This window comes from Sorangium sp. So ce385, assembly GCF_051474135.1.
Lineage (GTDB): Bacteria > Myxococcota_A > Polyangia > Polyangiales > Polyangiaceae > Sorangium > Sorangium cellulosum_D.
Map to the genome: position 1 here is coordinate 9,344,095 of NZ_CP150337.1, position 57,671 is coordinate 9,401,765.

Annotated in this window: 46 protein-coding genes (2 of these 46 only partly in view); 19 read left to right on the top strand and 27 right to left on the bottom strand. The window is 72.8% G+C overall.

Features of this window, described 5'->3' with window-relative positions; genetic code table 11:
* Positions 1 to 709: the 5' portion of a phosphoglucomutase (alpha-D-glucose-1,6-bisphosphate-dependent) gene (gene pgm, locus WME83_RS33905; protein ID WP_437313854.1), read on the bottom strand. The gene continues 938 nt to the left of window position 1, outside the view; the window shows 709 of its 1,647 coding nt (coding positions 1-709); its start codon is at positions 707 to 709; the stop codon falls past the left edge of the window.
* Positions 710 to 878: 169 nt separating this feature from the next.
* Here pgm and WME83_RS33910 point away from each other — a divergent pair, with 169 nt between their 5' ends.
* On the top strand, positions 879 to 1,643 hold the full coding sequence (locus WME83_RS33910; RefSeq protein WP_437313855.1) for an alpha/beta fold hydrolase: 765 nt from the start codon (positions 879 to 881) through the stop codon (positions 1,641 to 1,643).
* A 51-nt stretch (positions 1,644 to 1,694) separates the two neighbouring features.
* On the opposite strand, the gene WME83_RS33915 is transcribed toward WME83_RS33910, so the two are convergent.
* The gene (locus tag WME83_RS33915) at positions 1,695 to 2,417 is read right to left on the bottom strand and encodes a methyltransferase (RefSeq protein ID WP_437313856.1); all 723 of its coding nucleotides are present in this window, start codon (positions 2,415 to 2,417) and stop codon (positions 1,695 to 1,697) included.
* Between the two features lie 677 nt (positions 2,418 to 3,094).
* On the opposite strand from WME83_RS33915, the gene WME83_RS33920 reads away from it, so the two are divergent.
* A complete protein-coding gene (locus WME83_RS33920; protein ID WP_437313857.1) occupies positions 3,095 to 4,543 on the top strand; it encodes a glucose/sorbosone family PQQ-dependent dehydrogenase in 1,449 nt (482 codons plus the stop codon).
* Between the two features lie 475 nt (positions 4,544 to 5,018).
* Positions 5,019 to 5,564 (top strand): nuclear transport factor 2 family protein, encoded by a 546-nt coding sequence (locus tag WME83_RS33925; RefSeq protein WP_437313858.1) that lies wholly within the window; start codon positions 5,019 to 5,021, stop codon positions 5,562 to 5,564.
* 214 nt (positions 5,565 to 5,778) lie between these two features.
* On the opposite strand, the gene WME83_RS33930 is transcribed toward WME83_RS33925, so the two are convergent.
* Together WME83_RS33930 and WME83_RS33935 are read right to left on the bottom strand one after the other, a co-directional pair.
* Entirely contained in the window at positions 5,779 to 7,086 is a 1,308-nt protein-coding gene (locus WME83_RS33930) for an endo-1,4-beta-xylanase (RefSeq protein WP_437313859.1), read from the bottom strand.
* A 194-nt stretch (positions 7,087 to 7,280) separates the two neighbouring features.
* On the bottom strand, positions 7,281 to 8,231 hold the full coding sequence (locus WME83_RS33935) for a LysR family transcriptional regulator (protein ID WP_437313860.1): 951 nt from the start codon (positions 8,229 to 8,231) through the stop codon (positions 7,281 to 7,283).
* A 121-nt stretch (positions 8,232 to 8,352) separates the two neighbouring features.
* On the opposite strand from WME83_RS33935, the gene WME83_RS33940 reads away from it, so the two are divergent.
* On the top strand, positions 8,353 to 9,426 hold the full coding sequence (locus WME83_RS33940) for an aldo/keto reductase (protein WP_437313861.1): 1,074 nt from the start codon (positions 8,353 to 8,355) through the stop codon (positions 9,424 to 9,426).
* Positions 9,427 to 9,462: 36 nt separating this feature from the next.
* Here WME83_RS33940 and WME83_RS33945 read toward each other — a convergent pair whose 3' ends face one another.
* Positions 9,463 to 10,365, bottom strand: coding sequence for a hypothetical protein (locus tag WME83_RS33945; RefSeq protein WP_437313862.1), 903 nt, complete (start codon positions 10,363 to 10,365; stop codon positions 9,463 to 9,465).
* Between the two features lie 244 nt (positions 10,366 to 10,609).
* Here WME83_RS33945 and WME83_RS33950 point away from each other — a divergent pair, with 244 nt between their 5' ends.
* Positions 10,610 to 11,764, top strand: coding sequence for an alkaline phosphatase PhoX (locus WME83_RS33950; RefSeq protein ID WP_437313863.1), 1,155 nt, complete (start codon positions 10,610 to 10,612; stop codon positions 11,762 to 11,764).
* Between the two features lie 64 nt (positions 11,765 to 11,828).
* On the opposite strand, the gene WME83_RS33955 is transcribed toward WME83_RS33950, so the two are convergent.
* The 6 genes from WME83_RS33955 to WME83_RS33980 form a co-directional block, all read right to left on the bottom strand.
* On the bottom strand, positions 11,829 to 13,010 hold the full coding sequence (locus WME83_RS33955; protein ID WP_437313864.1) for an oxygenase MpaB family protein: 1,182 nt from the start codon (positions 13,008 to 13,010) through the stop codon (positions 11,829 to 11,831).
* Between the two features lie 414 nt (positions 13,011 to 13,424).
* A complete protein-coding gene (locus WME83_RS33960; protein WP_437313865.1) occupies positions 13,425 to 14,144 on the bottom strand; it encodes a hypothetical protein in 720 nt (239 codons plus the stop codon).
* Positions 14,145 to 14,203: 59 nt separating this feature from the next.
* Positions 14,204 to 15,763: a hypothetical protein gene (locus WME83_RS33965; protein ID WP_437313866.1), complete on the bottom strand. Its 1,560-nt coding sequence runs from the start codon at positions 15,761 to 15,763 to the stop codon at positions 14,204 to 14,206.
* Between the two features lie 73 nt (positions 15,764 to 15,836).
* On the bottom strand, positions 15,837 to 16,865 hold the full coding sequence (locus WME83_RS33970; RefSeq protein ID WP_437313867.1) for a hypothetical protein: 1,029 nt from the start codon (positions 16,863 to 16,865) through the stop codon (positions 15,837 to 15,839).
* Between the two features lie 77 nt (positions 16,866 to 16,942).
* Entirely contained in the window at positions 16,943 to 18,229 is a 1,287-nt protein-coding gene (locus WME83_RS33975) for a FecR domain-containing protein (RefSeq protein WP_437313868.1), read from the bottom strand.
* Entirely contained in the window at positions 18,220 to 18,852 is a 633-nt protein-coding gene (locus WME83_RS33980; protein WP_437313869.1) for an RNA polymerase sigma factor, read from the bottom strand. Before WME83_RS33980 ends, WME83_RS33975 begins: the two co-directional genes overlap by 10 nt.
* Positions 18,853 to 19,224: 372 nt before the next feature.
* Between WME83_RS33980 and WME83_RS33985 the strand changes: the two genes are divergently transcribed.
* Positions 19,225 to 24,363, top strand: a complete 5,139-nt coding sequence (locus WME83_RS33985) for an AAA family ATPase (RefSeq protein ID WP_437313870.1) — start codon at positions 19,225 to 19,227, stop codon at positions 24,361 to 24,363.
* 13 nt (positions 24,364 to 24,376) lie between these two features.
* Here the strand turns inward: WME83_RS33985 and WME83_RS33990 are convergent, their stop codons facing one another.
* The 4 genes from WME83_RS33990 to ltrA all read right to left on the bottom strand — a co-directional run bounded on the left by WME83_RS33990 (position 24,377) and on the right by ltrA (position 30,402).
* Complete coding sequence (locus WME83_RS33990; protein WP_437313871.1) at positions 24,377 to 25,063, bottom strand: STAS domain-containing protein; 687 nt, start codon at positions 25,061 to 25,063, stop codon at positions 24,377 to 24,379.
* 309 nt (positions 25,064 to 25,372) lie between these two features.
* Complete coding sequence (locus WME83_RS33995; protein ID WP_437313872.1) at positions 25,373 to 27,538, bottom strand: bifunctional serine/threonine-protein kinase/formylglycine-generating enzyme family protein; 2,166 nt, start codon at positions 27,536 to 27,538, stop codon at positions 25,373 to 25,375.
* A 156-nt stretch (positions 27,539 to 27,694) separates the two neighbouring features.
* Positions 27,695 to 28,981 carry a patatin-like phospholipase family protein gene (locus WME83_RS34000; RefSeq protein WP_437313873.1) on the bottom strand — a complete coding sequence of 429 codons (1,287 nt, stop codon included), beginning with the start codon at positions 28,979 to 28,981 and terminating at the stop codon, positions 27,695 to 27,697.
* Between the two features lie 122 nt (positions 28,982 to 29,103).
* Positions 29,104 to 30,402 carry a group II intron reverse transcriptase/maturase gene (gene ltrA, locus WME83_RS34005; protein ID WP_437313606.1) on the bottom strand — a complete coding sequence of 433 codons (1,299 nt, stop codon included), beginning with the start codon at positions 30,400 to 30,402 and terminating at the stop codon, positions 29,104 to 29,106.
* A 729-nt stretch (positions 30,403 to 31,131) separates the two neighbouring features.
* Between ltrA and plsY the strand changes: the two genes are divergently transcribed.
* Positions 31,132 to 31,782 (top strand): glycerol-3-phosphate 1-O-acyltransferase PlsY, encoded by a 651-nt coding sequence (plsY, locus tag WME83_RS34010; protein ID WP_437313874.1) that lies wholly within the window; start codon positions 31,132 to 31,134, stop codon positions 31,780 to 31,782.
* Between the two features lie 36 nt (positions 31,783 to 31,818).
* Here the strand turns inward: plsY and WME83_RS34015 are convergent, their stop codons facing one another.
* Entirely contained in the window at positions 31,819 to 32,829 is a 1,011-nt protein-coding gene (locus tag WME83_RS34015) for a metallophosphoesterase (RefSeq protein ID WP_437313875.1), read from the bottom strand.
* A gap of 298 nt (positions 32,830 to 33,127) precedes the next feature.
* Here WME83_RS34015 and WME83_RS34020 point away from each other — a divergent pair, with 298 nt between their 5' ends.
* On the top strand, positions 33,128 to 33,571 hold the full coding sequence (locus WME83_RS34020) for a hypothetical protein (protein WP_437313876.1): 444 nt from the start codon (positions 33,128 to 33,130) through the stop codon (positions 33,569 to 33,571).
* A gap of 64 nt (positions 33,572 to 33,635) precedes the next feature.
* A complete protein-coding gene (locus WME83_RS34025) occupies positions 33,636 to 34,409 on the top strand; it encodes a class I SAM-dependent methyltransferase (protein ID WP_437313877.1) in 774 nt (257 codons plus the stop codon).
* Positions 34,410 to 34,510: 101 nt separating this feature from the next.
* Here the strand turns inward: WME83_RS34025 and WME83_RS34030 are convergent, their stop codons facing one another.
* The 6 genes from WME83_RS34030 to WME83_RS34055 all read right to left on the bottom strand — a co-directional run bounded on the left by WME83_RS34030 (position 34,511) and on the right by WME83_RS34055 (position 40,049).
* Positions 34,511 to 35,785, bottom strand: coding sequence for a glycosyl hydrolase family 8 (locus tag WME83_RS34030; protein WP_437313878.1), 1,275 nt, complete (start codon positions 35,783 to 35,785; stop codon positions 34,511 to 34,513).
* 10 nt (positions 35,786 to 35,795) lie between these two features.
* The gene (locus tag WME83_RS34035; RefSeq protein ID WP_437313879.1) at positions 35,796 to 36,578 is read right to left on the bottom strand and encodes a hypothetical protein; all 783 of its coding nucleotides are present in this window, start codon (positions 36,576 to 36,578) and stop codon (positions 35,796 to 35,798) included.
* Entirely contained in the window at positions 36,575 to 37,177 is a 603-nt protein-coding gene (locus WME83_RS34040) for an RNA polymerase sigma factor (RefSeq protein WP_061624392.1), read from the bottom strand. The genes WME83_RS34035 and WME83_RS34040 overlap by 4 nt, the downstream gene beginning before the upstream one ends.
* Positions 37,178 to 37,367: 190 nt before the next feature.
* Positions 37,368 to 38,345: a hypothetical protein gene (locus tag WME83_RS34045; RefSeq protein WP_437313880.1), complete on the bottom strand. Its 978-nt coding sequence runs from the start codon at positions 38,343 to 38,345 to the stop codon at positions 37,368 to 37,370.
* A 156-nt stretch (positions 38,346 to 38,501) separates the two neighbouring features.
* Entirely contained in the window at positions 38,502 to 39,149 is a 648-nt protein-coding gene (locus WME83_RS34050; protein WP_437313881.1) for an HAD family hydrolase, read from the bottom strand.
* A gap of 60 nt (positions 39,150 to 39,209) precedes the next feature.
* Entirely contained in the window at positions 39,210 to 40,049 is an 840-nt protein-coding gene (locus WME83_RS34055; RefSeq protein ID WP_437313882.1) for a hypothetical protein, read from the bottom strand.
* 401 nt (positions 40,050 to 40,450) lie between these two features.
* On the opposite strand from WME83_RS34055, the gene WME83_RS34060 reads away from it, so the two are divergent.
* From WME83_RS34060 to WME83_RS34090, 7 genes are all read left to right on the top strand, one after another.
* A complete protein-coding gene (locus WME83_RS34060) occupies positions 40,451 to 40,582 on the top strand; it encodes a hypothetical protein (protein ID WP_257792738.1) in 132 nt (43 codons plus the stop codon).
* A gap of 360 nt (positions 40,583 to 40,942) precedes the next feature.
* Entirely contained in the window at positions 40,943 to 41,725 is a 783-nt protein-coding gene (locus WME83_RS34065; protein ID WP_437313883.1) for an ABC transporter permease, read from the top strand.
* Positions 41,725 to 42,825, top strand: coding sequence for an ABC transporter substrate-binding protein (locus WME83_RS34070; protein ID WP_437313884.1), 1,101 nt, complete (start codon positions 41,725 to 41,727; stop codon positions 42,823 to 42,825). Before WME83_RS34065 ends, WME83_RS34070 begins: the two co-directional genes overlap by 1 nt.
* Before the next feature lie 133 nt (positions 42,826 to 42,958).
* Positions 42,959 to 44,512: a hypothetical protein gene (locus tag WME83_RS34075; protein WP_437313885.1), complete on the top strand. Its 1,554-nt coding sequence runs from the start codon at positions 42,959 to 42,961 to the stop codon at positions 44,510 to 44,512.
* A 97-nt stretch (positions 44,513 to 44,609) separates the two neighbouring features.
* Positions 44,610 to 45,935, top strand: a complete 1,326-nt coding sequence (locus WME83_RS34080) for an NAD(P)/FAD-dependent oxidoreductase (RefSeq protein ID WP_437313886.1) — start codon at positions 44,610 to 44,612, stop codon at positions 45,933 to 45,935.
* A complete protein-coding gene (sigJ, locus tag WME83_RS34085) occupies positions 45,932 to 46,903 on the top strand; it encodes an RNA polymerase sigma factor SigJ (protein ID WP_437313887.1) in 972 nt (323 codons plus the stop codon). Before WME83_RS34080 ends, sigJ begins: the two co-directional genes overlap by 4 nt.
* 537 nt (positions 46,904 to 47,440) lie before the next feature.
* Positions 47,441 to 48,562 (top strand): SMP-30/gluconolactonase/LRE family protein, encoded by a 1,122-nt coding sequence (locus WME83_RS34090; RefSeq protein WP_437313888.1) that lies wholly within the window; start codon positions 47,441 to 47,443, stop codon positions 48,560 to 48,562.
* 55 nt (positions 48,563 to 48,617) lie between these two features.
* On the opposite strand, the gene WME83_RS34095 is transcribed toward WME83_RS34090, so the two are convergent.
* On the bottom strand, positions 48,618 to 50,990 hold the full coding sequence (locus WME83_RS34095; RefSeq protein ID WP_437313889.1) for a glutamine amidotransferase: 2,373 nt from the start codon (positions 50,988 to 50,990) through the stop codon (positions 48,618 to 48,620).
* A 279-nt stretch (positions 50,991 to 51,269) separates the two neighbouring features.
* Here WME83_RS34095 and WME83_RS34100 point away from each other — a divergent pair, with 279 nt between their 5' ends.
* The gene (locus WME83_RS34100; RefSeq protein ID WP_437313890.1) at positions 51,270 to 52,766 is read left to right on the top strand and encodes a PAS domain-containing protein; all 1,497 of its coding nucleotides are present in this window, start codon (positions 51,270 to 51,272) and stop codon (positions 52,764 to 52,766) included.
* Between the two features lie 74 nt (positions 52,767 to 52,840).
* Here the strand turns inward: WME83_RS34100 and WME83_RS34105 are convergent, their stop codons facing one another.
* From WME83_RS34105 to WME83_RS34120, 4 genes are all read right to left on the bottom strand, one after another.
* Positions 52,841 to 53,449 (bottom strand): hypothetical protein, encoded by a 609-nt coding sequence (locus WME83_RS34105; protein WP_437313891.1) that lies wholly within the window; start codon positions 53,447 to 53,449, stop codon positions 52,841 to 52,843.
* Between the two features lie 78 nt (positions 53,450 to 53,527).
* The gene (locus WME83_RS34110; RefSeq protein ID WP_437313892.1) at positions 53,528 to 53,944 is read right to left on the bottom strand and encodes a hypothetical protein; all 417 of its coding nucleotides are present in this window, start codon (positions 53,942 to 53,944) and stop codon (positions 53,528 to 53,530) included.
* 6 nt (positions 53,945 to 53,950) lie between these two features.
* Entirely contained in the window at positions 53,951 to 54,811 is an 861-nt protein-coding gene (locus tag WME83_RS34115) for a DUF4159 domain-containing protein (protein WP_437313893.1), read from the bottom strand.
* Entirely contained in the window at positions 54,808 to 55,443 is a 636-nt protein-coding gene (locus WME83_RS34120; RefSeq protein ID WP_437313894.1) for a hypothetical protein, read from the bottom strand. The genes WME83_RS34115 and WME83_RS34120 overlap by 4 nt, the downstream gene beginning before the upstream one ends.
* Before the next feature lie 196 nt (positions 55,444 to 55,639).
* On the opposite strand from WME83_RS34120, the gene WME83_RS34125 reads away from it, so the two are divergent.
* Positions 55,640 to 57,103, top strand: coding sequence for an N-6 DNA methylase (locus tag WME83_RS34125; RefSeq protein WP_437313895.1), 1,464 nt, complete (start codon positions 55,640 to 55,642; stop codon positions 57,101 to 57,103).
* On the top strand, positions 57,100 to 57,671 hold the beginning of the coding sequence (locus tag WME83_RS34130) for a restriction endonuclease subunit S (protein ID WP_437313896.1). Its footprint extends 790 nt past the window's final position; only the first 572 of its 1,362 coding nucleotides appear in the window; it begins with the start codon at positions 57,100 to 57,102; the stop codon falls past the right edge of the window. The genes WME83_RS34125 and WME83_RS34130 overlap by 4 nt, the downstream gene beginning before the upstream one ends.

Below are 57,671 nucleotides of genomic sequence, written 5' to 3' on the forward strand. Positions count from 1 at the left end.
GCGGATCGACGCCGAGGCGCAGCTTCGCGCCGCGCACGGCCTCGAGATCCACGACGTTGCCGAGATCGGCGACGTAAGAGCCGATGTAGTCGTAGGGGTGCGTCGTCGGCGCGTGCAGCGCGGCCTCGTAGGGCATGCGCTTCACGCCCGCGTTGCCGGCGCGGAGCAGCTCGTTGGCGCGGTCCTCGATCCAGCCGGTGACGGCGGTGTCGGCGGGCCCGCCGTTCGGCGGGTTGTACTTGATGCCGCCGTCGTCGGGCGGGTTGTGCGAGGGCGTGATCACCACGCCGTCCGCGAGCTTCGAGGTGCGGCCGCGGTTCTGGGTGAGGATCGCGTGCGAGATGACCGGCGTCGGCGTGACGCCGTTGCGCTCGGCGATGAGGACGTCGACGCCGTTGGCGGCGAGGACCTCGATGACGGAGCGCTGCGCCGGCTCGGAGAGCGCGTGGGTGTCCATGCCGAGGTAGAGCGAGCCCGTGGTGCCCTGCTTCGCGCGGTAGTCGCAGATGGCCTGCGCGACCGCGAGGACGTGCGCCTCGTTGAAGCTGCGCCGCGCGGCCGAGCCGCGGTGGCCGGAGGTGCCGAAGGCGACGCGCTGCTGCGGATCGCTCGGGTCGGGGCGCTCGCTGTAGTACTGCGCGCGCAGCTTGTCCGGATCGATCAGCACATCGGGCGGGGCTTTACGGCCCGCGAGGGGGTGGAGCGCCATGGGCCCCCGCATAGCCGAGCGCGCGGGACGAGCCAACCCTTCCACGAGGCGCCGGGGGACGCCGCGGGGCGCGCGGGGGACGCCGCGGGGCGCGCGGGGGCGCCGACGCGACGCCGCGGGCGCCGCGCGCGGCCGCCGCGCTGGATTGCCGCCCGGCCGAGGCTCGGCGATGCTCGCGCCGGTGACCGCGCCGCTGCGGCTCTTGCTCCTCCCGGGCCTCGACGGCACCGGCGCGCTCTTCGCGCCGTTCGTCGAGGCGCTGTCCGCCGAGTCCGCCGACATCGCGCCGGAGGTGGTCTCCTACCCTGCCGACCGGGCGCTCGACTACGACGCGCTCGAGGCGCTGGTCGCGGCGCGCCTGCCCGCGGACGGGCCGTACGCGCTGCTCGGCGAGTCGTTCTCGGGGCCGCTCGCGCTCCGGCTGGCCTGCCGGCGCGCCGGCCAGCTCGTCGGCGTGGCGCTCGTCGCCACCTTCGTCACGAACCCGGTGTGGCTCGTCCCGTCGCTCGCGCGGCACCTCGTCGGCCCGTGGCTCTTCCGCCGCCGCGCCCCGGAGCTCGTCGCGCGGCGCTACCTCGTCGGCGCGCGCGCCGACGCCGCGTGGCTCGAGCGCGTGGCCGCGAACGTCGAGACCGTCGATCCCGCGGTGATGGCGGCGCGCGTGCGCGAGGTGCTCTCGGTCGACGCGCGCGCGCCGCTCCAGCGCTGCGCCGCGCCGCTGCTCTACCTGGGCGCCGCGGGCGACGCGCTGGTGCCGCCGCGCGTGCTGCGCGAGCTCCGCCGGCTGCGGCCCGACCTGGAGTGCGTCACGGTCGACGCCCCGCACCTCGTGCTGCAGCTCGCGCCGGAGGCGTCGGCGCGGGCGATCGCGGGCTTCCTGAGGCGCGCGGCCGCGAAGGTGGGCGGCCTGGAGACCGCGTCGCCCCGCCGCTAGGAGAGCGCGTCGAGCTCATCCGGCGGAGCCGTGGCTCCGCGTCCCGCCACGTCACGCGCCGATCGTGGACGGCGCGTAGCGCGTCACCCAGACCTTGATGTGCAGCTCCCCGAAGATCAAACAAGGCTCCACGAAGCCTGCTCGGGAAAGGAGCGCGAAGACCTCCTCATCCGAGGCCGGGACCCTCAGCGACGCCATGGCCTTGCGCCGTTGCTCCGCCGCCTCGGGGGGCCACCCCCCCGCGGAGGCCCGACGCTCCTCGACGGCCATCAGCCGCGGATCGTCCCCGGTCCGGCAGCCGATCACGAAGGGCGCCCCCGGCTTCAGCCGCCCGGCGATCTCCCGGAGCAGCTCCAGGCGAGCCTCATCCCCCGGGAGGTGGTGCAGGACGCCGATCATCTGGGCGCCGTCGAACAAGGGCCCGCGCGCGAGCTCGCGCAGCTCGCAGGCGTGCAGGCTCGTCGGCTCGAGGAGGCCCTCCGCCGCGAGCTTCTCTCTCGCGACGGCGAGCATCTCCGGCGAGGGATCGACGCCCGTGAAACGGACGCCGGCCCCCACGTAGCGCGCGAACGGCTTCACCTCGCTCCCGGTCCCGATGCCGACCATCAGCAGCGACGCGGCCTCGTCGTCCGGGAGCGCTGCGGCGATCACCTCGGCGGCGACCTGGAGCAGGACGCCGTAACCCGGCCAGAAGCGGTTCACTTGGTCGTCGTAGCCCAACGCGCGCTCGCGCCCGAAGGCCACCGCGCTCTTTTCGTGTTCGTGCGTCCCCATCTCGCCTTCTCCTCGGCCGACGGTCGCTCGGACCGCCTGCAGCGAAGGAGTACCGCCCTTCGCGTGCTGCCGGCAGGGCGGGGTTTTCGATCCGATGGTCCGGGCTTCGTGGCGCGGCCTCCGCGGAGGCCGGGGACCCGGCGCCTGTCCAGTCCGGTGGAGCCGCCCGGCGCCCGCGATCGCTTCGGGCGCGTCCGCTCGAGCCGACAGCTGCGAGCGCGCCGGCGCGCAGCGGCGGCCTCGGCGGGGAGCTTCCGATCGTGGGACATCCGCTTCGCAGCGCAGCTGCTGCCGCCTACCTGGTTCACCTGAGCCTGCCAATCGCATGTTCACCGACCTGCCATTGCTACATGGTTCACCTGACCTGTCGTTGAATAATCGCCTGACTGGTCCTTGCGTCAGCGTCGCAGTCGCCACATGCGTACGCCGGGCCATTCACGTTGCATTGCAGATTCAACTTGACAATCGCCGCCCATAGTAAAGACCTCTGCCTGGCAGGGCACGACGCAACGGACGCCCTGCGATCCGCGGTTTCACGTCGGAAGCCCGCTCAACCCGTCCGCCGGGCCCTGGAACGGTGGGACGTGGTCAGCGCCGTCCTTTGAAACAAACAGCGAGGTAATCCAATGTCCGCATCTCTCTCACGTCGCTCAACGGTCTTTCTGGCTCAGGTTGGTTTGCTCTCCGCGGCTTCGTGGAGTCTCATCGGGTGTGGCTCCGAGGCCCCCCTGGACGGTCCGTTCGGAGCGCACGACCCTGGGGCTGCCGAGAACGAGCCCGTCGCCGAGGCGCGCGCGGGCCTGGACGCCGGCTTCACGTCGCGCGAGATCGTGCGCGGGCTGTCGTTTCCGATGCGGATCGTCTGGGGGCCGGACGGCTATCTGTGGTTGACCGAGCGCGTGGGGAAGCGGGTCGTGCGCGTCAGACCCTCGGACGGCCAGAAGACGACCGCGGTCACCATCACGGAAGCGTACCAGTCGGGAGGACAGGACGGGGTGCTGGGCCTCGCCCTGCACCCGGATCTGCTCCAGGGCACGGGCAACGACTATGTGTACGTCTCCTACACCTATGACGTCGATCCGAACTCATCGGTGAGCCGCAGGGCGAAGATCCGTCGCTACACGTACGACGCCACGACCAAGACCCTGGGCAGCCCCGTCGACATCATCACGGGCCTGCCCGGGAGCGACGATCACAACTCCGCGCGGCTCCTGTTCGGCCCCGATCAGAAGCTCTATTACACCGTCGGGGACCAGGGGAACAACCAGTTCAACAGGAAGTGCCTGCCGGTCGGCGCGCAGGACCTGCCCACGGCGACCGAGGTCGCGGCGCAGGACTGGTCGAAGTACGCCGGCAAGATCCTGCGCCTCAACCTCGACGGCTCGATCCCGGGCGACAACCCGCAGATCGCCGGCGTCCGCAGCCACGTCTACTCGTACGGCCACCGCAACCCGCAGGGCCTCACGTTGCTCGACGGCAAGCTCTACGCGGCCGAGCATGGGCCCAAGAGCGACGACGAGCTCAACCTCATCCAGCCCGGCAAGAACTACGGCTGGCCGCACGTCGCCGGCTACAAGGACAGCCAGGCTTATACGTACGACAACTGGTCCGCGTCGAGCCCGACGCCGTGCTCGTCGCTCGCGTGGAACGACTACACGCCCCCTTCCTCGGTCCCCCGGCAGCAGGAGAGCGCCTGGAGCCACCCCGATTTCACGCCGCCGCTCGCCACCTTCTACACCGTACCGAACGGCTACAACTTCAAGGATCCGGCGTGCGGGGGCAACGATTACATCTGCTGGCCGACGATCGCGCCCTCCTCGCTCCACACCTATGCCGCCGGGCTCGGCATCCCCGGGTGGGAGGGCTCGCTCCTGATGACCACCCTCAAGAAGGGCGCGGTGTACCGGGTGAAGATGAGCTCCACCGGAGCCCCCGTCGCGGGCGAGCCGGTCGTCCACTTCCAGACCACCAACCGCTACCGCGATCTCGCGCTGAGCCCGGATGGCCTGACGGTCTACGTGATCACGGACAGCCAGGGGAGCACCAGCGGGCCGACCGGCGGGGCCACATCGGCGCTGAGCAACCCGGGAGCGATCCTGGAGTTCAAGTACACGGGCACCAACTGAGCCGACGCCGGAGGAGCGGGGCCTGCACCCCGCCGGCGCAGCGCCGCGCCGGCCTGGTGCGGCGCGAGCCGGGCGCCCCTTCGCTCGCCCGAAGCCCGGCCGACGAGTGTCACGCCATAATCCTGCGATCCGTGACATGTCACGGCGCGATCCGTGACATGTCACGGTGAAATGGGCCGCATTTCGCGGCGAGCGGCGCGCCGTCCGGCGCATGGAGAGCGACGGATCGAGAAATCGAGCCGTTTCTGCGCTTGGCACGTCGGGTGCTTTGCCCCCCGGAGCGAGGCCGAGCAGCGGCGTCGACCTTCCCAACGCACCTGGTTGCGCCCTTCTGCCGCTGGCAGAGGGGAGAGGACGATCGCCGCTGCCACGAGCTTCGCGCTGCGTGAGGACGCATCGTCTGCTCGCCGCAATCAAGGCGGCATCCATGACACATGCCGCGCCCTCGTGGTGAATCCAGCGAAGGAGAATGGACATGAAGAACGGTTTGATGAGCAAAGTCATTCATGTGGCCGCAGCGTCGGCGGCCATGCTGGCGCTCGGTGGCACGATGAATAGCGCCGAGGCCGTGCCCACCTGCCTCACCGTCCCGGAGCACACCCAGATCGCGAGCCTGGTCAACCAGTTCTACCAGGCGTCCACCACCGGTGATCTCGATTTCATCGAAGGTATCATCTCGACCAGCCCGAACGCGCTGTTCCTCGGCACGGCGCCCGGGGAGGTCTATGCCGGCCACGACGCCATCGTTCAATGGTGGCAGGACATGTTCATCTTCCTCGATGGCCTGGGATACCCGAACGACGGGGGCCTCCCGATCGAGGCCACCGGAGGGCTCCTCCAGCTGCAGCAGGAGGGCAACGTCGCCTGGGTGGCGGACGACCCGACGTTCGCTTTCCTGGGCGGCGACGTCCCGACCCGGCTGAGCCTCGTGTTCCGCAAGGAGAGCGGGCAGTGGAAGATCGTCCAGGGGCACTGGTCGGTCGGCCTGCCCAACGAGGAGCTCCCCCTGGAGGCGCCGTGATCCTGGAAGGGCGGCGCGCGCGTCGCTGACGTCGCCCCCTGTCCCGCTGGCGAGGCGCGCGCTTCGCGCTCGCGCTCATCGCTCGACACGCTCGGCGCACGTGCAACGCGCGCCCCCACGCATGCGCGTGGGGGCGCCCATCATCGCGACCACCGCCGCGCGTGCGGGGTCGGGCGCCGCGCGGCCGAGCGCGCCGCGCGGCGCGAGGGAGTCGCTAACGGCCGAGCAGGGCCTCCAGCACCCTGTTGTAGGTCTCCTTCTTCTGGTACTGATCATTGAAGAGCAGCGACTGCGAGCTCTGCCCGTTGCACAGGGCCCCGCTCCAGCTGTTGAGCCACGACCTGCCGTCGTTGATCCCCCAGAACGTGATGGCGACGCACTTGGGCAGCGAGAAGCAGGCCTCGACGATGTCGTGGTAGTACGTGAGCTGCTCCTCGGCGGTCACCACACCACCGCAACGGTTGATGTCCATCTCGGAGATCAGCACCTCCAGGCCCAGATCGGAGAAGCGCTTCAGGTTCGCCGCCACGTCCGGCCCGCCGGCCTCGTTGTTCGGCGGTCCGATGTGCATCTGGAACCCGACGCCGTCGATCGGGACGCCCCGATCGACCATCCCCTTGATCATCTCGTAGACGTAATCGGCCTTATCGTTGAGCGCGTCGATGCTGTAGTCGTTGTAATAGAGCTTGGCTTCCGGGTCCTGCTCCCTCGCGACCTGGAAAGCGAAATCGATGAACTCCGCCCCCATCGCGTTGAAGAACACCGAGGGCCTCATGCGGGGATTGCCGACGCCCGTGTCGCTGTCGGTGATGACCGCCTCGTTGACCACGTCCCAGTGCTTGATCTTGCTCTTGAAGTGGCCCATGACGTTCTCGATGTGCCTGCGGATGGCTTGCTCCACCGCGGCCGACCCAGACAGGGAGTTCGCCCACCCCGGCAGCTGGTTGTGCCACACCAGGGTGTGGCCCTTGACCTTCATTCCATTGCTCGTCGCCCAGTTGACGATGTTGTCCGCGGCGCCGTAGTTGAAGCTCCCCGGCTGGGGCTCCAGCGCGTCCCACTTCATCTCGTTCTCCGCCGTCACGTAGTCGTGCTCGGCAGCGGCGACGCGCTTGTAGTTCCCGTCGTTGAGCCCGGAGCCGGAGATGGCCGCGCCGATGAGGATGGGGGGGTTCGCCTTCGAGCCGGCCTCCCGGAGCGAGCTGGCGCTCGCGGCAGGGATCCGGGCGTCAGCGCCGCCGCTGCCGCCCGAGCCGCCGGCGCCGCCCATGCCGCCCGAGCCGGCCATGTCGCCGCCCGCGCCGCCGGAGCCGCTCGTCGGGCCCGCGGTCGTGGACGTCGTGCCGCCGGGGCCGCTCGTCGTGCCGCCGGTCGTGGCGGTCGTGCCGCCGGATCCGCTCGTCGTGCCGCCGGGGCCGCTCGTCGGGCCCGCGCCGCCGTTCTCCCCTCCCCCGTCGCCGTCCGAACAGCCGAGAGCACAAAGGAACGCCGAGAGTAGAAGGGTAAGGGGTGCTGACCTCATGCTCGCATCCTCCGAAGGAAAAATCTCGTCCTTATTCCCGCGAAGCGGCGCCGTGATCATCGCCGGGTCACACCGCGCACGGGCGGCCCCCGATGGGGGTGCCGAAGCGACAGTAGAGCGGACGCTCCCCCCCAAGTCCACAGCCTCAACGATGTGGGCACGAGGACATCGGAGTCCGGAAGAAAATTCCGAGCTCATTCAAGGTTCTTCGCGCCAGCGGCCGGACGGGCGCGTCGCGCTTTCTTCTCCGGCGGGACCGCGCGGCGCAGGAAGTCGACGAACGCCCGCAGCGCGGGGGGCGTCTGCCGGCGGCTCGGGTAGTAGAGGTAAAAGCCCGGGAACGACGGCGACCAGGGCTCCAGGACGCGCGTCAGCCTCCCGGCCTCGACGAGCGGCCTCGCTTGCTCGTCGAACACGTACGCGATGCCGACGCCGTCGACCGCGGCGCGCAGCGCGAGGTCGACGTCGTTGACGATGAGCGGGCCCTCGACGGCGACCTCGAGGGACTGCTTCCCCTTCTCGAACTCCCACCGGTACAGGCTGCCGTCGGTCGGCCAGCGCGTGTTGATGCAGCGGTGCCGGTGCAGATCGCGCGGGGTCGCGGGGACGCCGTGGCGCGCCAGATAGCCCGGCGACGCCACCGCCATCATCGAGAAATCGCCGCTCAGCCTCACGGCCACCATGTCCCGCTCGAGGCGCTCGCCCAGGCGGACCCCGGCGTCGAAGCGGCGCGCGACGATGTCGGCGATCGCGTCCTCGACCACCACGTCGACCACGATCTCCGGGTGCTCCTCGTGGAACGGGCCGAGCAGCGGGGCGAGGCACCAGACCGCCGCGACCCGCGCCGTGTTGATCCGGAGCACGCCCGACGGCCGGTCCCGGAGCGCCCTTACGTCGGCGACCGCCGCCTCCAGCTCGGTCAGCGCCGGCGAGAGCCGCGAGAGCAGCCGCGCCCCCGCCTCGCTCGGCGCGACGCTGCGCGTGGTGCGGTTCAGGAGGCGCACGCCGAGCCGCTCCTCCAGCCCCCGGATGGTCTGGCTCAGGGCCGACGGCGAGACCCGCAGGTGCGCCGCCGCGCGGGCGAAGCTCCCGTGCTCCACGATGGCCGCGAACGCTGTCAGATCGGCGAACTCCCTGCCGCGCATTATGTACCCCTGGCTAAACAGGCTCCTTCGATCATGTCGGATTCTTCGCAGGGCGCCAAGGCCTTAACGTCCGGATCCAGGCAGGGCGCCTGACGCGCCCGCCGCACCTGTGGAGCCAACCATGACCAACGCACTCTCTCTCGACACCTACCGGCTGCTGGGGCGCTCGGGCCTGCGCGTCTCCCCGCTGGCGCTCGGCGCGATGACGTTCGGCGACGACTGGGGGTGGGGCAGCGACCGCGACGAGTCGCGGCGCATCTTCGACGCCTACGTCGATCGCGGCGGGAACTTCATCGACACGGCCAACAAGTACACGAACGGCACGTCCGAACGGCTGGTCGGCGAGTTCGCCGGCGACCGGCGAGAGCGCCTGGTGCTGGCCACCAAGTACACGCTGAGCATGCGGCCGGGAGACCCCAACTCGAGCGGCAACCACCGCAAGAACATGGTGCGCTCGGTCGAGGCGAGCCTCGGGCGGCTCGCGACCGATTACATCGACATCCTGTACCTGCACGCGTGGGACGGGACGACGCCCGTGGACGAGGTCCTGCGCGCGATGGACGACCTCGTCCGGTCGGGGAAGGTGGTCTATGTCGCCATCTCCGACGCGCCGGCCTGGCAGGTCTCCCGCATGCAGGCCATCGCGGATCTGCGCGGGTGGGCGCCGCTCATCGCGCTGCAGATCGAGTACAGCCTGATCCAGCGCACCGTCGAGCGGGAGCTCATCCCGATGGCGCAGGAGATGGGCCTCGGGGTCGTCCCGTGGGCGCCGCTCGGCAGCGGCGTGCTCTCCGGGAAGTACTCGAAGGCCGATCTGCCCGCGGGCGAGGCCGCCGCGGATCCGGTCGGCACGCGAAAGAACATCGCTGTCGCCAACGGCGCGCTGACCGAGCGGGGCCTCGCCATCGCCGAGGTGGTGAGATCGGTCGCGGCCGAGAGCGGCAAGACGCCGTCGCAGATCGCGATCGCCTGGACGCTGCTGAATCCGGCGGTGACCGCGCCGATCCTGGGCGCGCGGACCCTGAAGCAGCTCGAGGACAACCTGGGCGCCCTCGACGTGCGGCTGACGGACGACCAGCGCGCCCGGCTCGACCGGGCCAGCGCGGTCGAGCTCGGCTTCCCGCACGATTTCCTGGCGCGGCCGCTGACCCGGAGCGTCGTGTCCGGCGACGTGAAGATCGCCGCGCGGCGCTGACGGGGCGCGCCCGCCGCGGGCTCGGCGCGCGCGGTCTTACAGCGGCCGATCCTTCGCGACCGCCTCGAGCCAGTCCGCGCACGCGCCGTCCTCGGCGGGCGGCTGCGCGCCCTTCAGGAGGTACCACGCCTCCCGGTGCAGCGCGCGGGCGCCGGGCTCCACGCGCTGGAGCGGGCCGAGCGACTCCACCTCGAGCATGTCCTGGTTCGTGAAGGTCTCGAAGTTGACCCCCATGTCCGGGTACGTGGCGCCCTCGACGAACGGGAACCGCTTCAGGAACACGTTCCCGTGGTTCGCGTACGCCGCGTAGCCCTGGCTCACGAGCATACCCACCTTCTGCGGGCCCTGGCCGGCGACCTGCCGCAGGCGGAGCACGCGCTTGCCCCAGGTCCACCGGGGATCGGTCATGTCACTGTACGGCCACAGCACGAGCGGCCGCGCCGGCAAGACGCGCTCGGGGTGCGGGAAGAACGGCGCCTGCGGGAACAGGCACTCTCCGCCGCCCGCCATCACGGTCAGCGCCCAGGGCGTGAACTCGACCGCATAGGCGCCGTGGTTCTCGATCGCGTGATCGAGGACGAACCTGCCCGCCGCGGCGTCCGCCGTGATGCGGATCTCCTTCTGCATCCCGTGCTTGTCCGCGGCGGACCGGAACACGTGCGCGCCGTTCTCCTCGCGGTGCTCGACCGGGTCGTTGTCCGGCTGCAGCGTCCGCTGCTCGTCTTCCGGGCCGATCCAGAGCCGGTGGCCGCCGTAGAACCTGTACTTGGTCCCGCCCGTCGCGCCCTGATCCTCGGGGATCTCGGACAGCTCGTTCGGGCCGCCGACGACGCCATAGCGGATGATCCGCGGGCCGATGTCGAGCGTGACGACGACCTCCGTGTCGCCGCAGACGATGCGCGCGGCGCGCTTCCAACCGCCGTAGGGGATGATCTCCATGATCGCGCTCGTACCGCAGAACGGGAGCGCGGTTCAACCCCGACCGCCGGGCGCGCGCGCGGAGCGGGGCCCGCCGGACGGCGGCGACGGCCTCGCACGGCGGCGGGCCGCGACCTGGCTCGGCTCGGCGCGCTCGCAGCGGGCAGACGCGGCGCAGGCGGCCCGCCGCTCCGTCCGTGGCGCGTCATCGAACTTCCGGCGAGGCGTGACGCGAGGCGAACACGCGCCGCGGACAATCGCGCGCATGAAACGTCGCGATCTGCTGCGCACCTCGGCCGCCACGGCGGCCTTCGCCCTCGGCTCGGGGTTCTGGCGACACGCCTTTGCCGCGCCCGCCCACCCGGGGACGAGCCCCTACGGTCCCGTCGCTTCCACCCCGGATGACAGCGGGCTTCGACTGCCGGCTGGCTTCACCTCGCGCATCCTCGCGATGACCGGGCTGCCGGTCGTCGGGACCTCGCACACCTGGCACGTGGCCCCGGACGGCGGAGCCTGCTTCCCGCTCGACGACGGGGGCTGGGTCTACACGTCGAACAGCGAGGTGCCCCTGATCGGCGGCGCCGCCATGGTGCGGTTCGACGCCGCCGGGCGCGTCACCGGAGCGAAGACGATCCTGAGCGGGACCACCTCGAACTGCGCGGGCGGCCCGACGCCGTGGGGGACGTGGCTGTCGTGCGAGGAGTGGGACGGGGGCAACGTGTTCGAGTGCTACCTCGACGGCCGCGCGGCGCAGCGGCGCCACGACCTCGGGACGTTCGCCCACGAGGCGGTCGCCGTGGATCCCTCGGGACGCCGCCTGTACCTGACCGAGGATCGCCCGAACGGCAGGTTTTACCGCTTCACCCCAGACGCCTATCCGTCCTTGTCCAGCGGGCGCCTCGAGGCGGCGCGCGTCCAGTGGAGCACGGACGGCCTGAGCGGGACGGTCAGCTGGGTCCGGGTCGAGAAATGGATCTCGGCGGCGTTGAACCCCCTCACGTCCGGGCGGACCACGGCGTTCAACGGCGGCGAGGGCTGCTGGTACGACGATGGGATCGTCTACTTCACGACGAAGGGCGACAACCGGGTCTGGGCCTACTCGCCGGCGAGCGCCAGCCTGGAGTGCATCTACACGGCGGAGCTCTACCCGGAGTCGCCGCTGCGCGGCGTCGACAACCTCGTCGTCTCGCGCTCCGGCGACATCTTCGTGGCCGAGGACGGGGACGACATGCAGCTGTGTCTCATCACGCCGGATCGCGTGGTCGCGCCGTTCCTGCAGATCGAGGGGCACGCGGGCTCCGAGATCACCGGCCCGGCGTTCAGCCCCGCCGGCGACCGGCTCTACTTCAGCTCGCAGCGCGGGCTCGGCGGGGCCGGGCTCGGGATCACCTTCGAGGTGCGCGGCCCGTTCCGCGGCTGAGCGCCGCCGCCGGCCGCGCGGGGGCGCTCGGCCTCTGCGCTGCCGCGGGCGCGCGCGCACGCGCTCACGGCTGGCCGTCGGCGAAGCGCTCCGGAGGGGCGAAGTCGGCCGGACGGCCGCCGAGGCCGACCGCGATGGTGCGCTGCCAGTAGCGGCCGCCGAGGTCGAGCGCGAGGTCCTGCAGCGACGGCAGCGCGTGCGCGCGGCTCGAGGCGGCGGCGACGGCGCGGAGCAGCGGCACGGCGAGGAGCGAGCTCTGCCGGCGAATGCCGAGCTGCTCGGCGAGCGCCTCGCCGAGGACCGCGCGGGAGACGCAGCAGAAGACGGCCATGGCCTGCTCGGCGCGCCGGCGCTCGCCGTCGGTCCGCGCGCTGCGGATGCCGTGGGTGACCAGCGCGTCGACGAGCATGCGCGAGTCGTCGTCCGGCGCGCCCTGCGTGGCGAAGATCATCTCGATCAGGCGCCTCGCCTCGGCGTAGGACCCGGGGATGAGCTCCGGCTCGACGCCGATGACGTAGGCCGCGTAGCGCCAGAGGTGGACGAGATCCTCCCGCTGGCCGGGCGGGACGTGGTAGCCGAGCTTGTCGAGGCCGTCGAGCACCTCGACCGAGAAGAGCAGCGCCGTTGCGGCCATGTCGTGCTGGTTGATCGGCTCGCCCCAGAGCGCCGTCTGCCACCGGCCGCTCGCGCGGATGAGGCGCCGCACCTGGGCGTGCATGATGCGCACCTTCACGGTGATCGCGAAGCCCTCGCCGTAGCGGCGCATGCCGTTCGCCTGGCTGACGGCGTAGACGAAGCGGCTCGTCTCGCCGAGGCGGCGCCCGGCCTGCTCGCGGAGCCTCCCCGAGAAGACGAGCGGCTTGTTCCCGCCGGGCGAGGCGTAGCCGCGGATGAGCGACTGCATCGCGAGCAGGACGGCGCCGAGCACGCCCGTGCGCAGGAACGCGGCCCCGCCGCGGTTCACGGCGTCCCAGTCCACCCAGACCGGGACGTGATCGACCTCCGCGAAGAGCGCCCGCAGCTCGGGCGGGGCTTCGGTCGCGACGTGGTCGATGCCGCGCGCGAGGGCGGCCTCGAGGAGGCGGAAGCCCTGGCCCGAGGGCATCGACGCGAACGCCTCCACGACGGCGTCGGCCGCGGGATCGACGCGGAGCAGGAAGGGGGCGAGGCGATCGAGCTGATCGCCGAAGCGACGGCGGGCGTCCGCGGTCTCGTGGAACCGGGCAGGGATCGTCGCGTTCTTCATCGGGTGTGGGGTCGAGTTCTTTGGCACATGGCCGATATCGCGCAACGCGGAGACCGCCCGCCCGGTGGGCACCACGCGTGCAGGAGCCGCCACGCCCCGAGGCCGATCGACAGCGCCGACGCGGCGAGGCGGAGCTTCTCGGCGGGCGCGATCTCGCCGGCCGACGACGGACGCGCCGCAGGGGCGCGCGTCATGGCCCAGGACAGGAGCGCGGTCATGCCGGCCATGGCGAGCGAGCTGCCGGCCGTGAACCCGAGGAGGAACAGGGCGCGGACCGCCTCCGAGCGCGCGAACACCGCAGAGAGGACGAGGAGGAGCGCGGCCGCGCCGGTCAGCCCGTGAACCAGCCCGACTGGCTCTCGCGCTCCGGCGGCGCGACCGCTTCGGCGCTCTATTCGGCGCTCTCGGCGACGCTCAGCACTCGCACTCGTCCCCGCCTACATCGGACCCGGCGGAGAACGTGATGTCGTACGGGTAGGCCGCCTCGGGAGGACCATAAATGCGGAGGAGAAGATCGTTCGCCGAGTCCAGCCCGCCGCCGTCGAGCCACACCCGTCCGTGATCGCTCTGCCCAGATCCGATGAGATCCATCGTGTCCGCGCTGTAGACCTCCACGATCACCGTGTTCTCCGGGCCGGGCGGCGGAGTGTACTGCTCGCACGCTGCGCCGCACAGCTCCGCCCCGGCGGCCAGGACGCGGAGGCTCCAGTTGACCTCTTCGAGCCCGATCGTGGTATCGAGCAGGTACCAGTCCTCGTCGCCCGAACAGAGGACGAAATCGATCTTCGAGAACCACGTGTCTCCCTCTCGGTAGGCGAGCGGCGCCGCGGAGGCGGGCGCGTCGTTCTCCTCGTAGGCGTCGTTCACGCAGGCGGGCGATCCGCCGCTCCCGGTCTCCGAGTCGCGTCCACCGGCGCCGCTGCCGTTGCCGACGCTGCTGCCGCTGGCACTGCCGACGCTGCTGCCGCTGGCACTGCCGACGCTGCTGCTGCTGCTGCCGCCGCCGCCGCCGGCGCCGCCAGCGCCGGGACCCACGTCCTCTTCCGACCGCGGCAGGCAAGACGTCGCTCCGAGCCACGAGAGGCCGAGCGCCACGAAGCTTATCAGACGAATCGAGCTATGGATGAGCGACATAGAAAGAGCTCCACTGAGTACGAGTTCGTTGCTCCCGTCACACCACCGACCTCGCGGCCTCAGGGCCCGAATTTCACGAGGAAGGAATCCAAGGCCGACTCCGACGGCGGGTTCACGAGCGGCCCCGTGCCGAAGTCGATCGTGCCCAGGAACGGCCCGGCGGCGAACACGCTGCCGGTCCCGTCGATGGCGGCGGATTGGCCGTACTGGCGCCCCCTGTCGCCGGTGTGCTTGGCCCAGCGCACCGCGCCCGTCGCGTCGAGCTTCGCGGCGAAGGCATCGCCATAGGTGCAGTCCATGAGGCCCGTGCCCAGATCGACATCGCCGTACAGCAAGCCCGTGATGGCGATGTCGCCTCCCACGTTCGCCGCGACGTCCAGCGCCGTCTGGGGCCCGTGCTCCCCGAAGCGCTTGGCCCACAGGAGCTCGCCCGCGGGGCCGAACTTGGTCACGAACATGTTGCCGCCCCACGTGACCGAGCCGGGCTCGAGAAAATCGAACCCGCCCGCGCTCACCAGAGCGCCTCCGCCGAAATCCACGCTCCCGAGGAACGTCCCGCCGATCACCACGGCTCCGGAGCCGTCGATCGCGACGCCGTACGCCCTCTGGAGCGCCTCGTCGCCGAACCGCTTGCTCCAGAGGTGCGCTCCGGCAGCGTCGAGCTTCGCCACGAAGACGTCCTCGCCGCCGGCGGAGGTCAGCGGCCCGCCGCCGAGGTCGATCGTCTTGACGTCGCCGTACCCGAAGCTCCCGGCGAGGACGACGTTGCCCGTCGCATCGAGCGCGACGTCGTGCATCTCCGTGGCGCCGAGCTGCTTGACCCAGAGGCAATGCCCCGCGGGATCGAATCTCGCGACGTACGAGTCGTCCACGGCGGCGCTGGTCAGCGAGCGCCCGCAGAGGCTGATCTGGCCCGTGAAGCTCACGGCCACGACCACGCTCCCGGCTGCGTCGACGGCGATGCGGTCCCACAATACATAAGATCCTGCGCCGTTTCGAGCCGACCAGACGTGCTCTCCGTCTGCCGTGAAGACGGCCACGAAGGCGTCGAGCGATTCCCCCTGCCCCACGAGCGGACCGCCTCCGAGATCGATGCTGCTTTGGCCAGTGCGTCCCGTCATGGAGATGAGCCCCGCCGGATTGACGGCGACATCCTGCACGTAGCCCGCGTCGAAGAGTCGCTTGTGCCAGAGGAGCTGTCCTTCCCCGTCGAATTTCGCGAGGCTGACGTCCGAGCGGCCCTCGGTCGAGAGCGGGCCGTCGCCGAGGTCGACGCCATCGGCGACCTCGGTCGCGAGGATGACGTGGCCCGCCCCGTCCACGGCGATGCGGCCCCCGGAGACGCTGGCCTGGCGTACCGTCGAGCCGAAGTGCAGGCTCCAGAGGGAATCGCCGGCGCCGGGCGCATCGACGCCGCCGGCGCCGCTGCCGGCACTGCTGCCGCTGCCAGCGGCGCTGCCGCTGCCGCTGCCGCCGCTGCCGCCGCTGCTGCCGGCTCCGCCTTCTCCAGCTGCATCGCCGCCGGCGTTATCGCCGCGAATCGGATCGAGCGGAATCGTGTCGCATGCCGCCGTGAGCACGCTGAGCGCGATGGATCCAGGTACGATGAGCTGTTTCAAGGAGCACTCTCCGATCTCGGTTGAGGACTTGCGCGACCTGCTCCTAGGAATGGCCGCCTGCCGCGCCGGCGGCTCACCGCTCGACGACGACGCCGAGCGAGAACGACGCGAGCGGGCCGAAGGTCGATGTCACCCGTCCCACGAAGCGGATATCGACAGGAGGGATCGCCGCGCCGCCGAGCGCGCCCGCCGTGAGAGCCAGGGAGTCGATGAGCCGGAGTCGCGCCTCGCCTCGCCCGTAGACGAGGGCGGTGATCGTGGACTCGTCGCTGTCGAGGTAGGGCGGCCTCGCCTCGCCCGACGCGCTCACGTGCGCGAGGCCCACGCCAGGGGAGAGGACGAGCCCAAAACGGCCCGTCCTCGCGACGGGCGCGAGGACGAGCTCGGCGCCGAGGAGCGTGGCGCGAAAGCCGACCTCGCCTTCCGGCGCGTCGACCGTCGGGCCGACGAGCGGCAGGTCGGCGAGGAGCCCGACGCCGACCCGGGCCGAAGGCCAGATCCGGAGCGAGGCATCGAGCGCCAGCGACACCCCCGGCGCCTGCCACCCCACGGCCATCGCGACGCCCACATCGACGAGCGCGGACCTCGGCGCCGCGGGCACCGGGAACGCGGGCGCCGGAGGCGCCCACGCGCCGAGCGGCGGGCTCCGCCACGCCTCGCCCGGTCCCACGGCCACGGCCGGAGGCGCGACGGGCGCGGGCGGGAGCGGCGCCGGCGCGACGGCCGCCGGCGTGGCGTCGGTGGGGGCGCTGGCCGGCGACCGGAGCGCCCGCACCAGCTCCGCCGCGCGGAGCACCCGGGTGTCGAGCGGGCCGTCGGGCGCCACGCTCGCGACGAGGTCCGCCCGCCCGCCCGACGCCGACCAGATCTCGATGGCCCCCTCATCCCCCTCGGGGACGACGATGAGCAGCCCGCCGGGCGCGACCGCCGTCGGGCTCGCCTCGACCCGCACCGGCAAGCCCGCCGCTTCGAGCTCCTGCGAGAGCCGGTGCGCCAGCGCGCCGCGCGCACCGGCGACGACGGTGATCGGCGAGCGATCGTCGGCGAAACACGGCGCCGCGAGCGCCAGGGACGCCACGAGCGCGACGAGCGCGCCGCCCATCGAGCGCGCCGCGGCGCGCGCTCCGGACAGGCTCCGCCGGCGCCGGCCCGACCCCCGTGACGTGCGCGGGCGCAGCGTCAATCGGCCCCACCGGCGATCGTCGCCGCGAGGCCGGCGTGGGCGCCGTTCGGGTAGGCCGCGAGGTAGCGCGCGGCGAGCTCGCGGGCGCGCGCGTGGAGCTTCAGGTTCCTCGCGCACTCCAGGGAGCGGCCGAGCGCCTCCGGCGCGAGCGCGCCGCGCGGCCTCTCCGCGAGGTACACGGCGAACCAGCGCTCGGCCTCCGCCCAGGCGCCGCGCCCGTCGAACGCCATGCGGCCGAGGTGGTACGCCGCCACGGCTGCGGCGTCGCTCCCGGCAAACCGATGGCGCGCCGTCTCGTAGAACCGGGCCGCGACGTCCGGCTTGCGCGCGAGCCGCGCCGCGGATCCGAGCTCGACGAGCTCCGCGCCGGCGGCGCGCTCGAGCACCGTGTCGACGCCGAGGAGCTCCACGTCCGCGAACGCCTCGGCGAGCCTGCCCGCGGCGAGGTGCGCGCGCCAGCCGCCGGACGGGGCCGCGGCCGAGGGCGCCTCCGCGCGGGCCGGCGGCGAAGGAGGCGCGGCCGGCGCGGGCGCGGCGGCGCTCGCCTGCGGGGGGAGGTCCGGCGGGCCGTCGGGCGGGCTCGCCTTCGGATCGGGCGCCGGAGGCGGCGCGTGCGGGGCGGCGGCGCGCGGGGCCGCGCACGTCAGCCGGATCGACTCGGGCGCGGCGACGGCGCGCCCCGGCGGCTCGACGCAGGGGCCCAGGACGCGCACGCGGCCGGCGCTCATCGAGACCGCGAGCTCCTCGGCCTCCGTGTCCCACGTGACGTCGAACTCGGTGCCGATCACGTGCACCTCGAACGGCCCTCCCGCCACCACCCACCGGGTGTCGTCGCGATGCACGACGCGCACGTGCAGCGATCCGCGCTCCAGGAGGACCCCGGCGCCCAGCGGACCGACCTCGGTCACACGGGCGCGCGTCCCCGGCGCGAGGTCCACGCGCGACCCGTCCGAGAAATCGAGCCCGACGCGCGACGCGTCCGCGGCCACCCACCGGCCCACGGCGCCCGGCGACCCGTCGACCCGGTAGGTCAACGGGTCGCGCGGCCGGGACAGCGCGAAGAAGAAGAGGGCGGAAGCGGCGACGCACGCTGCGGCGAGCGCGAAGCCGAGCCGCCGCGGGGAGGGAGCCGCCCTCGCGCGCAGCGAGAGCGCGGCCTCTTTGCGGTAGATCGCCTGGAGCCGATCCGCCGCACGGGGCCGCGCCAGCCGCTCGAGCGCGGCGTCCTGGTGCGCGGCGACCCGGCGCCCCAGGGCCGCGATGTCCTTCGTCCTCACGTCCATCGGTCGCCCTCCGCGAGCCAGGAGGCAAGCACGTCATCCTTCTTGCAGCGCTCGACGAACGCCGTCTCCGCGCGCTGGAGCCGGCGCTTGACGGTCGCCACCGACACGTTGCACGCGGCGGCCACCTCGGCGAGCTCCTGGCCCTCGACGATCCGCAGCGTGAAGGCCAGCCGCTCGTCGGGATCGAGCGTCTCCAGGGCTCGGTAGAAGGCGCGCACCCCCTGCCGGGCCTCTGGATCGACGCTGGCCGCGATCTCCGGCAGCTCGTCGCTCGCGAAGAACGCGAGCCATCGGTGCCGCCGCTTCTTGCGGATCGCCTCGCGCGCGACGAACACGGTGACGCTGGTGATGAACGGCCTCAGCGACTCGGGCTCACGCACGTCGTCGATGCGGGAGAACACCCGGGCGAACACGTCCTGCACGAGATCCTCCAGGGTCCGGACATCGCCCAGGATGCGAAACAGCATCCGCTCGACGAGGCCCGCGTAAGCATCGAGCAGGCGTCGCTCCGCCGCGGGATTCCGGGCGTGCAGGCCGCGCAGGACCTCCGACGAGGTGGGCTGCGCGTCGACAGGGGGATCCGGCGAGCGGGGCTTTCGGACGACGCGGAGGTGCGCGGACATCGCGGTAACCTCTAGATGGCCGGTCCCCATCGCGACGGCTCAGCTCCGGCGTCGCGCCGTCGATTCGACCGCCGCCGGGTCCGCCTGGAGCGCTCCGCGACACCGAGCGCCCCCTCGGAACGGTGCTCCCGGCCCGGCGACGGCCGCGCGAGCGCCGACGATGGCTGTCTCGGCGAACGCAATGCAGCGCGGGACACCACGGCGAGGCGCGAGGCCGCGCGGTGCACCGTTCCTGTAACGCTGGACTTCTATACCTTGGTCGGTATTCTCCCGGCCTCACGAGCTTCTGTCCGAAGGAGCTACGAGCGGTGCTCGGGCGGGGGAGCGCGCTTCTTCGGATGGCTGGCACGGGATGGAGGGGACCTTGCTGCCATGATCGATCTGTCGGGTCATACGCTGTTTGAAGCGGTGTACGAGGGCTCCGAGACTGTACTGTACCGCGGCCGCCGGGACGAGGACGGCGCGCCGGTCGCTGTCAAGGTCCCTCGGTCCGAGTTCCCGACAGCGAGGGATCTCGCGCGGCTGCGGCGCGAGTTCGCCATCCTGCGGGACGCGGGCGAGGTGCCCGGGGTCGTCAGGGTCCATGCGATCGAGAAATGCGGCAGGGGCCTCGCGCTCGTCATGGAGGATCTCGGCCCCTCCTCGCTGCACGCCTTGCTGAGGGCGCGCAGGCTCGACGTGGACACCGCGCTCCGTATCGCCATCGCGCTCGCGGGCACCCTCGACGCGCTCCACGGACTCCGGATCATTCACAAGGACATCAAGCCGCACAACATCCTGATCGACGAGGAGACGCACAGCCCGCGGCTCGTCGACTTCGGCATCGCGGCGCGCCTCTCGAGGGAGACACCGGAGACGGCCCTCCCCGACGCCCTCGAAGGCACCTTGTCGTACATCGCCCCCGAGCAGACGGGTCGCATGAACCGGAGCGTGGATCTGCGCGCCGATCTCTACTCGTTCGGCGTCACGCTCTACGAGATGCTGACAGGGGCCCTCCCGTTCCAGGAGCTCGATCCGACCGCGCTCATTCACAGCCACATGGCGCGCACCCCGACGCCGCCGCACGAGCGCGCGCCGGGGGTGCCCCGCGCGCTGTCGGAGGTGGTCATGAAGCTCCTGGCCAAGACGCCGGAGGACCGCTACCAGAGCGCCCGCGGGGTCAAATCGGATCTCGAGGAGTGCCTCCGGCGGTGGGAGGCGGCGGGCCGGGCCGATCCATTTCCGCTGGGTCACCGCGACCGGCCCCTGGATCTGCGGGTCCCGCAGCGGCTCTATGGCCGCGAGCGCGAGGTGAGCGCGCTCCTGTCCGCGTTTCAGCGGGCTCGCCGGGGCGCGCCCGGGCTCGTGCTCGTCTCGGGCTACTCCGGCGTCGGCAAGACCGCGCTGGTGAACGAGATCCACAAGCCCATCGCCCGCCATGGCGGGTATTTCGCGAAAGGGAAGTTCGATCAGATCAACCGGGATGTCCCGCTCGCCTCGGTGGCGCAGGCGCTCCGTGAGCTCATCCGGCAGGTCCTGACGGAGCCGGCGGCGGCCGTCGAGGAATGGAAGCGCAAGCTGCTCGCGGCGGTCGGCGCGAACGGACGGCTCCTCGTGGAGCTGATCCCGGAGCTCGAGCTGCTCCTCGGGCCTCAGCCGGACGTGCCGACGCTCGGGCCGACGGAGTCCAGGAACCGCTTCGATCTCCTGGTGCAGCGCTTCGCGCGGGTCTTCGCTGCGCCGGCGCACCCGCTGACCCTCTTCCTCGACGATCTGCAGTGGGCCGATCCTGCGTCGCTCAGGATCCTCGAGCGCCTGCTCACGGACGTGGAGGGCAACGGCCTCCTGATCATCGGCGCGTATCGGGACAACGAGGTGGACGCCGCCCACCCGCTGCTCGCGACGCTGGGCGAGCTCCGCGAGGCGGGCGTGTCCATCGCCGAGCTCGCGCTCGAGCCCCTCGACGCGCCGACCGTCGCGCAGATCGTCGCCGACGCGCTGAGCGCGCGACCGGAGGCCGTCGCGCCGCTCGCGGCGCTGGTCTTCGAGAAGACCGAGGGCAACCCGTTCTTCCTGAGCCAGCTCCTCGGCGCGCTCCACGAGGCGGGGGCGCTGTGGTTCGACGCGTCCTCGGAGGCCTGGGCGTGGGACGTCGCGCGCGTCCGCGCGGCGGTCGCGGCCGACAACGTGATCGACCTGATGCTCGACAAGCTGCACCGGCTCCCGCCGGCGACGCAGCGCGCCCTGGAGCGCGCCGCGTGCCTGGGGCACGGGTTCGATCTCACCACGCTGGCGACCATCCTCCAGAAGCCGCCCTTCATGGCGGCCGCCGACCTGTGGGACGCGCTGCGCGGCGGCCTGATCGTGCCGCTCGACAGCGATTATCGCTGGTTCGACGAGAGCGCCTGCGGCGAGCCGCCGGGGGTCCCCTGCGAGCTCAACGTGTCGTATCGGTTCCTGCACGACCGGGTGCATCAGGCGGCCTACGCGCTCGTCGACCCGGCGCAGAAGGAGGCGCTCCACCTGCAGATCGGGCGGCTGCTGTGGGCGCGCGCCGGCGAGGCGCCGCACGACGACCACCTGCTCGACATCGTCCGCCACCTCAACCTGGGCGCGCGGCATCTGGCGAACGAGGCAGAGCGGGCGGCCGTGGCCCGGCTCAACCTGCGGGCAGGCCGCGCGGCCAAGACCAGGACAGCCTATCGCGCGGCCGCCGGCTACTTCGGCGCGGGGCTCGAGCTCCTCGGCGACGCGGGGTGGGAGCGCCACGAGGAGCTCTCGTTCGCGCTCGGCCGCGAGGACGCGGAGTGCGTGTACCTGAGCGGCGCGCCCGAGCGGGCCGAGGCGCTCTTCACGTCGCTCCTGCCCCGAGCGAGGTCGAACGTCGAGCGGGCGCAGATCTACAGCCTCCGCGTGTTGCTCTACGCGACGCTGGGGCGCTTCGCCGACGCGGTGCGCCTGGGCCGCGAGGGCCTCGGCCTGCTCGGCTTCGCGCTGCCGAGCACCGAGGCGGAGCTACAGGCATGCTTCCAGGCCGAGCTCGCCGAGGTCGACGCGAACCTGGCGGGCCGGCGCATGGAAGACCTGATCGACGCGCCGATGATGGACGACCCGGAGCAGAAGGCGCTGCTCCAGCTCCTGTGCGACATGGTCGTACCGGTCTTCTGCGCGACGCCGGAGATGTACCCGCTGTTCGTCCTCAAGCAGGTGAGCCTCTCGCTGAGGTACGGGAACTCGGACGTGTCCGCCTTCGCGTACAACGCCTACGGGTTCCTGCTCGCGGCCGTGCAGGGGCGGCCCGCGGACGGCCGTGCGTTCGGCCTGGTCGGCCTCGCCTTGAGCGACAAGCTCCGAAACCCCAGCCTGGCCGCCAAGGTGCACAACGTCTTCGCCTCGTACTCCTATGTGTTCGAGCCGGTGCGCGCCGGGGTCCCTTATCTGGTGAAGGCGCGACAAGAAGCGCTGGAGTCAGGCGACTTCGCCTATCTCAGCGCCGCATGGAGCACCGCGGTCTGCGTCCAGTTCGCCGCGGGCTATCCGCTCGAGGAGCTGCGCGAGGAGGTGGAGCGGGGCCTCGTCGTGGCACGGCGAATCCGGGACACGGTCTGCACGGCCGTGCTCACGCTCGTGAAGCAGGCGATCGCGTGCCTGCAAGGACGGACGCGGGGCCGCGACAGCCTGAGCGACGACGAGCTCGACGAAGACGAGCTCCTGGCGAGCCTCATCGATAGGGAGGATGGCGCGGCCCTCTTCGTGCACGCGATGCTCAAGCTGCAGCTCCGCTATCTCTCCGGAGACTGCGAGGCGGCCGCGGCGATCGCGGACGACGCCGAGGCCAAGAGCGCGGGCATGTTCGGCCTGTACTGCCCGGTACGTCTGCAATTCTATACGTGCCTGGCGTTGCTCGCGTTGCCCGCCGCGGCCTCGCCCGACGAGGCGGAGCGCCGCGCGCGGGCCATCGCCCGTCACAAGGAGCGGATCGCGAGCCGCGCCGCGAGCGCTCCCATGAACTTCCAGCACGCGCTGCTGCTCATCCAGGCCGAGGAGGCGCGCATCTCCGGAGCGCAGCTCGAGGCCATGGGCCTTTACGACCGGGCGATCGGCCTGGCCCGGGAGAACGAGTTTCCTCATGACGAGGCGCTCGCGAACGAGCTGTGCGCGAAGCTGCACCTCCGCGAGGGCAGGGCGAAGGTGGCGCGCGCGTACATGGTCGACGCGTACCTCGGCTATCGCCACTGGGGAGCGACGGCCAAGGCGGACGCCCTCGCGCGCGAGCACGCCGCGCTGCTGCCTTCGTCGAAGGACGGCGCGCAGATCTCGTCGATCCCGTCGGCGGTGTCGGGCGCGGCGCACGCGGGGACCCTCCTGGGCCGGACGACGGTCGGCGACCTGCGGGACGCTGCGCTCATCGTGCGCGCCGTGCAGGGCATCGCCGGCGAGACGGAGCTCGCGCGGGTGATCGAGCGCCTGGTGATGCTCGTGCTCGGGAACGCCGGCGCGCAGCGGGGGGCGCTGCTCCTGGAGCGGGACGGGCGGCTCTTCGTCGAGGCGACCTTCGGGGTCGAGCCGCAGGCGCTCGCGCTCGGGCCGAGCGAGCCGCTCGACACGCGCGCCGACCTGCCGCACAGCGTGGCGCTGCTCGTCGCGCGCACCCGCGAGCCTCTGGTCCTCGACGACGCCGGCGCCGATGCCCGGTTCTCCGACGACCCCTGCATCGCCGCGCGGCGCACGAGGTCCGTCCTCTGCCTGCCGCTGCTCCACCAGGGCCGCCTGAGCGGCATCCTCTACCTGGAGAACAACGCGGTCAGCAAGGCCTTCAACGAGAGCCGCGTGGAGCTGCTCGTCCTCCTCTCGTCCCAGGCGGCGATCTCCATCGAGAACGCGGTGCTCCTCTCGAGCATGCGGTCGGTGAAGGAGCAGGTCCAGCACGCCAACCGGCGGCTCGAGGCCGAGGTCGCGCAGCGCACCGAGGAGCTCCAGCGCTCCAACGCGCAGCTCAGCGCGAGCAACGAGCGGCTCACGATCGAGCTCACGCAGCGCGAGCAGGCGGAGCGGGAGCGGGCCGCGCTGCAGCGGCAGGTGTTCGAGGCGCAGCGGGCGATGCTGGCGGAGCTCTCCACGCCGCTCATCCCGATCACCGACCGGATCATGGTGATGCCGCTCATCGGCACCATGGACGCCGCGCGGGCCGCCCAGGTGCTGGAGGTCGCGCTCGACGGCGCGCAGCGCCACCAGGCGAGCGTCGTGATCCTGGACATCACCGGGATGAAGCACATCGACAGCCAGATCGCCGGGACCCTCGTGAGCACCGCGAACGCGCTGCGCCTGCTCGGCACGGAGGCCGTGCTCACCGGCATACGCGCCGAGGTGGCGCAGGCGATGGTGAGCCTCGACATCGAGATGAACGCGATCGTCACCATGGGCACGCTCCAGAGCGGCATCGCCTATGCGCTCCGCCGCTCCGGGCAGTCGGCCGTGGGCGCCGCCCCGCTGTCCCCGAGGCCAACGCGCGCGCGCCCGCTGGCGAGGTGACCGCGCGCCGACGCTAGGGCTGCGTGCGGGGTGCCGAGTGCTCCCCGTGCGCTGCCAGGGCGGCGGCGCCCGCCCTGCGCTGCGCCAGGCAGAACCTGAGGCCCTCCCGCAGGCTGCGCATCGGGTTCAGCTCGTCGAACGACACGCCGATCGTCACGAGCGTCTCGGCGACGTGGCCGCCCAGCCCGGTGAGGACGCAGCGAGCGCCGAGGAGCTGCACCGCCTGGGCGAGCTTGACGAGGTGCTGGGCGGTCATCGAGTCGATGACCGTGACGCCGGTGAGGTCGAGGATCACCCACTCGACGTCGCTGTCGTCCGCCACGCGGGCGAGCAGCCGCTCGGTCACCTCGACGGCCCGCACCGAGTCGATGAGCCCGACGAGCGGGAGCGTGAGGATGCCGTGCCAGATATCGATGATCGGCACCGAGAGCTCCCGGATGGCGCACTCCTGGCGCTGGATGGTCTCCAGCTGGCTCTCGAGCTCGCGCTTGGAGGCCGCGAGCGCGGCGAGCGCCTGCGCGTTCTGCTCCGCGGTCGCGGAGAGCTCGGAGAGGAAGACCCGCAGCGCCTCCTCGACCACCCCGAAGGCATCCTGTTCGACGGCCCCGAGCTGCTTCAGGGCGAGCTCGACCTCTCCCGTCGACGCGAGCGCGACCGCATCGATGACGCGCTGCATCCGGCGCTCCTCGAAAGAGATCATGTTCTCGGATTCTTGCATGGGCTCCTGTGCGCTCAGCAGAGGTTGACCGGGGGGCCTCGGTGCGATGTCGCTGCGTCGAGGCGCGGCGCGGGCGTCGCCGGCGGCCTGCGCGCGGACGAGCTCGTAACGACGTCAGCGCGCGCTGGACCACACGACCACACCTGTCCAGATATCCTATCTCGCCGTTCGAGGTGTGAATCTACCTTCGACCAAGGTCAAACAGATAGCCCATCTTCATCTCGGCTGGAAGGAACCTGCTCACCCGGACGGCAGCGTCGTGGCAGCTCGCGCATCCCCGGCAGCCCGCCGTCAATCGACCGTGCGGGCGCAGCGGAACCCGGTCGAGACGTCGCCCGCCTCGCGATCGAACGCCAAGCGGAACGTCGACTTCGCCGTGCTCGCCGAGAAGTCCCACGATCCGCCGCGGAGCACGCCTTTGCTGCCGGTCGCCGGCACCTGGGGATCCGTCTGGGCGCCCTTCGCGTAGGCGCCTGGGTCCCAGCCGTCGGCCACCCATTCCCAGACGTTGCCCGCCATGTCGAGCGCGCCCGACGCGCTCGCCCCGGCGGTGGCCGAGCCGACCTCCTGGGTGCCTTTGCCGCGCGCGCCGCAGACCTGCCCGGGAGATCGCGACACGACCGCGTGCGCGCACCCCGGCGGCTCGTTGCCCCACGGGTACTCGCGCCCGTCGGCGCCGCGCGCGGCGTATTCCCACTCGGCCTCGGTCGGGAGCCGCTTGCCGACGAAGGCGCAGTACGCGGCCGCCTGCGCCTGATCGACGCAGGAGATCGGGTGCTGCGCCTTCGCGGGATCCGCCGCGGTGCAGAGCGCGCCGCGCTGCTCCACGTCCGCGTCGCTGGCGCGGGGGCCGTGCAGGCCGCTCGGCGTGCACCGGCCCGCGTCGACGCAGCGCTGGTAGGCGGCGACCGTGACCTCGGTGCGATCGAGGTCGAACGCGCGGGTCAGGGTGACCTCGTGGGGCGGCCGCTCGGATTTGCCGCCCTTGGCGCTGCCCATCGTGAACCGGCCCGCGGGCACCCGGACCATGTCCGGCGGGGGCGGCGCCTTGGACGGCGGCGCGGTCAGGCCGCCGCGCGCGCGCGCCGGCAGCGCGTCGTCGTGGGCGCGGTGCTGGAAGAACGCGACGGCGCCCGCGCCGAGGACGGCGGCCAGCGCGACCGCCGAGGCAACCGCGGGCAGCAGGCCGCGCCGCCGAGCGGACCTGGCGGCCGCGGGCGCGGGCGCGGCCGGAAGCGAGCCCGGAGGCAGCGCTCCCGGCGGCGGCGCGCTCGCGGTGATGCCGCGCATCGTGGTGAGGGGCGCGGCCGGTGGCGCGGGTTCGGGGGCGAGCGGCGAGGCGAGAACGGACGGCGCGCCCGCAAGGCCGCGGGGCGCCTCCAGCGCGGATGCCGCGCCGGCCGGACCCAGCGCGGCGGCGTCGGCGCTCGCGGTCGCCGTATCCGCCAGGCCCGGCGCCGCAGCCGCCGGCGCCGCGCCGGCCAGCGAGCTGCCCGCCGCAGGTGCGACCGCGCCGACGGACGCGGCCGCCCCGGCCATGGCGGCCTCGAGCGCTCCCCAGAGCTCGCCCGCCGTCCGGTAGCGCTCGCGCGGCTCGACCGCGAGCGCGCGGCGCACCACCGCCTCGACGGCCTCGGGCGCGCTCACGCCCGCGCCGCGCAGGCTCGGGCGGAACGCCGGATCGGTCGCGGCGATGTAGAGCTGCGTGACGTCGCTCCCGAGGAGGGCGCGGTCGCCCGACGCCACCTCGATGAGCACCAGGGCGAGCGCGAAGACATCGGTCCACGGCCCGGTCGCGCCGAAGCGCTGGTGGAACTGCTCCGGCGCGCCGTAGTGGACGGTGAAGGCCCGGAGGGCGCTGCCCGTCTCGGCCATCGCCTGCGTCATGCTCGAGAGCTCGCCGAGCACCTTGGCGATGCCGAAGTCGAGGACCTTCAGCGTGCGCCGGCCGCCGATGTCCGTGAGGAACAGGTTCGCGGGCTTGATGTCGCGGTGGGCGACGCCCTGCGCGTGCGCGATCTCGAGCGCGTGCGCCGCGGGCGCGAGCAGGGCGATCGCCTCGGCGAGGGGGCGCCCCGCCCCGCCGCGGGCGCGCCGCGCGGCGATGTCGTGGTCGAGCGGGGCGCCGTCGAGCCACTCGAGCACGAGGTAGGGCGTCCACTCGCCCGACGGCGCGACCGCGGCGCCCGTGTCGAGGGCCTGCACGATGCCGGCGCTCGCGCGGGAGAGGCGGTGGAGGAGCCGGCCCTCGTTGAGGAGCATCCGCTGGAACGCCTCGCGCTCGGCCGGCGCCAGCGATCCGAGCAGCTTCAGGCACTTGACCGCGACCGGCTCGTCGAACCCGAGGTGATGGCCGCGGTAGACGACCCCGAACCCGCCCTCGCCGACCACGGCGTCGAGCCGGTATTTGCCGCCGATCGTCGCGCCCACCCAGCCGAAGGGATCCGAAGGTGCCATCTCGCGGCGCGAGTCTACACCGGGCGCTGCGGCCGCGCGGAGATCGTGCCGTCATCGCGCGGTGATCGCGCGGAGATCGCGCGCGGAGGCCTCCGTCGCCCTCATCGCGTTTCAGCGCCCGAGAGGTGCGGACGCTCCGGAGGAGGCCTGTGTCCCTCAGCCCCCTTCGCGCGCGCTCGCCTCGAACCCGCCAAAGCTCAGCGCCCGCTCGAAGAACGCGCACAGCTCCTCGTGCCGCGCCCGCGCGTCCGCGCGGCCTATCTCGATGAGCCGCCCCGCGAACTCCCCGTCGAACAGCAGATACGACAGGAAGTCGGCCTCGCGCTGCTCGTCCCCCTCGGCGAGGCGCCGCATCACGCGGCCGAGCACGCTCGTGGTCCGCGCGCGGAACGCCGGCGAGCGCACGAACTCCGCCGCCAGGCTGCCGATGTCCTTGGAGGCGCGGATGAGCAGCGACCGCAGCGGCCGGAGCGTGCGCCCCGGCGGGAGCCCGAGCTCGTCGTTCAGCGCGTCGACGAAGCCCTCCCCGTAGCGGCGCCGCCCCGCCTCCAGGATGCCGTTGATGCTCTCCAGGCGCGCCAGGTCGTTGTCGATCCGGTCGAGCATCAGCGCGTTCAGCGTCTTCCCGAGCAGGAAGAGCGGCCCGGGGAAGCCCGGCGCGTCGCGCTCGGGCGCGGCCGAGGCGGGCTCGATGTACCGCGGATTGACGACGATCACGCCGTCGGCCCCGAGGCGCCGCGCCGGCGAGAGCGGGACGTTCTGGCGCAGCCCGCCGTCGCAGTAGAGCTCGCCGTCGATGCTCACCGGGCGGAACAGGATGGGCAGCGCCGACGAGGCGAGCGCGTGCTCGGCGCGGATCGCGGTGGCGCGCGGGGAGATCGTCGGGTCGTGGCTCCAGGGCGGCAGGCCGGGCTCGCGGCGGTGGACGAAGACGACGGTGCGGCCGCTCTTGACCAGCGTCGTCGACACGGTGACCGCCGACAGGAGCCCTCGCTCGAGGTGGCCGTCGATCCGCTCGAAGGGGACGGCCTCCGCGATCTGCCGCTCGAGGCCCGACGTGTCGAGGAGCGCGGCGTGGCCGCCGCTCGCGGGCGCGCCGGCGGCGCCGCCGCGGAGCAGGTCGTGACCGACGGCGAGCACGCCGCGCACGTCGAGGCGCACGAGGTCGTCGATGCGCAGGCGCGTCCACACCGCGGCGAGCCGCCGCGCTCGGCTCCGCGCCTCGTCCGCGAACGCGGCGAGCCCGCACACGTTGATGGCGCCCACCGAGGTGCCGCACAGGATGTCGAGCGGCGCCTCGCGGCCGAGGTCGCGCGAGACCTCCTCGAGGATGTGCTGCACGACGCCGACCTCGTAGGCGCCGCGAGCAGCGCCGCCGGCCAGGACGAGCGCGATCTTGGGGGCGCGGCCATACCGGGTCGAAACGGGCGCGACATTGGCCATTGGTAGATCCTACTTTCTCCTGACCGGCTGCGAAGCCGGGCGATGAAGGGCAAGACCCCCTTTCAAACCGTGCGTGCGGATTTCCCGCACACGGCTTACCGGCGGTCTCTCGGGCCGCTGCATTACGCAGCCTCCGGGTACTGGACGGTCCCGCGCAGGCGGTAGAGCCCGTGGCCTTCGACGAAGAAGTCGCTCGTCCACCCCTCGGCCTCGGCCGCGCGCAGGTTGCGCCCCTTGCGCTTCACGAGGAAGCCGCGGAGACGCCGCCACACGTAGCCGTCGACCTGGTTGAACTTGTCCGCCGCGTTCCCGGTGCGGAAGTAGTTGCCCCAGCCGCGCAGCACCGGGTTCAGGTCGCGGATCAACACCCGCACGTCCTTCACCCCGTTCCTGGCTCGACCGGTCAGCTCCTTCACGCGCTGCCGCACCCGCTTCATGCTGCGCTGAGAGGGCCAGCGCTGGAGGAAGTACACGCGTCGGCGTGACTGCTCCCAGATCCGCCCGCTCAGCCGCTTGCGCAGGTGGCAGCCGAGGAAGTCGAAGCCCTCCTTGCCCCAGGAGAGGTCCACCCGCCTCGTCTTGTCCGGGTGCAGCTCCAACCCGAGCCGCGCGAGCACCTCGCGCACGCGCTTCTCGGCCTGCTCGCATGCCAACCTCGTGCTGCACACGATCACGAAGTCGTCCGCGTAGCGCACCAGCGTGCCCAGATGGGCACCGTGGCGCTCCCACGCCGCATCGAGCACGTGCAGGAAGATGTTCGACAGGAGCGGCGAGATCACGCCGCCCTGCGGTGTACCCGAGAGCGTCGCTACCTCGCGACCCTCCTCCATCACCCCGCACTGGAGCCATTGGCGCAGCAGCTTGAGCACCCGCCGATCCGAGACGCGTCGCTCGACCAGCTTCATCAGCTTGTCGTGGTCGATGCTGCCGAAGTAGTCGCGGATGTCCGCGTCCAGCACGTGGTTGCCTCCGCGAGCTCCCAGCCTGCGGAGGGTCTCCAGCGCCTGCGTCGCGCTGCGACGAGGCCGGAAGCCGTACGAGCTCGGGCGAAAGTCCGCCTCGAAGATCGGCTCCAGCACAAGCTTCGCCGCCATCTGTACCACCCGGTCCCGGACCGTCGGGATGCCCAGCGGCCGCTTCTTTCCGTCCGCCTTCGGGATGTACCGGCGCAGCACCGCTGCTGGCCGGTACGTGCCTGCTCGCAACGCGACGCCGAGCTCTTCGAGGAAGCGCTCCACGCCGTGCTGCTCGATGTCGGCGAGCGTCTGGGCATCGACGCCCGCCGCACCTCGGTTCCGCTTGACCCGCTTCCACGCTTCCGCGAGGACGTCACGCCTCGCGATGCGGTCATACAGCGCGTGGAACCGGCGCCCCGGATGCCGCTTGGCCGCGACCCACAGCCGGCGTTGGAGTTGTCGCACTTTGTCCTCGGGCTCGCGCCCGCGGGGGTGGTTGGGACCGGTCTTGCCGGCCATGCCCTCGCGCTTACCTCCTCGACCGACGCGACCACCGCAGGGGCCTCTCCCTCCGACCGCGTTGTTCGTCGCGGCCCTCGACGGTACTACGGCCCCCTCGGACTCCCGCTGCGCAGCGCTCGACTTCACCTTCGGCTTATACGAGCCACCTTGCCGCGACGACGGCAACGCAGACGGGTCTCCCGTGTTCCGCACCTCTCCCTGAACGCGTGCTGCTCCCCGTACCCCGGAGGGACCCGCCGCGCGTTCTGCTCCGGACTGCGGCGCGGCGGACGTGGCCTTCGCCGTGGCATGCGCGGCTCGGCTCCCTCGTTGTTTCTCTGTCGAGGCGGCAGGCTTCACTTCATGTTGCGGCCCGCGTTCTTGCTCCCTCCGTGGAGGCTTTCGACGCCCCGCTCGGGCCGCGGGGTCTCCCCCGCGAACCTGGGGCCTGCTACCGGGCGCTCCGGCGCTTACCCGGACGGGACTCGCACCCGCTGGAGACGTGCAGCGTGAGACCGCTCCCTCGCCCCGCGAGCGGGGTCCGGGTTCGGTCTCGTCACGACGCACCATGGTCGCAGAGTACCACGATCGCCCGCGCGACACCGACCCTGAAAAGCGCGCCTCGCGCGGCGCCATGCTACACACCCATGGCCCTGGCTGTGGCCGTGGCGCGCGCGGACACGGAGGCGCCCGATGACGGCAATCTACCTCGTCCTTGCCTACCTCCTCGGAGCGATCCCGACAGGCTACCTCTTTGCGCGGTTCGTCAAAGGCGTCGAACTCCGCACCATGGGCTCGGGGAACATCGGCGCCACGAACGTCCTTCGCGCGTTCGGCTGGGGGCCCGGGCTGGCCGTCCTCGCCGCGGACATGGCGAAGGGCGCGCTCGTCGTCGGTCCCCTCGCGTCCTGGGTCTCCGCCGCGCCGGGCGGGTGGGTCGCGGCGGCCGGCGGCCTCACCGCGGTGCTGGGGCACGACTACACCGTGTTCCTCGGGATGCGGGGCGGCAAGGGCGTCGCGACGTCCTGCGGTGTGCTGCTCGTGCTGGCGCCGCGGGCCACGCTCGCCACGCTCGCCGTCTTCGCGATCGTCGTGCGGGCGACCCGCATGGTCTCGGCCGGCTCCCTGGCCGGCGCGCTCGCCTTGCCGGCGCTCCTCTGGCTCCTCGGCGAGCGGGGCGCCCCGGTGCTGTGCCTCTCGCTCCTCCTCTGCGCCTTCATCTGGCTGAAGCACATCCCGAACCTGCGGCGGATCCTCGCGGGCACCGAGAGCACCCTCTCCTTCGGGAAGCGCCCCGACGGCGGCGCGAGCGCCGGCGCGCCCCGCGAGGGCGAGCGGCGCTGACGCCGCCGGCCGGCCGGGGCCGCGCGCCTCGCCAGCTCACTTGGTGATCGTCTTCGCGTAGATCAACGCGCCTTGCTTGTCGATGAACTCGAAGCGCAGCACGTTCTCCTCGAACTCCAGGTAAGCGAAGGCCTCGGTCTCGTCGTTATAGAAGAGCTGCCCCGGCTCGTTCGCGGCCGAGGCCAGCCTCGGGCGGGTCTTCGAGCCGCTGCCGCTGACGGCGAAATAGGTATCCGGGCAGAGCTCGTCGCGCCCCTTGTCGATGAGCTCGAGATTGTGGTCGTGGCCGCACATGTACATGTCGGCCCCGCAGTAGATCGCGCGCTGCATCGCGAACATCCCGTCCAGCCCGAGCAGCTGATTGTCGGCGGCGTGAGCGCCCGACGTGTAGCGGGGGTGATGGCCGAAGACGATCTTCCACCGGGCGTCCGAGGCGGCGACCCGCGCGCTCATGTCGACCGCCTGTTCATCGGAGGTGAAGTCGACGGTATCGATCCCGAAGAGATGAACGAACCCCACGCGGACATCGTAATACGCGGCGGGCATGCGCCATTTGTCGGTCATCCGCGTTCCCGGCCCGTCGCCCACCGGCAGCAGCGAGTAATCGATCTGCGCCTGCCGCACGCCGCTGCTGCTGGGGCCGTGATCGTGGTTGCCGAGGACCGCGTAGAACGGGAGGCCGTTCAGGCCCGGTCGATCGTAGGGCTGCTCGAACTTCGGCCCCCATTGCGCGTCGCCGGTATCGAGCACGCCGTGATCGTAGAAGTTGTCGCCGTTCATCATCACGGCGTGACAGCCCCCCACCGCGAGGCACTTCTCGCTCATGCGATCGGCGACCTGGTGCTGCGCGAGGTTGCCCTCGCCGGTGTCGCCGATCGCGATGATCCTCACGACCCTGGGCGGCTCGCCCACGGCGCCGTCGACCGCGGCGCCCCCGTCGACCTCGGCGCCCCCGTCTTCCGCGGCGCCGCTCGGCGCGCCACCGCTGCCCTCGCCGCTCGAGCGTCCGCCCGCTCCCTCCGGCGCGACGTCGAAGGGGGGCGTCACGCTGTCCGCGACACCGCAGCCTGCGCCCGAGGCAACGGCCGGCAACGCGCAGAGGGCGAGGACCGCAAAGGACCGCGAAGCGCCGGAGAAACGACAGAACTGTGCCATCGGCGCGCATTCTAGCCGGCGCCGTTTTCACTTGACACCAACAAGGCGGCCATCTATCGAAGTTGAACATCACTTTCAATATCAACAACGGAGCCCACGTGAGCCAAGAGATGCCCCCTGCCCCAAGCCCGTCCCCATGCGCAGCGCTCGCCGCTTTCCCCGGGTCCGACGCGCCCCCGGCGGAGCTCTCGTGAGCTCGCGCGCGCCGCTCGCCGTGGATCCCCCGCTCCGGTCCGATCCCGCGCGCCTCGCGGAGCGCGCGCGGGATGACGGCTGGCCGCCGCCGCCGCACGATCCTCGCGAGCGCGAGCTCGCCCTGGTCGTCGCGGGCTGGGAGGTGCGCCTCTTCGTCGGGCGGATGTTCGAGTACTTCGTCGCGCGCGGCTTCTGGCACCTCCAGCTCTGGCACCCGGAGGCGCGCGTCTCGGTGCTGACGCCCTCGCGGCTCACGTGCGGGCTCTACGAGGCGTACCCGATCGCGAACTGGAAGGCGCAGGCGCCCGATTACGACAAGCTCGTGACGCTCCTCGGCGGGCTGTTCGCGGCGAAGCTCCCGGAGAAGGCCGCGGTGCTGCGCCTCGAGCGCGCGCTCGTCGCCGAGGTCGTCCGAGGCAGCGGCGGGGTGCCGTCGTGACGCGCCGGCCCCGGGGGGCGCGCGCGCTCGCGCGACCTCGCGCCCCGCGCCGCGCGGAGGGCGCATGATCTCCACGCCGGTCTCCAGGGACGCGGTGCTCTCGCTGGTCGGGCGCGCCGAGGCGCGGGTGCGTTTTCCGGACCTCGGCTTCGCCGACCCGTGGGCCGAGGCGATGCTGGCCTCGCTCGACGTGGACCCGGCGGGCTTCGACGCCCGCGCGCTCCGCACCTCGACCGTGCGCACCATGGCCATCGATCGGCTCGTCCGCGACTACGTCGCGCGGAACCCGCTCGGCCTCGTCATCGCGCTCGACCCCGGGCTCTGCACGCGGTTCTCGCGCGTCGACAACGGGACGCTCCGCTGGGTGGAGCTCGACCCGCCCCCCCTGGCCGAGTTCAAGTGCGCGCATCGCCTCGGCCACGCGTCGGACCGCCACGCCGTCGCGCGGTGCTGCTCGATCGCGTGCACGGGCTGGATGGACTGCCTCCGCGGCGCGGGCGACGTGCCGACGCTCCTCATCGCCGAGGGCGCCCTGGTCCGCCAGGCGCCCGAGGTCGTCGACGCCTTCCTCACGCGGGCCTCCCTGCGCCTCTCGCCGGGGACGGAGCTCATCCTCGATCGCGAGGCGCCGCCGCCGCTCCGGATCCCGCCGCGGTCGCGCGCCTGCCTGGAGCTCCCCTCGCTGGACGGCTCCGTGGCGCGCTATCCGCGGCTCCGCCCGTTCTGCGGGGGCGACGCCTCGACCGCGCTCGGGCGAGCGCTGCGCGACGCGAGCCGGGTGCCTCGCCTGTCCCAGGACGGAGGTGCGCCGCCCGTCCTCCACCTCCGCTTCGCATGAGCCCGCCGAGCGCGACGCCGCAGCACCCGAGCCGCGATGTGCCCGTCGAGGCCTGGGTCACGAGCGATCCCGCGCGATCGCGGGGCAGGACGCGCCCTCGGTCAGTAGACGCGGAACTGCCCGCTCAGCGTGATCAGCGAGAGCAGGTGGAGCAGCCCCGGGTAGTAGCGCGGCAGTCCGGTCGCCGGCTCGGCCGCCCACGCCGCCTCGATGTACTCGGCGCGATCCTCGGTCGTCGCGACGAGGCCGACGACGCCGTTCGTGACGACGAGCGCCGGGTCCCTGGCCTCGATCAGCACGCCGTCGAGCGTGTAGGCCCCGCCGTACCAGTCGATGCCCTGCCGCGAGAAGAACGCGAGCAGCCGGTTGGCCTCCTCCACCTGCCACGGGTCGACCCCGAACCAGATCTGGTCGAGCGCGAGGTTCAGCAGCGTGCGGTAGGACTCCGAATCGAAGTTCGCTGAGCCGGTCACCGGCGTGCCGTCGAAGTGGGCGCGCACCGGGATGAGCCCGGTGATCGGGTGCGCGGTCCGCCTCCAGTGCTCGCGCGCGCTCTCCGCGGCCTCGGACCAGAACGGGTCGCCCGTGGCCTGCGCCCAGAGCTCGTAGTAGGCCGGCATCTCGACGGAGGGGCGGGTCGTGTCCGCGGCTTCGACGTTCGGGACGTCGAAGACGAGCTTCGTCTCCGGGTCGAAGATGTTCGTCACGCCGTCATCGACGCCCCCGTTCAGCGCCTCCTTGTGCTGCATCACCTCGAGCAAGGCGATCGCCTCCGCTCCGTAGTCGATGGTCCCGGTGTCGCTCCCCCAGCGACCGTGGGCGAACAGCAGCGCCATCGCGAGCTGCTGGAGACCGAAGGGATCGGAGCAGAACACCGGCTTCTCGCTCCACGGCACGTCGCAGAACGAGACGAAATAGCCCTGCTTGGGGCCGGACGTGTGCTCGTGCCACTCCTTGGCGTATCTCCAGAGCCGATCGAACTCGTCCTGCTTGTCGAGCTGGACGGTGATCATCATCCCGAAGCCCATGCCCTCGGTGCGCACCTGCCCGTGCAGGGTGTCCCAGATGTACGCCCGATCGGCGTCGTAGGCGTCCGTGTAGAAAATGGCTTCGTTGAACTTGTCGCCGTAGAAGAGCTGCTGGAAGGTAGCCTCGATCTTCGACGCGATCTCTTCGTCCGACTTGCCCAGCACGTCGCTGAGCGCGTTGGGGTAGTCCTGCGGGCCGGTCAGCGGGCGGAGCTCGTCGCTGGACATCCGGTCGTGGCCGAGCCAGTCCACCGTGTTCCCGCACGCGGGCAGCGCGCAGAGCGCCAACGAGCCACAGGCGATGCCCGATGCTGCGCGGAACAAGCGGAGGAGGACGGGACAGTGCATGACCCGGAGTTTAATCGTTTACATAGCGTCGTACCCTGGAGGCGAGCACGCTGTTCGGATGTCGTTGTAGAAACGCCTTCGCGCGCTGCGACGCGGCGTCGAGCCGGCCGCTCTTCGCGAGCGCGTCGATCCGCAGGACCTCGGCCTCGAGCCCGAGGCGGCCGCGCGGATGCTCCTTGGAGTAGGCGTCGAGGAGCGTGAGCGCGCCCTGCGCGTTCCCGCTCGCCAGCGTCGAGCGCGCCGCGTCCAGCGCGCTGAGCTCCGCCTTGAGGGCCGCGCTCGAGGAGGCGGGCTTCGGGTCGACCCTGGAGGCCGCGCCGCCGCTGCTGCCGGCGCGCGCCGGGGCGGGGATCTCCTCCGGCTGAGCCTCCACCGGCGCCACGGGCGCCGGCTCGGCCGCCACGGGCGCCGGGCGCGCCGCGGCCCGCTCGACCGGACCCACGAGCGCGCCGCCGAAGCGGTGGACCGCGACGAGCTCCGGCGCCTGATACCCGCGCCAGGCGAGGTAGCCGGCGGGGATGCCGGCCAGCACGCCCACCGTCGAGAGCGCGACGAGGATCTTGGTCCAGCCGAGCTTCACGGCGACCGACGAGGACGCGACGGCCGTCCCCGCCGCGGAGACGGCGGCGGGCGCTGCGACGCTGGCCGAGAGCGCGGCGGCGCCGGCGAGCCCCAGCGCGGCCAGCGTCTTCGCGCGCGTCTCCGGTGAAGTCTGGTACGACGCGCCGGCGCTCAGCAGCGCGCGCTCGAGCGGGCTGTCGCTCTCTTCCAGCAGGCGGCGTGGTTCGCTCATCGTCTCACCTCGCTCGTCGAAACGAGCTCGAGCGCTCGGACGCGCTCTCGAAAATCGGCCCTGGCCCTTCGTAGCCGAGAGGCCACGGTACCCTGCGGGATCCCCAGCACGCCGGCGATCTCCACCATGCTCATCTCCTCGAATTCGTACAGCACGAACACGGTCCGCAGGTCCGACTCCATCTCGTCGAGGACCTGGTCTAGCATCTGCCGCGCGTGCTTCTGGCTGGTAAGCTGCTCCGGTGTCGCAGCGTCCACGACCTCCGGCGGCTCGGCCGCCGGAAACTCCCGCCGACGCGCAGCGCTGCGTCGCGCGTGGGCTGCCACATGAAGCGCGGTCTGGAGAAGGAAGCTCTTCTCCGCCCCCGGCCGGACGTCGTCCAGCCGCTGGGCTGCGGCGATGAAGGTGCGCTGCACCGCGTCGTCGATCTCGGCGGCCGGGGTCCCCGCGTTGCGGAGCACCCGCCCGATGAAGTCAAGATGGGCGTCCACCATCCGGCGCAGCCGCGCGTCCCGCTGTCTCAAGCTCTCTGCCGAAGGCTTCACGTTCGCCGGCTCCAGGTCAGATAAAGCAGGCGATGTCATGACCTCGACGACCATGTTTCCGCTCAACGCGAGGCGAGGCCTGAGACGCGTGGACGAGAGTTCCGAAGGAACGATGCCCGGCAGCAGCTAGAGCGGACCAGGTGCCCCGGGTTGCGAGGGGCAGCCTCCGCGACGCGCTGCTTCCAGATGACGTCCATGTCCCATAATTCCCAGGCTGCATCGAAGTGATCACGGAAGTCCAGCCTCAGAAGCTGTGCACGATCCCGACGCCCGCCAGCGGCGAAATCGCAGGAGTTTCGGCGACGGTTTCCGCCGGCAGGGAAATGGTGAAGCTCCGACGAATGAGCGGCACGCCGGCCCCCGCCTCGATCTCGATGGCGGTGCCCCCGCCGAGCGGCACGGCGGCGCGCGCGAGGGCCCCGGCGCTCCACCACGATCGCACGGCGGAGCGCGGGTGCGACAGGTCTTGCCCCGTCGCCGTGAACCAACCGCCGGTGACCACGACACACGGCTCTGCGCTGAGGACATCGGCGATCTGCCAGCGCAGGGGGCAGGCGGTGAGGGCAGCGGCCGCCCAATGTATCAAGGCGTTGTCGGTGCCCTGCAGGATGTCGTTTCGGGCGTAGTTCAGCGAGAGCCCGAGCGAAGGGCTCAGCGCGCCGCCCGTGTGCGCGGTCGCGCGCGCGACGAGCGCGCCGCCCAAGCTCGCGTAGGGAGAGACGACCTGCGTCACCAGGAGCTGCGCGCCGACCCCGAACGTGATCGGCGGCCACAGGCGCGGGGCCGCGGGCGGCGGTGGGACGGGCCGCGGCGGGGGCGGCGCGGGCCGCGGGGGCGGCGGCAGGGGCGCGGTCTCCTCGGCCGCCTCGTCGAGCGCGAGCGCCGCGGTGAGCGAGAGCGCCTGGACCACGACCTCGCACGAGGTCGCATCGACGGTGCGCGTATCCGTCTCGCCGCGCTCGTGGATCACACGGAGCTCGCCGTGGACCCCGGACCCGGCGCGCGTCAGCCGGACGCGGAGGCCCCAACCGCCCTCTCCGTCCTCCGCCTTCCGCACGCGATCCGAGCGGGCGTGGATGGCTTCGTAGAGATCGTCGACCGTCGCGCAGTCGGCCGGCGCGTCGAAGTCGACGCGGATGGGGATCGGCGTCGGCGCCGCGGTGGCCGAGGACCAGCCGAGGACGACGAGCTCGATGAACGAGATGCCGTCACCGGAAGCCACGGGCCCGAAGGTGCCACGAACCGCTCACGAACCGCCAGAAGCTCCTGCGCTCCTCGGCGGGGTCGTGCAAAAATCCACTCGTCCGCGGGTCGCGGCGCGCGGCGGCGGGGGTGAGCGGGCTGGCGCTGTGAGCTACCTCATCGTGCGCGCGTGAGATCACGCTCGAGCCCCCCCGAGTCGCTCGAGCACCTCGCGCAGCGAGCCGAGCTCCGCGTCCGCGCCGGTGAAGTCCGACGGCGCGGTGAGCGGCGACGGGACGACCCAGCACGTCAGGCCCGCCGCCTTGGCCGACCGGAGCCCGCGCTCGGAGTCCTCGATGACGAGCACGTCGCGCGCGGCGAGCCCCAGCCGCTCGCAGGCGACCCGGTACGGCTCGGGATCCGGCTTTGCGCGCGCGTACTGCTCCCGCGTGAGCGCGAACTCGAACCACCGGAGGAGCCCCGTCGTCGCGTGCGCGCGGTGGAACGGCTCGGGCTTGCTGCTCGTGACGATGGCCATGCGGAAGCGCGCGGCGAGCGCGGAGACGACCTCGCGCACCCCCGGCAACAGGGGATCTCCGCGCGCGATGAGCTCGAGGTACCGGCGATCCCGCTCGTCGGCCAGCCGCCGCACCCCCGCCTCGTCGACGCCGCGCGCGCTGCAGAGGTGCCAGGCGCCGCGCGCCTCGACGAGGAACAGCTGACGGTAGTCCTCGGCGGTGAGCTCGACGCCGACCGACGCGATCGTCTCGCGCGTCGCCTGGAAGTAGAGCCCTTCCGTGTCGACGAGGACGCCGTCGTTGTCCCAGAGGATCGCCTTGAACACGCGGGGCGTTCCTAGCGCCGCCCCTGCATGCCGGCAAGAGAGGGCCGCGGAGCGCGCGCGTCACGCCTCGATGAGCTGCCGCTCGGCGAGGGCGAGGCGGCGGGCGAGGGCGAAGACGGGCAGGATCACGGCGCCCGTGGCGAGGACGATGAGCGGCGGGATGAGGTAGAGAACCCCGCCCGGCAAGAGGCTCGCGAGCGCCGCGTAGCCGAGCGCGCGGACCGCGCCCCGGGGAGCGCCGGCGGCGAGATCGGGCGTCGACGCGGCGTGGATCTCTCGCGCGTGACGGAACGCGAGGTACGCGACGACGGCGTGCACGTGGCCGACGAGGACCAGGGAGAGGCGCACCCATCCGTCGAAGTCCTCGATCATCTCGCGCCACGTCGCGAACCAGCCGCCGAAGCAGCAGTAGAGCGCGAAGTGCAGCGTGAGCGGCGCGAGCATCACGACGCCGGCGAGAGGGAGCGCGACGCTGCGGCGCTCCTCGGCGTCGATCATGGCGCGCACGCACGCTTCGGGCGCCGCGGCCTCGAGCCTCGCGCGATCCGCGTGCACGTCGCCGCTCTGCTGGATCTCGCGGGAGAGCGCCCGCCGGAGCCTCCCGTCGGCGAGCTCCCGGCCCACGACGTAGGCGAGCGCGGACGTCGCCCACGCGGCGAGGAGCGTGATCGTGGCGGCGCCGTCGTCGAGGACGCCGAGGAAGGGGGGCGCGGCCGCGGCCATGGCCACGAGGACCGCGCCGCCGAGGGCGACCTGGCCGGCCAGCGACCGGGCGACGCGGCGGGCGTAGAGGCGACGGAGGTGCTCCGGGATGGCGTCGACCTGACGGCGGTGGCGCGCGAGGAGCGACTCGATATGCAAACGCGCGACGTCCTCATCGTTTCGGTACGTGGCTCTCATGACAGGCTCCCCTCGGGCCCGGTGAACGCCGGCAGACCACGGCGGTTTCCCGGTGCCCTTCGCTCGGGCGGTTCAGCAAGCCCGGTGCCGGGTCGAAAGCCCTGGTATTTGGCGACTTTCGGGGCCGGAGGCCCCGCCAGCGCCCAGCCGGTAGACGGCCGGTGTCCACGGCGTGGACACCGGCGCCAGCGGCGCTTCGCGCGGAGAAAGCAGGCGGCCATGCTGAAGGGCTCGCCGTATTCCGACCGTCCTGCCTATCCACGCGGCGGAGGCGATGAGGCAGCGAGACGGCGAGACGTGAACGATCGCGAAGTACAAAGTTCGTGACGCCGCCACCGGAGTTGGTGCTAGCCTCGCTCAAGGTGGATTTTTAACAACGCATCCACCGAGGCGGTGCTCCCATGGGTGACAAATCTCCGAAGGCCAAAGAGCGACAGAAGAAGCAGGACGCGGCGGAGAAGAACCAGAAGAAGGTAGCTGCGACCGCCAAGGCGTCGCCTGCTCCGGCCGCGCCTGCCAAGAAGAGCAAGTAGTCGGGGAGGCGCCGCGCTCAGCGCCCTTCACGCCCCGTCTCGACAAAGCCCCCTTTCACCAGAGCCCCTCCTTCCTCCCGCAGCCGCGGGTGTTCCGGACGCATAGAGCGCCATCGCGGGCGAGCACCGGCCACACGATGCGTCGCTCTCCACCCCATCTCTCCTCGATCGCAGAGGGCCCTCGACGCAGCCCCTCCGCGCTGTGCTCTCGGCGTCTCCGCCTCTGCGTCTCCTCGCGTCGAGTCGCTCTCTCCGCTGCGCGCTCGGGCCGTCGTGCCTGGGCCGCGCCCGCGCGCCGGCCGGATTTCCTCCGCCAGGCCTCTTCCTGGCGAGGCGACCCCGCGCTATGAGGCTCGAGCCGTGCGACCCACTCTGCTCCAGGCCGTCGCGCCGCCGCTCGCCGCGCTCGTGCTCGTGCTCGTGCTCTGGGAGGTGCTCGCCCGCGCGCTCGGCATCCCCGCCTACCTCCTGCCGCCCCCCTCGGACGTGGCCCGCGCGGGCGCAGGGGACGCCGCCACCCTGCTCGCGGGCGCCGCCACCACCGCGAAGGCCGCGCTCGCCGGCTTCTGCCTCAGCGCCGCGGTCGGCGTGCTCGCCGCCATCGCGCTCGCCTCGTCGCGCCCGCTCGAGAGGGCGCTCTACCCCTATACCGTCTTCCTGCAGACCGTCCCGATCGTCGCCATCGCCCCGCTGCTCGTGCTCTGGTGCGGCCCCGGCCTGCGCGCGGTCGCGGTCTCGGCGTTCATCGTCTCCGTGTTCCCGGTGATCGCGAACACGCTCACCGGACTGCGCTCCGTCGAGCCCGCGCTGCGCGATCTCTTCCGGCTCTACGGCGCCCGCCGCTTCGCCATGCTCCGCAAGCTCGAGCTCCCCTCGGCGCTGCCCCACATCGTGACCGGGCTCCGGATCGCGGCGGGCCTCGCCGTCATCGGCGCCATCGTCGGCGAGTTCGTCGCCGGCTTCTCGGAGGACGCCGCCGGCCTCGGCATCCTGGTCCTCTCCGCCTACCGCCAGCTGCGCACGGATCTGCTCTTCGCCGCCGTGCTGCTCGCCTCCGCGCTCGGCCTCGCGCTCTTCGGCGCCGTCGACCTCGCCGGCAAGCGGCTCTTGCGGCGCTGGCATCCTTCGGAGATCAATCGCTGATGCACTCCCGTGACAGCCGCCGGCTGGCCCTCCAGCGCCTCGCCTCCCTCGTCGCCGTCCCCCTCTTCGCCCCCGCCTGCTCGCGCTCGTCGTCGCCCGAAGGCGACGGCCGCTCCTCGGCCCCCTCCCCGCAGGGAAGCGCGCCGGCCGCGCCCGCCCAGGGCGCGCCTGCGGCGCCCGCCCAGGGCGCGTCGGCAGCGCCGGCTCAGGCCGCGCCGGCCGCGAAGGTGAAGCTCGCGCTCAACTGGGTCCCGGAGCCCGAGTTCGGCGGCTTCTACGCGGCGCGCGAGTCGGGCGCGTTCGCGAAGGAGGGGCTCGAGGTCGAGATCCTCGGCGGCGGCGCCGGCGTGCCGGTCGTCCAGATGGTGGCCGGCGGGCAGGTGGATTTCGGCCTCTCCGGCGCCGACGAGGTGCTCACCGCCCGCGCCCGCGGGGCGGACGTGCTCCCCCTCTTCGCCGTGTTCCAGACCTCGCCGCAGGCCATCATGACCCACGAGAGCCGCGGCGCGAAGGGCATCGCCGACATCCTCACGTCGGGCGGCACGCTCGCCATCGAGCCGGGGCTGCCGTACGCCGCGTACCTCAAGAAGAAGTACGGCTTCAACAAGGTGAAGGTGGTGCCGTACGACGGCGGCGTCGCCCGCTTCGTCGCCGACAAGGACTTCTCGCAGCAGTGCTTCATCACCGCCGAGCCGATCGCGGCCAAGCGCAAGGGGAGCGATCCCGCCGCGTTCCTCGTCGCCAGCGAGGGGTTCAACCCGTACGTGGTGGTCGTGATCACGCGCGCGGCGCTCTGGAAGGAGAACCCGGAGCGCGTCCGCGCCTTCATCCGCGCCACGCGGGAGGGCTGGCGCACCTACCTGCACGATCCGACCCGCGCCAACGAGGTCATGGCCAAGCTGAACACGTCGATGGACGCGGAGACCTTCGTCGCCGCCGCGGAGGCGCAGCGGCCGCTCATCGAGACCCCGGAGACCAAGGAGAAGGGCATCGGCGTGATGACCCGCGAGCGCTGGGAGACGCTCGCGAAGCAGCTCGCCGACCTCGGCGTGCTGGAGAAGGTGCCGCCGATCGACGACCTGCTCGTCGCCGCGCACTGATCGACGCGGCAGGCGCGCCTCCCGCGCAGCGCGAGGCGAGATCTCGGCGCGCGACTTCGTCTAGAATGCGGCGCGCGCGCGTCGCGCCCCCACGGCGCCGCCGCGCCACAACGCAAGGGAAACACCGCCCTCCATGGCTTCCACGCATCGACCTCGGGCCAGCCGGCTCCCGTTCGCCTCGCTGCCCCTCGCGGCGGCGTACGTGCCCGCCGCCGTCGCCGTCGCCGTCGCCTCCGGCGCGTGCGGCAAGGAGTTCACGGCGCGCCCGCCCGACGCGTCGACGAGCTCGAGCACCGGCGGCGGGAGCGGCGGGGGCGGCGGGAGCGGCGGCGGGTGCCCGGGCGGCGGCGAGGTGTGCGGCGACACCTGCGTCGACACGAAGACGGACGCGGAGCACTGCGGCGCGTGCGACGTCGTCTGCTCGGCCTTCGGCGGCACGCCGAGCTGCAACGACGGCGTCTGCCAGTCGCCGGCGTGCGAGGAGGACCGCGGCGACTGCGACAAAGACCCCGAGAACGGCTGCGAGGAGGACCTCCTCACGAGCCTCTCCCACTGCGGCAGCTGCGACAAGCCGTGCAGCGGCCAGTGCGTGCGGGGCGCCTGCGTCGTGCCGAAGCACATCTCGGCCGGCACCGATTACACCTGCGCGGCGCTCAGCGACGGCACGGTCTGGTGCTGGGGCAGGAACACCTGGGGCAACCTCGGCGACGGCACGCAGCAGCAGGATCGGCCGATCCCGAGGCAGGTCGTCGGCCTCGGCGGCGAGGCCGACACGGTCGCGACGAGCATCTCCTCGGCGCGCTCGCACACCTGCGCGGTGCTGACCGACGGCGCCGTGGCGTGCTGGGGCGCAGGCAACAGCGGGCAGCTCGGCGACGGCGAGGCGATGAACGCCCTCTCCCCCGTGCGCGCGAAGGACCTCGCGGGCGCGACCCAGGTCGCCGTCGGCGGGAGCCACACCTGCGCGGTCACGACGTCGCACGATCTCTGGTGCTGGGGCGAGGGCAGCTCCGGCCAGCTCGGGTACGGGGACGAGGCCGATCAGTTCGAGCCCACCGTGGTCCTCGACGGCGTGGCCTCGGTGAGCGCCGGCCTGTCGCACACCTGCGCGGGCATGATCGAGCGGATGGGCGAGCGCCTGATGAGCTGCTGGGGCCACAACGAGAGCGGTCAGCTCGGCTCCGGCAACTTCCAGCCGTCGAGCGTCCCGGTGACCATCGCGGGCCTCACGAGCGTCGCGATCACGGCCGCGGGCGCCTTGCACACGTGCGCCGCGCCGGCGACCGGCGCGGCCTCCTGCTGGGGCGAGGGCGCGCAGTTCCGCCTCGGGACAGGCACCGTGAACGTCGAGGCGGCGCCGCGCGAGATCCCGGACCTCGCGGACGTGAGCCGGCTCTCGCTCGGCGCGAAGCACTCCGGCGCGGTGCTGGCCAACGGACAGGCGCTGCTGTGGGGCGACAACGCGAAGGGGCAGCTCGGCAACGGGACGCAGGACCCCGCCTTCACCCCGCAGCCGCTCGATCTGACCGACGTGGTCGAGCTGGCCCTCGGGGCGGACCACACCTGCGCGCTCAGGCGCACGGGCGAGATGCGCTGCTGGGGCGACAACCGGAACGGCGAGCTGGGCGACGGGACCAACGAGCCGCGGCTCGTGCCGACGCCCGTCAAGTGGCCGTCGCGGCCGTAGGCGCGGGCTCCGGACGAATCCGGCGACCGCCATGTCACAACCGGGTCCCCCCTCTCGTCTTGCCGCCGAGCCCCGGGCTGCGGGGCGGGAGGAACTCATGGACGAGAGGAAGCAGGGCGGGACGAAGGTCTCCGGCGGCGCCCGGGTCGTGGTGATCGGGGGCGGGTACGCGGGCGTGGCGGCGGCGCTGCGGATCGCCGGCAAGGCGGCCCGCCGCCGCGTGCCGGTCTCGGTCGCGCTGGTGAACCCGTCGCCGCTCTTCGTCGAGCGGATCCGGCTGCACGAGCTCGCCGCCGGCAAGGCGCCTCGCCGGATCGAGCTCGCGCGGCTCCTCGGGGCGCGGGGGATCGAGCTCGTGCTCGGCCGCGCCCGCAGGATCGACGCGGCGGCGCGCGCGGTCGAGGTGGAGCTCGCCGGCGGCGGGGACGCCGGGGTCGAGACGCGGCGGCTCGGCTACGACGCGCTCGTGTACGCGCCCGGCAGCGGGGCGGCGCAGGAGATCGTGCCGGGCGGCGGCGAGCACGCGCTCTCCGTGGCGGACGCCGCGAGCGCGCGCGCGCTCCAGGAGCGCCTGCGCGCGGCGCCGCCCGGCGGCCGGGTGGTCGTGGTGGGCGGCGGGCTCACGGCGATCGAGACCGCGGCGGAGATCGCCGAGGCGTTCCCCGCGCTCCGCGTCACGCTCGCGACGCGCGGGCGCGTCGGCGAGGGCCTGTCGGTCGGCGGGCGCGCGTACGTCGGCCGGGCGCTCCGCGAGCTCGGCGTCGCGATCCGCGAGGGCGCGCGCGCGGTCGCCGTCGACGCGAGCGGCCTCGCCGTCGCCCCGGAGGCGAGCGGCGCCGCCCCGGGCGCCGGCGCGGCCGAGCGCCTGGCCGCCGACATCGTCGTCCTCGCCGCGGGCTTCCGGCCGGCGGCGCTCGCCGAGAGCTCCGGGCTCGCCACCGTGGCCGGCGGGCGGCTCGCCGTCGACCGGTGGCTCCGCGCGCCCGCGCACCCGGAGATCTGGGGCGCGGGCGACGCCGCGGCCGTGCTCGACGGCGACGGCGCGCCGCTGCGCATGGGCTGCGCCACCGCCATGCCGCAGGCCGCGTACGCGGCGGACAGCGTCGTCGCCGCGCTCGCCGGCGACGCGCCGCCGCCGCCGTTCCGCTTCGCGTTCTTCATCCAGTGCATCAGCCTCGGCCGGCAGCGCGGGCTCATCCAGCGGGTCGATCCCCGGGACAGGCCGCTCGATCGGGTGATCACCGGCCGCCTGGGCGCGTGGGCGAAGGAGCTCGTCTGCCGCTTCACGGTCGCGGCGATCCGCCTCGAGGCGCTCCGCGCCGGCGGTCACGGCTGGCCCGGGCAGGCGCGACGGCCGCGGGGCGCGCGATCGCTCGGCGCCGCCGCTCCCGGCCAGCGGCTCCCGTCCGGGGCCGCGACATGAGCGCCGCCGCGGGCGTGAGCGCCGAGTGCTTCACGGCGCACCGGCGCTCCCTCTTCGGCCTCGCCTACCGGATGCTCGGCAGCGCGGCCGAGGCCGAGGACGTGGTCCAGGAGGCGTACCTGCGCGCGCGGTCCGCCGGGGAGGTGCCCGAGGCGCCGGGGCCGTACCTCGCCACGATCGTGACGCGCCTCTGCCTGGACGTGCTGAAGTCGGCGCGCGCGCGGCGCGAGGCGTACGTGGGGCCGTGGCTGCCCGAGCCCGTGCCGACCGGCGATCTGCTCGACGTCGGCGGGGCCGCGGCGGGCTACCCGGGCGAGCGCGCCGGCGCGGAGAGCCCGGCGGCGCGCATGGACCGGGTCGAGTCGATCTCGATGGCGTTCCTCGTGGTCCTCGAGAGCCTGTCGCCGCTCGAGCGCGCCGCGCTGATCCTGCGCGACGTGTTCGACTGGGAGTTCGACGCCCTCGCCGGGGCGCTCGGCCGCTCGCCTGCGGCGTGCCGGCAGCTCGTGCACCGGGCGCGCGAGCACGTGGCCGCGCGCCAGCCGCGGTTCCGCGCCACGGAGGCGGAGCGGCGGCGCCTGTTCGAAGCGTTCCTCGACGCGGCGGCGCGCGGCGACGCGGGCGCCCTCGCCGCGATCCTCGCCGAGGGCGCGAGCGTGACCCCGGACTCCGGCGGCAAGGCCAGCGCGGCGCGCCGGGTGCTGAGCGGCCGCGATCGCATCACGCGCTACATCATCGGCCTGTGGCGGAAGGGCGCCGGCGCGATCGTCACCCGCGTCGCGTCGGTCAACGGCGCGCCCGCCCTCCTCGTTTACGAGGGCGCGCGGCTCGCGACCGCCGTCGGCCTCGACGCCTCGCCCGCCGGCATCGACGCGATCTGGCTCATGCGCAATCCCGACAAGCTGGCCCGGCTCGGGGCCGCGCTCCCGCTGCCCCCGTCGCGCGGCCTGCCCGACGCGCGCGCGTGACCGGCGCGCGCGCGTGACCGACGCCGGCGCATCGCGCCGAGCCCGCGCCGACGAAACAGTGCTCGGCGCGCGATTCAATGGCAATCGGACAATCGGGCGGCAACTAACCGCAATCCAACGGCAACTCGCCGCAATCCGGCGGCAATCCAGCGGCTGTCCAACGGCGCCGGCAACAGGGCGACATCCGCCTGTTACACACACGTGTCAGCACGTGGGGGCACGTGGTTCAGCGGGGGCGCAAAAAACATGAATGCGAAAGTGCGCAGATGCATTCATAGTAAAGACTGTAACCTAACCGTGCCGCGCAGCCGGCATCACCGAGGCTGCCGAGACTTCAGAGACCAAAGAAAATTATCTCGACAGCCGATTGGCTTATCGGCATATACTCCAGCCATCATGGACGCGTCTTCGTCCTGACGAGGCCGGGCCGATCGCACCTTGGCTTCTCGATAGCGTTCATCAGCGTCTCTTTCGAGCGTCCACTTCGACAACCCCGGTCCGTGAGCCACGGACCCAGGAGGGATCATGTCGCATTTTATGCAGTCGAAACTATCCCGCTCCAGCAAAACGGGGCTTGTTTGCGGCGCGCTGTCGCTCCTCTCCGTCGCATCGGCGCTGGTCTCGGATCCGGCCTGGGCGATGGCGCCATGGCACGGTCCGATCAGGCCGTTCGCGACGTTCCCGACGCCTCCCGGGTTCCCTGAGGGGATCGCGGTCGATGGCAATCGGGTCTTCGTGTCGGGTCCGGCGACGTTCGGCACCGCGGGATCGGGGCCGTCGAAGATCGTCGTTTACGACAGGGACAGCAGGGCCCTGAAGAGCACGATCACGGTGGCGGGCGAGGCGCTCGACGCGGAGCATGCGCTCAGCTGCATCGCGGTCGATGGCCCGGGCCGCGTCTACGCGCTCAGCACGCAGCTCGGGCTGCTGCGCTTCACGAAGGCTGGACATCAATATGTCCAGGAGAGCTACGGCGATCCGCTGCCCGATCTCCCGCCGTGCGCGACGGCCACGCCGGGAGAGGCGTGCTCGCCGGTGCCCTTCGAGACGCCGCCGATCCCGAACGACATCGTCTTCGACGAGGACGGCTACGCTTACGTGACCGACTCGCTCCAGGCGACGATCTTCCGCTATGCGCCCGGCGGCGGCGCGCCGGAGATCTGGTTCCAGAGCATGGCGCTCGTCGGAGGGGGCCCCCAGCCGTTCGGCGTCAACGGGATCAGGCTCGATCCGCTGCGGGAGCACGTCTATTTCGCGGTCACCTTCTCCCTGGCGGATCCGAGCCTCGGGTCCATCTACCGGCTCCCCCTCGTCGACGCCCCCGAGGAGGTCGATCTGGAGCTGGTCCACGACTACGCCGCCGGCGAGGCGCCCGACGGGATCGCGTTCGGCAAGTCGGGGAAGCTCTATGTCACGCTCGCCGCGGCCAACGCGATCTCGATCCTCGACGAGGACGGGGACGAGGTGTCGCGCATCGAGAGCTCGCCCTGGGACGAGGTGCCGCTCGACGCGCCCGCCAACGTCGCCTTCAACGACGCGGCGAAGACGCTGCTCATCGTGAACCACGCGCTCCTCACCGGGAACCCCGACAACTTCGGGGTGCTGAGGGTCTGGGTCGGCGACAAGGCAGATCCGCTGGAGAAGCCGTGGCTGCCGTGAGGCGAGGCGGGTAGCCCGCGCGCGGGCCGCCCCGCGCAACGGGGCTCGTCGCGCCTCAGGCGAGCCCCCCGCGCCGGCGCACGATCCAGTGCGCGCCGAGGGCCGCTGCCGCCGCGAGCGTCCAGACCCACGGGGGCAGGAGCGGCGCGACGTGGCGCTCGGCCGCCACCTGCGTCGCGGCCGGCAGCGGCAGCGAGCCAGCGTCCGGAGGGAGCACCGACGCGCCGCCCGTGGCCCGCGCGATCTCCTCCAGGCGGGCGACGTCGGGGCGCGGATCCGCCCACTCGTCGCCGCCGCGCTCGCACGCGAAGTCGCGCCGCGTGGTCGCACCCTTCGCGTCGCCCGCGCCCTCCGCCGGGACGATCTCCACCGTGGCCGCGTAACCGCCGGGCTCGAGGCGGCCGGCCGCGAGCTCGACCGGCTCGCCGCCCTCGCCGATCCGCGCGCTCAGCGTCCGCACGACCGCGCCGCTGCCGAGGCGGGCGATCGTCACCTTGGCCTCGCCCCGCTGCCCGGCGAGCGGGCGCAGGACGAGCGTCGTCTCCTCGCCCGCGAGGCAGCCGCCGCGCGGCTCGATCGCGGCGGGCTCGAAGCGGGGGTCGCGCATGAGCCAGCCGAGCAACGCGTCCCAGAACGCGCCGTGCGCGCGGCCGGCGGAGCTCGAGGCGAACGCGCTGAAGAGCAGGCGGTGGCTGCCGTCGAGCGTCAGCGCGATCGTCCGGCCGCTCTCGTGCTCGCCCAGCGAGAGCACCGGCATCGGCGCGCCCGAGGCCGTCGTGCGGGTCGGGTGCGTCATCAGCACCGTCGCCCCGGGGAGCGGGTCGCCGACCACGTTGGTCCCCGGCATCTCGGGCATCTCGTCGCCGATCAGCGCGAGCAGCGGCGCGAGCACCGGCGCCGCGCGGCCCGCGGCGGTGATGCGCGGCACGAAGGCGCCGAGATCCACGCCGGGCGCGCTGCCGATGTCGAGATCGACCGGCAGCACGCGGGCGAGCCGCGTGCGCGCGTAGTTGCCCGGCACGAAGGCGTTCGGGCCGCCCACCATGATGAGCCCCCCGCCCTTGTCGACGTACTGGGCCAGCGCCGGCAGGTGCTTGGTCAGGCCGTACGGCTTGGCGTCGAAGTCCTGCAGGACCACCGCGTCGAAGCTCGACAGGTGCACGCTGAAGAGCTCGTCCACCGGGAAAGGGATGAGCGCGAGCTCGTCCGAGGACGCGTTCACCTCGTCGCCCGGGGTGCGCAGGATGAAGAACGCCACGACGTCGACCGAGGCGTCGGCCTTGAGCCACATCCGGAGCGCGCGCACGTCGTACGTCGGCCGGCCCGCCACGTGGAGCACCCGGATGCGATCGCGCGCGACGTCGAGCGTGACGTAGCGGACGTCGTTCTCGGGGAGCTCGTCGCCGTCCGGCGCGTCGATCGCGACCTCCAGGATGCGCGTGCCGGCGCGATCGAGCGTCACGCCGAGCTCGACCGTGCCGACGCCCCCCTCGACGTGCGCCGTGCCCGTCGCGAGCGTCGTGGGCGCGCCCTGCTCGCGGAGCTCGCGCGCGACGACGGGGACCGCGTCGCACGCGAGGCCGCCGCTGCAGCCGATGTCGATGCGGAGCGAGAGCGGCTGGTGGGCGACGGCGGCGCCGGAGGTCCGGACCGCGCGGACGCTGGCGTCGCGCAGGGACTCGGTCGCCGTCGCGACCGTGTGCACCGGGACGCCGAGCCCCTCCAGCGCGGCCCGCGTCGCCGCGGCGGTGTCCTCGGGGCCGGGGCGGTCGAGGCGGCCATCCGAGACGACGACGAACGCCGACGGCCGCTCGTCGGCGGCGCGGGCGAGCGCCTCGAGCGCGGCGCTGAGGTCCGAGCGGCGCTGCGGCCGGCCTCGCGCGGGCGGCGCGGCCGGAGCGGCGGGCGCCGCCGCGCCTGCGTCCGCGCGCGGCGTCGACGCCGGCGCGGGGCCAGCGCTGCCGCCCGGCGTCGACGCCGGCGCGGGGCCGACGCCATCGCCGGCCTGCCCGTCGGCCGGCAGCGGCGCCCCCTCGCCGAACAGGTAGCGGGAGAGCCGGACGTCGGCGCGCTTCCCGAGCTCCGCGAGCGCCCGCTCGGCGCTGTCGCGGCGGGTCCCCGCGAGGCCGGGCAGGTCCATGGACCGGGAGCCGTCGACCAGCACCACGACCTTCGGGCCGACGAGGCTCCCGCGCGACGTGACCGCGACCGGGCGGAGGATGGCGGCGAGCAGGCAGAGCACGGCGAACGCGCCCGTGATCGCGGTGGCGAGCGCCGCGCCGCGGAAGCCGCCCGACCCCGCCGCGGTCCGGCCCCGCGCGCGGACGAGCTCGAGCACGAGCAGCCCGAAGCTCAGCGCGGCGACGACGCAGGCGACGGCGACGAGCGGCGAGGAGAGATCGCCCGAGGGCGCGAGGCGCTGGGTCACGGCCGCTCCGGGAGCGAGGGAGCGAGAGCGGGTGAGGGCGAGGAGGGAGGCCCGCTGGGTGCGCCGGCGGCGTGGGAGCGCGACAGCGCGAGCAGCGAGTCGAGGGCGCGCGACACGGGCGGAGCCTAGTACATCGGGCCGGGGTGTCCCAGCCCGGCGCTCACATCGACGCCGGGCGCCCCAGCGCAGCGCCATCTCTGCGACCTGAGAGGCAACGTCAAACGGCCTACAGCAACCTTGCAACGCCGGAGATGCCCCGCGTAGGCTCGAATCTGGCCGATGGTGCGCGAAGATCTGAGCGAGGCTGGGCGGCTTAGAGAAGAGAACGCGGAGCTACGCGCGCGCGTCGCGGCGCTGGAGAAGGCGCTGGCAGAGCGATCCAACGGGCGCGCGCCGGACGGAACAGCGCTGGACGGCGCGGCGTCGAACGGCGCGGCGCTGGACGGCGCGGCGTCGAACGGCGCGGCGCTGGACGGCGCGGCGTCGAACGGCGCGGCGCTGGACGGCGCGGCGTCGAACGGCGCGGCGCTGGACGGCGCGGCGTCGAACGGCGCGGCGTCGAACGGCGCGGCGTCGAACGGCGCGGCGCTGGACGGCGCGGCGAGCGCGGGCGATCACGCCGCGCTCGACGGCTTGCCCACGGCGGTGCCGGCGGTGATCTACTGGCGCCCGGATGGCACGGTGACGCACTGGAACGACGGCGCCGAGCGCCTCTTCGGGTGGAGCGCGGGCGAGGCCCTCGGCCGCAGGCTGGCCGACCTCGTCGCCGCGGATCCCGTGTCCCCCGCCGCGGTGCGGGCGTTCGACTCCCCGCGGGCGGAGAGCCGATTCGCCGCGGCATCGAGCGAGGCCAGGACGAGAGAGGGGCACGCGCTCCGCTGCCGGTGGACCTACGCCGTGCTGCGCGACGACCGGGGCGACGCGCGCGAGATCGCCGCGATCGTCGACGACACGGGCGACCAGCGACGGAGGGAGCGGACGGTGCACGGTCGCTACCAGATGCTCCTCCAGCTCGTGGACAACGCGCGCAGCTTCATCTTCGTCAAGGACATCGCGGGACGCTACGTCTTCGCCAACCGCGCCTATGCGCAGTCCCAGCCCGTGGAGAAGCACGCCATCGAGTTCATCGGCAGGGACGACAGGGAGGCGCTGTTCCCCGGTATCGCGGAGATGCTCGCGGCGAAGGAGCAAGAGGTGATGGCCGGCGGGCGGGTCATGCATTTCGAAGAGGCCCTGCAGACCGTGAACGGTCTGCTCCACTATTTCACGGTCAAGTTCCCGATCCTCGACGAGCGCGGCGCGCCGATCGGCCTCGGCGGCATCGTCACCGAGATCACGTCCCTGCGCCGCGCGGAGGCCGAGCGGGCCGCGCTGCAGGAGGAGATCATCGCCGCGCAGCAGGCCGCCCTGCGGGAGCTGTCGACGCCGCTCATCCCGCTCGCCGACGGGGTGGTGGCGATGCCGCTGGTCGGGACGATCGACACCGGGCGCGCGGAGCAGATCATGGAGACGTTGCTCTCCGGCATCAGCAGCCAGGGCGCCCACACCGCGATCCTGGACATCACCGGCGTGCGCGCGGTCGACACGCACGTCGCGGACGCGCTGACGCGGACCGCGCGCGCGGCCCAGCTGCTCGGCACCCGCGTGGTGCTCACGGGCGTCCGCCCCGAGGTGGCGCAGACGCTGGTCACGCTCGGCGTGGACCTCTCCGGGATCACCACGCTGAGCACCTTGCAGAGCGGCATCGCGCACGCCATGCGCCACGCCCGGCGGTGACGTCGAGCTCCTCGAACGGGATGCCATGAGCCCGGCGACGCGCCGCGCTCACGGCACCCGGCGCACGGCAGCTCCTAGCGAGCCGCGGTCATCTCGGGGCTCCGTCCGTCGTGCGCGTCGAACACGAGCGTGCCCGTGAAGCCGAGGTGAAGCGACGTGAAGGCGCCGCCATACTCTCTGGCCCACATTGCGTCGAATCCGGCGTGCCCGCCGAGCCGGAACAGGGGCGTCACCGCGGCATCCACGGCCACACCGACATCCATCAGCGGAGCCTGCGCAGCGCGCGTGTGGCCGTCGGATTCTCCGGTGATCCACGCGTACCCGCCGCGCACGAAGAGCGACGGGACAATCCGCTCGCCGACGCCGAGGCGCAGGCCGCCGAGGAGACGGAAGACCGACGGATTCGACGGCAGGATCGCGGAGCCGTCGGCGACGCCGTCTCCCTGCGCGATGTGCAGGAATCCCACGCCGGCCTCGGGGGCGAGGAAGAGGCCCTTGCCCAGATTGACCTCGTACCCTGCTCGCGCTGTCATACCGAACGTCGCGCCGTTCCAGTCGGCGGCCTCCCCGACGGCGTGGCCGACATCGACGTCTCCGGACAGCGTGGGCGATGCGATCGCTGGACGGCTCAGCAGCGCGATCGCCGCAAAGGATGCTCCGAGAAAGAGAAAACCGTGCCTCATGAGGTCACCTCGTCCCGAGGTGTCTCAGCAACCATCATGCCGGGCCGCGGAGCGCGCTCGCGGCGCCGCCGGGCAGGCTCACGGCTGCGTGAGGTACCGCAGGAGCGCGGCCTCGTCGCTCGTGATCATCCGCCGGATGCCGTCCTGCCGCGCATAGCGCTGGGCCTGCATCGCGCCGACGACGGTCTGCACGAGGATGCCGATCCTGCGGAAGCCGTGGAACCAGCGCGGCCGGAGGCGGCTGATGGCGGCCTCGAACTCGGGATCGTTCCGGCCGGGGCCGGCGCGGATGTCGAGGAGGAGGGAATATCGCGGGCGGTCCATCCCCTCCATGTAACGGACGACCCCGCCCATCATGGTGTCGAGCTCCTCGAGCGAGGCGAACGGCTTGCTGCTGCGCACGTTCCACACGATGCCCAGCTGCGCGTCGACCAGGACCGTGTAGTAGTCGTTCTGCCAGACCAGCTTCGGCGCGGGGACGAGGTGATCCGGCATATCGGCTCAGGGCGCCCCGCGGGGCGCGGTGCGGGGTCGCGTGTCGTCGACGGCGCGGCGGCGCATCAGGAACGGCGCGTGCACCTGGTCGTCCTTGTAGTTCGAGCAGAGCACGTACATCGCGATGTTCACCGCGAGCCGGAACGCGCGCTCGCGCTGCGCCTCGCCCCCGGGCGTGACCTCGACGCTCGGACCGCCGCCGTCCGAGCGCGCCAGCGCGCCGGCGAGGTCGTGGTCGGAGAAGATCACCTGCGGCATGCCGCCGCGCACGATGGCCGAGAGCTTCTGCGGGCCCTCGACGCGGCCGACGGCGCGCGGGAGGAGATAGAAGGAACGGAAGACGACGTTCTCCGTGCCGATCGGGATGGGCGAGCCCTCCGGCAGGACGCGGGCGAGCTCGCGCCGCGCGGCGCGGCCGAAGGCGCCGCTCCCCGGGGCGAAATCGTCGACGAAGAGCACGCCGCCGAGCGCGAGGAAGCGCCGCAGGCCGAAGACCTCGCGCTCGGTGAGCGGCGGGATGTCGCCCTCGCCGCCCCAGAGCGCGAACGGCTCGGCCAGGAGCGCCGGGTCGTCCGCGCGGACCGTGGTCGGGTTGCGGCGCGCCGGCGCGCTCGTCCGGCGCTCCAGCTCGAACGACCAGCGCGCCGGCGCGGTGGCGCGGACGCCCTCCCAGCGCGCGTTGCCCGTGAGCAGCGGCCGCGGGTTCCACGCCCCCTCCTCGCCGAAGGCGCGCGCGGGGCGCGGCACCGCCGCGAGGAGCAGCGCCGAGACCAGCACCAGCGCCGCCGCGGCCAGGCGGCGGGGCGGCATCGCCGCGGCCAGGCGGCGGCGCCCGGATCCGCCGGCGGCGCCGAGCTGCCGTGTCAATCGAAGTCCTCCACCCGCCATACACCCGCCTCGCGCCGGAGCTTCACCTCGTGCCCACCAGGGATCTGAACCGTCGCGGAGTCGCCCGCAATCCGGACCTCGAGGCCCTCGGGTTGGGCGAGCCCCTCGACCAGCGAGCGGAGGTCGCTCTCGATGGCGCTGCGCGTCGCCGGCATGAGGACGCGCAGCAGGCCGGCGTAGCTGCGGCGCGCGAGGACGCGCCGCAGCTGCTCGAGCGCCTGCTCGGGCGTGCGGCCGCCCGCGGGCAGCGCGTCGGCGGCCGAGATCCGGAAGGCGCGCTCGCGGTCGTCGAGCTCCAGCGTCGCGATCTCGCCGTCCGGGTAGCGGACCCGGGCGCGGGTCTTGATCACCACCCCGGGCGCCGTGACGCTCCTGGCCTGCTCGGCAAGCTCGGCGCGCGCCTCGGCCACGCGCCGCCGCACCTCCTCGCGCGACATCGCGGTGCGGCTCCGCTCGCTCAGCATGCCGTAGATGGCGTCGGCGTCGCCCCGCGCGGCCGCGTCCGCGTAGGCCCGCACCGCCTCGTTCGGATCCGGGAGCGAGGGCGACGCGCAGGCGAAGCCGGCGAGCGGCACGAGGAGCGCGAGCAGCGAGGGGAGGGCGCGCGGCACGGGGCGAGCCTAGTACATCGGCGGCGGCGCGTCCCAGCGCGTGGAGGCGCGCCGCGATGACCGCCGAGGCGCGCCGCCATCGCCCGCGGGGCGCGCCGCCATCGCCCCGCGGGGCGCGCCGCCGCCGCCGTGGGGGCGCGGCCGTGGTAAGGCGGCTCGGCCCGCGCCTCCTCGACCCGAACGAAGCCATCGCCGCATGACCGATGTTGTTGGAAAGCTCTGGGGGTTCTGCCACACGCTCCGCCACGACGGCATCGACCACGGCGACTACATCGAGCAGATCACGTACCTGCTCTTCCTGAAGATGGCCGCGGAGCGAGGCCTCGACCTCTCGCGCGCCGCGCCGAGGGCGCCCGGCGGCGAGCTCGATCCGGTGGACTGCTCGTGGCCCGCCCTGCGCGCGGCGAGCGGGCAGGCGCTGCTCGACCGCTACGCCGAGGTCCTCCGGTCCCTCGAGCAGGCCCCCGGCGTGCTGGGCGAGATCTACGCGGGCTCGCAGCCGCGCTTCAAGAGCCCCGCGAACCTCCAGCGGCTCGTCGACCTCATCGACGAGATCGAGTGGACCGGCCTCGGCGTGGACATCCAGGCAGCGGCGTACGAGGGCCTCCTGGAGAAGGCCGCCGCCGAGGGCAAGAAGGGCGCCGGGCAGTACTTCACGCCGCGCGTCCTCATCCAGTCGATCGTGCGGTGCATGCGGCCCGATCCGCGGGGACAGCCGGGCTTCGCCCTCTGCGACCCGGCGTGCGGCACCGGGGGGTTCCTCGTCGCCGCCTGGGAGTGGCTCGAGGCCGAGGCGCGAGGGGCGCTCGACCGGGAGACGGCGGACCGGATCAAGTCCACGGCGTTCTTCGGTCACGAGCTCGTCGCGCGCCCCCGCCGCCTCGCCCTCATGAACCTGGTCCTCCACGGGATCGAGCCGAGGATCGCCCTCGGCGACTCGATCGACGCCCCGCCGCCCGCCGAGCGGTTCGACGTGATCCTGACGAACCCGCCCTTCGGCACGAAGGGGGCGCGCCAGACGCCGGGCCGCGAGGACTTCGCGATCGCGACCGCGAACAAGCAGCTCAACTTCATCCAGCACGTGCTGACGATCCTGAAGCCCGGCGGGCGGGCGGCGATGGTCCTGCCCGACAACTGCCTGTTCGCCGACCAGGCAGGCGCCGTGTTCGAGATCCTCGCCGAGGGCTGCGACCTGCACACGGTCCTCCGCCTGCCGCGCGGGACCTTCACGCCGTACAGCCCCGGCGTGAAGGCCAACGTCGTCTTCTTCACGAAGGGCCGCGCGACGGAGAAGGTCTGGATCTACGACGCGCGGACGAGCGTCCCGTCGATCACCAAGAAGGATCGGCCGCTCTCGCCGGCGCATTTCGCCGAGTTCGAGCGGTGCTACGGCGACGACCCCGACGGGCGGGCGGAGCGCCAGGCGGCGAGCTCCCGCGAGGGCCGATTCCGCAGCTTCGAGCTCCGCGAGATCGAGGAGCGGGAGTTCAAGCTCGACGGGTTCAAGTGGCTCCGGGAGGAGTCGCCCGACGACGCCGGCGAGCTGCCGGAGCCGGAGGAGCTGGCGACCGATGCGATCCTGGAGCTGGAAGAGGCGGTGGCCGCGCTCGGCCGCGTGCTCGCGCTGCTCGAGGGCGGGGCGAAGGCGGCCGAGGCGTGAGCGGGCGCCTGCGCCTGCCCGAAGCGTGGGCCGAGACGACGCTCGCGTCGATCTGCGCGCACCGGACCGGGAGCTCGAAGCTCATCAAGGGCAAGCTCCACGCCGAGCAGCGGCCCGGGCGCTACCAGGCGTTCAGCGCCTCCGGCCCCGACGTGTGGTGCGACCGCTGGGAGCACGAGGGCGAGGCGATCGTCGTCTCCGCCGTGGGGACGCGGTGCGGGAAGGCGTTCAAGGCGCGCGGGCGGTGGTCGGCGATCGCGAACACCCACGTGGTCTGGCCGGACGGGCGAGCCATCGATCTCGACTACCTGTTCCTCCACCTCAACGACGAGGGCTTCTGGGTGAAGGGCGGCTCCGCGCAGCCGTTCGTGAAGGTGCGCGAGAGCTTCGAGCGCCCCTTCGCGCTGCCTCCCCTCCCCGAGCAGCGCCGCATCGTCGCCAAGGTCGAGGCGCTGCTCGCCGAGGTGGACGCCGCGAAGGCGCGGCTCGCCAGGGCGTCGCTCGTCCTCCGGCGGCTCCGGCAGGCCGTGCTCTCGGCGGCGTGCTCGGGCAGGCTCACCGAGGATCT

Coding starts and splice junctions, on each gene's coding strand:
- WME83_RS33910 (WP_437313855.1), top strand. CDS start 879: ATGCTCGCGCCGGTGACCGCGCCGCTGCGGCTCTTGCTCCTCCCGGGC.
- WME83_RS33915 (WP_437313856.1), bottom strand. CDS start 2,417: ATGGGGACGCACGAACACGAAAAGAGCGCGGTGGCCTTCGGGCGCGAG.
- WME83_RS33925 (WP_437313858.1), top strand. CDS start 5,019: ATGAAGAACGGTTTGATGAGCAAAGTCATTCATGTGGCCGCAGCGTCG.
- WME83_RS33930 (WP_437313859.1), bottom strand. CDS start 7,086: ATGAGGTCAGCACCCCTTACCCTTCTACTCTCGGCGTTCCTTTGTGCT.
- WME83_RS33935 (WP_437313860.1), bottom strand. CDS start 8,231: ATGCGCGGCAGGGAGTTCGCCGATCTGACAGCGTTCGCGGCCATCGTG.
- WME83_RS33940 (WP_437313861.1), top strand. CDS start 8,353: ATGACCAACGCACTCTCTCTCGACACCTACCGGCTGCTGGGGCGCTCG.
- WME83_RS33945 (WP_437313862.1), bottom strand. CDS start 10,365: ATGGAGATCATCCCCTACGGCGGTTGGAAGCGCGCCGCGCGCATCGTC.
- WME83_RS33950 (WP_437313863.1), top strand. CDS start 10,610: ATGAAACGTCGCGATCTGCTGCGCACCTCGGCCGCCACGGCGGCCTTC.
- WME83_RS33955 (WP_437313864.1), bottom strand. CDS start 13,010: ATGAAGAACGCGACGATCCCTGCCCGGTTCCACGAGACCGCGGACGCC.
- WME83_RS33960 (WP_437313865.1), bottom strand. CDS start 14,144: ATGTCGCTCATCCATAGCTCGATTCGTCTGATAAGCTTCGTGGCGCTC.
- WME83_RS33970 (WP_437313867.1), bottom strand. CDS start 16,865: ATGGGCGGCGCGCTCGTCGCGCTCGTGGCGTCCCTGGCGCTCGCGGCG.
- WME83_RS33975 (WP_437313868.1), bottom strand. CDS start 18,229: ATGGACGTGAGGACGAAGGACATCGCGGCCCTGGGGCGCCGGGTCGCC.
- WME83_RS33980 (WP_437313869.1), bottom strand. CDS start 18,852: ATGTCCGCGCACCTCCGCGTCGTCCGAAAGCCCCGCTCGCCGGATCCC.
- WME83_RS33985 (WP_437313870.1), top strand. CDS start 19,225: ATGATCGATCTGTCGGGTCATACGCTGTTTGAAGCGGTGTACGAGGGC.
- WME83_RS33990 (WP_437313871.1), bottom strand. CDS start 25,063: ATGATCTCTTTCGAGGAGCGCCGGATGCAGCGCGTCATCGATGCGGTC.
- WME83_RS33995 (WP_437313872.1), bottom strand. CDS start 27,538: ATGGCACCTTCGGATCCCTTCGGCTGGGTGGGCGCGACGATCGGCGGC.
- WME83_RS34000 (WP_437313873.1), bottom strand. CDS start 28,981: ATGGCCAATGTCGCGCCCGTTTCGACCCGGTATGGCCGCGCCCCCAAG.
- plsY (WP_437313874.1), top strand. CDS start 31,132: ATGACGGCAATCTACCTCGTCCTTGCCTACCTCCTCGGAGCGATCCCG.
- WME83_RS34025 (WP_437313877.1), top strand. CDS start 33,636: ATGATCTCCACGCCGGTCTCCAGGGACGCGGTGCTCTCGCTGGTCGGG.
- WME83_RS34030 (WP_437313878.1), bottom strand. CDS start 35,785: ATGCACTGTCCCGTCCTCCTCCGCTTGTTCCGCGCAGCATCGGGCATC.
- WME83_RS34035 (WP_437313879.1), bottom strand. CDS start 36,578: ATGAGCGAACCACGCCGCCTGCTGGAAGAGAGCGACAGCCCGCTCGAG.
- WME83_RS34040 (WP_061624392.1), bottom strand. CDS start 37,177: ATGGTCGTCGAGGTCATGACATCGCCTGCTTTATCTGACCTGGAGCCG.
- WME83_RS34055 (WP_437313882.1), bottom strand. CDS start 40,049: ATGAGAGCCACGTACCGAAACGATGAGGACGTCGCGCGTTTGCATATC.
- WME83_RS34060 (WP_257792738.1), top strand. CDS start 40,451: ATGGGTGACAAATCTCCGAAGGCCAAAGAGCGACAGAAGAAGCAGGAC.
- WME83_RS34070 (WP_437313884.1), top strand. CDS start 41,725: ATGCACTCCCGTGACAGCCGCCGGCTGGCCCTCCAGCGCCTCGCCTCC.
- WME83_RS34075 (WP_437313885.1), top strand. CDS start 42,959: ATGGCTTCCACGCATCGACCTCGGGCCAGCCGGCTCCCGTTCGCCTCG.
- WME83_RS34080 (WP_437313886.1), top strand. CDS start 44,610: ATGGACGAGAGGAAGCAGGGCGGGACGAAGGTCTCCGGCGGCGCCCGG.
- sigJ (WP_437313887.1), top strand. CDS start 45,932: ATGAGCGCCGCCGCGGGCGTGAGCGCCGAGTGCTTCACGGCGCACCGG.
- WME83_RS34090 (WP_437313888.1), top strand. CDS start 47,441: ATGCAGTCGAAACTATCCCGCTCCAGCAAAACGGGGCTTGTTTGCGGC.
- WME83_RS34100 (WP_437313890.1), top strand. CDS start 51,270: ATGGTGCGCGAAGATCTGAGCGAGGCTGGGCGGCTTAGAGAAGAGAAC.
- WME83_RS34105 (WP_437313891.1), bottom strand. CDS start 53,449: ATGAGGCACGGTTTTCTCTTTCTCGGAGCATCCTTTGCGGCGATCGCG.
- WME83_RS34110 (WP_437313892.1), bottom strand. CDS start 53,944: ATGCCGGATCACCTCGTCCCCGCGCCGAAGCTGGTCTGGCAGAACGAC.
- WME83_RS34125 (WP_437313895.1), top strand. CDS start 55,640: ATGACCGATGTTGTTGGAAAGCTCTGGGGGTTCTGCCACACGCTCCGC.